Annotated in this window: 45 protein-coding genes and 1 pseudogene (1 of these 46 cut by a window edge); 14 read left to right on the top strand and 32 right to left on the bottom strand. The window is 59.8% G+C overall.

Annotation, left to right across the window (positions count from 1 at the left end; translation table 11 throughout):
- Nucleotides 1–49: 49 nt before the first annotated feature.
- The 11 genes from FW764_RS10140 to FW764_RS10090 form a co-directional block, all read right to left on the bottom strand.
- The gene (locus FW764_RS10140) at nt 50–694 is read right to left on the bottom strand and encodes a methionine ABC transporter permease (RefSeq protein ID WP_446433805.1); all 645 of its coding nucleotides are present in this window, start codon (nt 692–694) and stop codon (nt 50–52) included.
- The gene (locus FW764_RS10135) at nt 684–1,799 is read right to left on the bottom strand and encodes a methionine ABC transporter ATP-binding protein (RefSeq protein ID WP_446433804.1); all 1,116 of its coding nucleotides are present in this window, start codon (nt 1,797–1,799) and stop codon (nt 684–686) included. Before FW764_RS10135 ends, FW764_RS10140 begins: the two co-directional genes overlap by 11 nt.
- Entirely contained in the window at nt 1,796–2,611 is an 816-nt protein-coding gene (locus FW764_RS10130; protein ID WP_446433803.1) for a MetQ/NlpA family ABC transporter substrate-binding protein, read from the bottom strand. The genes FW764_RS10135 and FW764_RS10130 overlap by 4 nt, the downstream gene beginning before the upstream one ends.
- A 145-nt stretch (nt 2,612–2,756) precedes the next feature.
- Complete coding sequence (locus tag FW764_RS10125) at nt 2,757–4,109, bottom strand: LLM class flavin-dependent oxidoreductase (protein ID WP_446433802.1); 1,353 nt, start codon at nt 4,107–4,109, stop codon at nt 2,757–2,759.
- Nucleotides 4,110–5,303: an SfnB family sulfur acquisition oxidoreductase gene (locus FW764_RS10120; RefSeq protein ID WP_446433801.1), complete on the bottom strand. Its 1,194-nt coding sequence runs from the start codon at nt 5,301–5,303 to the stop codon at nt 4,110–4,112.
- Nucleotides 5,304–5,327: 24 nt separating this feature from the next.
- On the bottom strand, nt 5,328–6,569 hold the full coding sequence (locus FW764_RS10115; RefSeq protein WP_446433800.1) for an SfnB family sulfur acquisition oxidoreductase: 1,242 nt from the start codon (nt 6,567–6,569) through the stop codon (nt 5,328–5,330).
- Nucleotides 6,570–6,756: 187 nt separating this feature from the next.
- Nucleotides 6,757–7,542, bottom strand: a complete 786-nt coding sequence (locus tag FW764_RS10110; protein WP_446433799.1) for a hypothetical protein — start codon at nt 7,540–7,542, stop codon at nt 6,757–6,759.
- Between the two features lie 393 nt (nt 7,543–7,935).
- Nucleotides 7,936–8,682, bottom strand: coding sequence for an L-cystine ABC transporter ATP-binding protein TcyN (gene tcyN, locus FW764_RS10105; RefSeq protein WP_446433798.1), 747 nt, complete (start codon nt 8,680–8,682; stop codon nt 7,936–7,938).
- Nucleotides 8,683–8,685: 3 nt separating this feature from the next.
- Nucleotides 8,686–9,351, bottom strand: a complete 666-nt coding sequence (gene tcyL, locus FW764_RS10100) for a cystine ABC transporter permease (RefSeq protein ID WP_017135731.1) — start codon at nt 9,349–9,351, stop codon at nt 8,686–8,688.
- Complete coding sequence (gene tcyJ, locus FW764_RS10095; RefSeq protein WP_446433797.1) at nt 9,351–10,145, bottom strand: cystine ABC transporter substrate-binding protein; 795 nt, start codon at nt 10,143–10,145, stop codon at nt 9,351–9,353. The genes tcyL and tcyJ overlap by 1 nt, the downstream gene beginning before the upstream one ends.
- 275 nt (nt 10,146–10,420) lie before the next feature.
- Nucleotides 10,421–11,416, bottom strand: coding sequence for a D-cysteine desulfhydrase (locus FW764_RS10090; protein ID WP_446433796.1), 996 nt, complete (start codon nt 11,414–11,416; stop codon nt 10,421–10,423).
- Between the two features lie 166 nt (nt 11,417–11,582).
- Here FW764_RS10090 and epsC point away from each other — a divergent pair, with 166 nt between their 5' ends.
- The 4 genes and pseudogenes from epsC to mgrA all read left to right on the top strand — a co-directional run bounded on the left by epsC (nt 11,583) and on the right by mgrA (nt 17,235).
- Nucleotides 11,583–12,509 (top strand): serine O-acetyltransferase EpsC, encoded by a 927-nt coding sequence (gene epsC / locus FW764_RS10085; protein ID WP_446433795.1) that lies wholly within the window; start codon nt 11,583–11,585, stop codon nt 12,507–12,509.
- A gap of 354 nt (nt 12,510–12,863) precedes the next feature.
- Entirely contained in the window at nt 12,864–14,825 is a 1,962-nt protein-coding gene (betT, locus tag FW764_RS10080) for a choline transporter BetT (RefSeq protein ID WP_446433817.1), read from the top strand.
- 185 nt (nt 14,826–15,010) lie between these two features.
- A pseudogene (locus tag FW764_RS10075) lies at nt 15,011–16,089 on the top strand (OprD family outer membrane porin); the annotation flags it as partial.
- Between the two features lie 108 nt (nt 16,090–16,197).
- Nucleotides 16,198–17,235 carry an L-glyceraldehyde 3-phosphate reductase gene (gene mgrA, locus FW764_RS10070; protein WP_446433794.1) on the top strand — a complete coding sequence of 346 codons (1,038 nt, stop codon included), beginning with the start codon at nt 16,198–16,200 and terminating at the stop codon, nt 17,233–17,235.
- Nucleotides 17,236–17,302: 67 nt separating this feature from the next.
- Here mgrA and tauD read toward each other — a convergent pair whose 3' ends face one another.
- From tauD to FW764_RS10035, 7 genes are all read right to left on the bottom strand, one after another.
- Nucleotides 17,303–18,139: a taurine dioxygenase gene (gene tauD / locus FW764_RS10065; RefSeq protein ID WP_446433793.1), complete on the bottom strand. Its 837-nt coding sequence runs from the start codon at nt 18,137–18,139 to the stop codon at nt 17,303–17,305.
- 11 nt (nt 18,140–18,150) lie between these two features.
- Nucleotides 18,151–18,987, bottom strand: coding sequence for a taurine ABC transporter permease TauC (gene tauC / locus FW764_RS10060; RefSeq protein WP_446433792.1), 837 nt, complete (start codon nt 18,985–18,987; stop codon nt 18,151–18,153).
- Entirely contained in the window at nt 18,984–19,763 is a 780-nt protein-coding gene (tauB, locus tag FW764_RS10055; RefSeq protein WP_446433791.1) for a taurine ABC transporter ATP-binding subunit, read from the bottom strand. The genes tauC and tauB overlap by 4 nt, the downstream gene beginning before the upstream one ends.
- 17 nt (nt 19,764–19,780) lie before the next feature.
- Nucleotides 19,781–20,758 carry a taurine ABC transporter substrate-binding protein gene (tauA, locus tag FW764_RS10050; protein WP_446433790.1) on the bottom strand — a complete coding sequence of 326 codons (978 nt, stop codon included), beginning with the start codon at nt 20,756–20,758 and terminating at the stop codon, nt 19,781–19,783.
- A gap of 263 nt (nt 20,759–21,021) precedes the next feature.
- Nucleotides 21,022–22,605 carry a glutamate--cysteine ligase gene (gene gshA, locus FW764_RS10045; RefSeq protein WP_446433789.1) on the bottom strand — a complete coding sequence of 528 codons (1,584 nt, stop codon included), beginning with the start codon at nt 22,603–22,605 and terminating at the stop codon, nt 21,022–21,024.
- A gap of 214 nt (nt 22,606–22,819) precedes the next feature.
- On the bottom strand, nt 22,820–23,203 hold the full coding sequence (locus FW764_RS10040; RefSeq protein WP_446433788.1) for a PaaI family thioesterase: 384 nt from the start codon (nt 23,201–23,203) through the stop codon (nt 22,820–22,822).
- The gene (locus FW764_RS10035; RefSeq protein WP_446433787.1) at nt 23,203–25,527 is read right to left on the bottom strand and encodes a Tex family protein; all 2,325 of its coding nucleotides are present in this window, start codon (nt 25,525–25,527) and stop codon (nt 23,203–23,205) included. Before FW764_RS10035 ends, FW764_RS10040 begins: the two co-directional genes overlap by 1 nt.
- Nucleotides 25,528–25,882: 355 nt before the next feature.
- Between FW764_RS10035 and ompR the strand changes: the two genes are divergently transcribed.
- Together ompR and FW764_RS10025 are read left to right on the top strand one after the other, a co-directional pair.
- Nucleotides 25,883–26,623, top strand: a complete 741-nt coding sequence (gene ompR / locus FW764_RS10030) for an osmolarity response regulator transcription factor OmpR (protein WP_053255745.1) — start codon at nt 25,883–25,885, stop codon at nt 26,621–26,623.
- Between the two features lie 117 nt (nt 26,624–26,740).
- Nucleotides 26,741–28,054, top strand: coding sequence for an ATP-binding protein (locus tag FW764_RS10025; protein WP_446433786.1), 1,314 nt, complete (start codon nt 26,741–26,743; stop codon nt 28,052–28,054).
- 138 nt (nt 28,055–28,192) lie between these two features.
- On the opposite strand, the gene rimK is transcribed toward FW764_RS10025, so the two are convergent.
- Genes rimK through rimA form a run of 3 tightly spaced genes read right to left on the bottom strand, consistent with a single transcriptional unit; the run spans nt 28,193 to nt 30,370 of the window.
- Nucleotides 28,193–29,098, bottom strand: coding sequence for a 30S ribosomal protein S6--L-glutamate ligase (gene rimK / locus FW764_RS10020; protein WP_025855543.1), 906 nt, complete (start codon nt 29,096–29,098; stop codon nt 28,193–28,195).
- The gene (gene rimB, locus FW764_RS10015) at nt 29,095–29,577 is read right to left on the bottom strand and encodes a retropepsin-like aspartic endopeptidase RimB (protein ID WP_446433785.1); all 483 of its coding nucleotides are present in this window, start codon (nt 29,575–29,577) and stop codon (nt 29,095–29,097) included. Before rimB ends, rimK begins: the two co-directional genes overlap by 4 nt.
- Before the next feature lie 13 nt (nt 29,578–29,590).
- On the bottom strand, nt 29,591–30,370 hold the full coding sequence (rimA, locus tag FW764_RS10010; protein ID WP_446433784.1) for a S6 modification regulatory phosphodiesterase RimA: 780 nt from the start codon (nt 30,368–30,370) through the stop codon (nt 29,591–29,593).
- Between the two features lie 116 nt (nt 30,371–30,486).
- Here rimA and FW764_RS10005 point away from each other — a divergent pair, with 116 nt between their 5' ends.
- Nucleotides 30,487–30,894: an RNA-binding S4 domain-containing protein gene (locus tag FW764_RS10005; RefSeq protein WP_159953663.1), complete on the top strand. Its 408-nt coding sequence runs from the start codon at nt 30,487–30,489 to the stop codon at nt 30,892–30,894.
- Between the two features lie 74 nt (nt 30,895–30,968).
- On the opposite strand, the gene FW764_RS10000 is transcribed toward FW764_RS10005, so the two are convergent.
- Nucleotides 30,969–31,772: a phosphatase PAP2 family protein gene (locus tag FW764_RS10000; protein ID WP_446433783.1), complete on the bottom strand. Its 804-nt coding sequence runs from the start codon at nt 31,770–31,772 to the stop codon at nt 30,969–30,971.
- 125 nt (nt 31,773–31,897) lie between these two features.
- On the opposite strand from FW764_RS10000, the gene hslO reads away from it, so the two are divergent.
- Together hslO and FW764_RS09990 are read left to right on the top strand one after the other, a co-directional pair.
- Nucleotides 31,898–32,800, top strand: a complete 903-nt coding sequence (gene hslO / locus FW764_RS09995; protein ID WP_446433782.1) for an Hsp33 family molecular chaperone HslO — start codon at nt 31,898–31,900, stop codon at nt 32,798–32,800.
- Between the two features lie 179 nt (nt 32,801–32,979).
- On the top strand, nt 32,980–34,521 hold the full coding sequence (locus FW764_RS09990) for a phosphoenolpyruvate carboxykinase (protein ID WP_446433781.1): 1,542 nt from the start codon (nt 32,980–32,982) through the stop codon (nt 34,519–34,521).
- Between the two features lie 57 nt (nt 34,522–34,578).
- Here the strand turns inward: FW764_RS09990 and FW764_RS09985 are convergent, their stop codons facing one another.
- The 5 genes from FW764_RS09985 to FW764_RS09965 all read right to left on the bottom strand — a co-directional run bounded on the left by FW764_RS09985 (nt 34,579) and on the right by FW764_RS09965 (nt 38,530).
- The gene (locus tag FW764_RS09985; protein WP_446433780.1) at nt 34,579–35,442 is read right to left on the bottom strand and encodes an EamA family transporter; all 864 of its coding nucleotides are present in this window, start codon (nt 35,440–35,442) and stop codon (nt 34,579–34,581) included.
- A gap of 95 nt (nt 35,443–35,537) precedes the next feature.
- Nucleotides 35,538–35,894 (bottom strand): DUF1493 family protein, encoded by a 357-nt coding sequence (locus FW764_RS09980; protein ID WP_446433779.1) that lies wholly within the window; start codon nt 35,892–35,894, stop codon nt 35,538–35,540.
- A 717-nt stretch (nt 35,895–36,611) separates the two neighbouring features.
- Entirely contained in the window at nt 36,612–37,205 is a 594-nt protein-coding gene (locus tag FW764_RS09975) for a putative adenosine monophosphate-protein transferase Fic (protein ID WP_446433778.1), read from the bottom strand.
- Nucleotides 37,205–37,375, bottom strand: coding sequence for a YhfG family protein (locus tag FW764_RS09970; RefSeq protein ID WP_096236773.1), 171 nt, complete (start codon nt 37,373–37,375; stop codon nt 37,205–37,207). The genes FW764_RS09975 and FW764_RS09970 overlap by 1 nt, the downstream gene beginning before the upstream one ends.
- Nucleotides 37,376–37,480: 105 nt before the next feature.
- Complete coding sequence (locus FW764_RS09965; RefSeq protein ID WP_446433777.1) at nt 37,481–38,530, bottom strand: S8 family peptidase; 1,050 nt, start codon at nt 38,528–38,530, stop codon at nt 37,481–37,483.
- A gap of 163 nt (nt 38,531–38,693) precedes the next feature.
- Between FW764_RS09965 and FW764_RS09960 the strand changes: the two genes are divergently transcribed.
- Together FW764_RS09960 and FW764_RS09955 are read left to right on the top strand one after the other, a co-directional pair.
- Entirely contained in the window at nt 38,694–40,631 is a 1,938-nt protein-coding gene (locus FW764_RS09960; protein WP_446433776.1) for a RecQ family ATP-dependent DNA helicase, read from the top strand.
- A gap of 23 nt (nt 40,632–40,654) precedes the next feature.
- A complete protein-coding gene (locus FW764_RS09955; RefSeq protein WP_446433775.1) occupies nt 40,655–41,086 on the top strand; it encodes an acyl-CoA thioesterase in 432 nt (143 codons plus the stop codon).
- Between the two features lie 148 nt (nt 41,087–41,234).
- Here FW764_RS09955 and FW764_RS09950 read toward each other — a convergent pair whose 3' ends face one another.
- From FW764_RS09950 to FW764_RS09935, 4 genes are all read right to left on the bottom strand, one after another.
- The gene (locus tag FW764_RS09950) at nt 41,235–41,717 is read right to left on the bottom strand and encodes a glycine zipper domain-containing protein (protein WP_446433774.1); all 483 of its coding nucleotides are present in this window, start codon (nt 41,715–41,717) and stop codon (nt 41,235–41,237) included.
- A gap of 279 nt (nt 41,718–41,996) precedes the next feature.
- Nucleotides 41,997–44,345, bottom strand: coding sequence for an FdhF/YdeP family oxidoreductase (locus FW764_RS09945; protein ID WP_446433773.1), 2,349 nt, complete (start codon nt 44,343–44,345; stop codon nt 41,997–41,999).
- Nucleotides 44,342–45,181 carry a formate dehydrogenase accessory sulfurtransferase FdhD gene (gene fdhD / locus FW764_RS09940; RefSeq protein ID WP_446433772.1) on the bottom strand — a complete coding sequence of 280 codons (840 nt, stop codon included), beginning with the start codon at nt 45,179–45,181 and terminating at the stop codon, nt 44,342–44,344. Before fdhD ends, FW764_RS09945 begins: the two co-directional genes overlap by 4 nt.
- Nucleotides 45,182–45,278: 97 nt before the next feature.
- On the bottom strand, nt 45,279–46,166 hold the full coding sequence (locus FW764_RS09935) for a LysR family transcriptional regulator (RefSeq protein WP_446433771.1): 888 nt from the start codon (nt 46,164–46,166) through the stop codon (nt 45,279–45,281).
- Nucleotides 46,167–46,296: 130 nt separating this feature from the next.
- Between FW764_RS09935 and lysM the strand changes: the two genes are divergently transcribed.
- The gene (gene lysM, locus FW764_RS09930; protein ID WP_446433770.1) at nt 46,297–46,737 is read left to right on the top strand and encodes a peptidoglycan-binding protein LysM; all 441 of its coding nucleotides are present in this window, start codon (nt 46,297–46,299) and stop codon (nt 46,735–46,737) included.
- 109 nt (nt 46,738–46,846) lie between these two features.
- Here the strand turns inward: lysM and yrfG are convergent, their stop codons facing one another.
- Nucleotides 46,847–47,509, bottom strand: coding sequence for a GMP/IMP nucleotidase (gene yrfG, locus FW764_RS09925; protein ID WP_446433769.1), 663 nt, complete (start codon nt 47,507–47,509; stop codon nt 46,847–46,849).
- A gap of 87 nt (nt 47,510–47,596) precedes the next feature.
- Between yrfG and nudE the strand changes: the two genes are divergently transcribed.
- Together nudE and cysQ are read left to right on the top strand one after the other, a co-directional pair.
- Complete coding sequence (nudE, locus tag FW764_RS09920) at nt 47,597–48,163, top strand: ADP compounds hydrolase NudE (protein ID WP_446433768.1); 567 nt, start codon at nt 47,597–47,599, stop codon at nt 48,161–48,163.
- Nucleotides 48,160–48,623: the 5' portion of a 3'(2'),5'-bisphosphate nucleotidase CysQ gene (cysQ, locus tag FW764_RS09915; RefSeq protein WP_446433767.1), read on the top strand. Its footprint extends 373 nt past the window's final position; only the first 464 of its 837 coding nucleotides appear in the window; it begins with the start codon at nt 48,160–48,162; its stop codon lies beyond the right edge, outside the window. Before nudE ends, cysQ begins: the two co-directional genes overlap by 4 nt.

The following is a 48,623-nucleotide window of genomic DNA, read 5'->3' as shown; positions in this document are numbered from 1 at the left end:
GCATCGTCCACGGGTGGGCGATGCATGGCTGGGGCAATCTTAACGGCGCTCAGCGCTTATTAAGCACCCGCGCCAACCGATCCCCACCCAATTGAATCACCGCCACCAGAATCACCAGCAGCACGATCACGGTGAGCATGATCTGCGTATCAAAGCGTTGATAGCCATAGCGATAAGCGATGTCGCCCAGACCGCCCGCACCAATCGCCCCCGCCATGGCCGATGAGTTGATCATCGTCACCAACGTGATCGTGAACCCGCCGACGATCCCCGGCAGCGCTTCCGGCAACAGCACATGCCAGATGATGTGCCAACGACGGCAGCCCATGGCTTGTGCGGCTTCGATCAAGCCATGGTCGACCTCACGCAAGCTCACTTCGGCGATCCGCGCAAAGAACGGCGTGGCGGCGATGGTCAGCGGCACCACGGCCGCCCATACACCGTAGGTGGTGCCGACGATCAGCCGGGTAAATGGAATCAGCGCCACCATCAGAATCAAAAACGGAATGGAGCGGAACAGATTGACGAACGCCCCCAGCACGCGGTTCAGCGCCGGTGCCTGGTAGATCCCGCCCTTGCCGCTGGTGACCAGGAACACCGCCAACGGAATCCCCACCAGCAGCGCGATCAACGATGACACGCCGACCATCAACAAGGTGTCGATAGCGCCCTGCAATAAGCGATCAAACCCCATAGCCCAGCACCTCCACCTGTTGCGCCCAACGCCCGGCGCGATGGCGCAGTTCTTCGGCGTTGTGCGGTGAACCGTTCACCGCCAACAGCAATTGACCCAGGGCATGCCCCTGGATGCGTTCTACGCCGCCTTGCAGCAAGCGCACGCGCCCGCCGAGGGCGTTGAACAGCGCAGCCAGATCGGGCTCCTCGGTGGCACTGCCGGTGAATTGCAAACGCAATACCAGCGCCGCGTCGGCGCAGGTCTGGGTGAGTTGCAGACGGCTTTGCAGTTCTTCCGGCAGCCGGTGTTGCAGTGGCGCCAGCAGGGTTTTACTGACCTCGTGCTGTGGGTTGCCGAACACGTGCCACACCGGGCCTTGCTCGACGATGCGCCCGTGCTCAAGCACCCCTACGCGGTCGCAGATTTCGCGAATCACCGCCATCTCATGGGTGATCAACACGATGGTCAGGCCCAGGCGCTGGTTGATCTCGCGCAGCAGGCCGAGAATCGACTGCGTGGTCTCCGGGTCGAGCGCCGAGGTGGCTTCGTCGCACAGCAGAATCTGCGGATCGTGCACCAGCGAGCGGGCAATACCCACGCGCTGTTTTTGCCCTCCGGAGAGCTGCGCCGGGTAGGCCTTGTGCTTGTCGTTGAGGCCCACCAGTTCCAGCAGCTCGCGTACCTTTTGCTCGCGTTGCAGTTTGGGCACCCTGGCAACTTTGAGCGGCAACTCGACGTTCTGCCAAACCGTTTTGGCCGACATCAGGTTGAAGTGCTGGAAGATCATGCCGATGCGCCGACGCAGCACCACCAGGTGGTCTTCGTCGTATTGGCCGATGTCCACCTGATCGATCAACACCCGCCCGCTGCTCGGTTGCTCCAGGCGGTTGATGGTGCGAATCAGCGACGATTTACCGGCGCCGCTGCGGCCGATGATGCCGAACACTTCACCGCGCTGGATCGACAGGTCAATGCCTTGCAGGGCATGCACGCTGCCGTCATAGGTTTTGCCCAGGTTGATAAAACGCACATGGGCGCGGTTCAGGTCCGGGTGCAGTTCGGTCTGCTCGGCGCTCCTGGGCGGCAAGCCCAGGTCGCGCAGTTGAGTGTTGGCGGCAGTCATTTTTTATTTTCCCCGCCCACTTGGTAGAGCTTGCCGAGGGATTTATCCAGGGCCGCACGCACCACCGGCGAGTGCTGGTAGATGTCGACGAACTTGGTCACGCGCGGGTCGGTTTTGCTCTTTGGCTGGATCACGAACTGGATCACGTATTCCGGGTGGTCGAGGCCGTCGAACAGCAACGCCGACTCGGCGTCGAAGGTCTTGGACAGGCGGATATATGCCGGGTAGCCCTGCACCAAGTCCGCGTCGTCATAGGCGCGCACCAGTTGCACGGCTTCCACTTGCAGGATCTTGATTTTCTTCGGGTTGGCGACGATGTCTTCTTCGGTGGCCTTGTAACCCACGCCCGGCTTGAGCGTAATCAACCCGGCCTTGGCCAGCAGTTGCAGGCCACGACCGCTGTTGATCGGGTCGTTGGCGATCGCCACGCTGGCGCCTTGGGACAAGTCGTTGAAGCTTTTGTATTTCTTCGAATACAGCCCGACGTTATTGATGATCCCCGGTGCGTACGGCACCAAGTCAAAACCGGCGGCAGCCTTGGCGTTTTCCAGGAACGGGATGTGCTGGAAGTAGTTCACGTCGATATCGCCGGCGGCCAGGCTGACGTTGGGCGCAATCCAGTCGGTGAACTCCACCAGCTCGACGTTCAGGCCTTGCTTGCCAGCTTCGGCGACAGCGGCTTCCAAGGGGATCGCGAAGGCGGCGGTGGTACCGACTTTCAGTGGCGCATCGGCGGCGAAGACCGCCGAGCTGAATAAACCAAGGGCCAGGGCCAGTGCTTTGACTGGGTGAGTGAGCAGTGTCTTTTTCATAGTCGGTTTCCAGTCATAAGGTATTTGGGCAAGCGATGAAGATCCAATGTGGTAGCGGGCTTGCTCGCGAAAGCGGTGTGTCAGCAAACGAATTCGGTGACTGGCACACCGCATTCGTGAGCAAGCCCGCTCCCACATTTTTTGATTAGTGACGGTAGGTAGAACCGGTGTGTTGTTCGGGTAAGCGAGCGGAGCCACGGAACACTTTCTCGCGCAGTGTTCCGTGCTCGTAAGCGGTTTTGTAGGACCCGCGCTTTTGCAACTCCGGCACTACCAGGTCGATAAAGTCCACGTAGCTTTCCGGCGTCACAATGCGCGTCAGGTTGAAGCCATCCAGCCCTGTCTCACTGATCCACGACTCCAGCTCGTCAGCGACCTGTTCCGGCGAGCCAACCAAGGTGATGTAGCGCCCGCCGAGGGCGTGCTGCTCGAGCAATGTGCGCCGGGTCCAATCGTTGTTTTGCAGGTTCTGGGTGGCCGACTGGATCGCGTTGCCCAGTACGTACTGGATCGGTTCGTCCAGTTCGTACTGGGCAAAATCAATCGCCGTCGATGCCGAAAAATGCGCCACGCCGGCCTCCGGGCTGGCGTAGCTCAGGTATTCGGTATGCTTGGCCCTGGCCGACTCTTCTGTGGCGCCAACGATCACGTTGAGGCCCATGAACACCTTGATGTCGTCCGGGTTACGCCCAGCCTCGACCGCATTGGCGCGGACCTTGTCCACTTGGACCTTGGTCGCCGCCTTGTTCTGCCCGCTGATAAACACGCACTCTGCATGCCGTCCGGCGAACAGCAAGCCGCGATCCGAACTGCCGGCTTGGAACAGCACCGGCGTGCGCTGCGGTGATGGTTCGCAGAGGTGATAACCCTCGACGTGATAGAACTCGCCGTGGTGCTCGACTTTGTGCACTTTGCCTGGTTGTGCATAGACCCGTTGCTGCGGATCGTTGATCACCGCGTCGTCTTCCCAGCTGCCCTCCCAGAGTTTGTACAGCACTTGAAGGTACTCATCGGCCTGGTTGTAACGCCGATCATGCTTAACCTGTTCGGTCAGGCCCATGGCCTTGGCGGCGCTGTCGAGGTAGCCGGTGACGATGTTCCAGCCGACCCGGCCACGGCTCAAATGGTCGAGGGTGGACATGCGACGGGCGAACAGATAAGGCGGCTCGTAGGTAAGGTTGGCGGTGAGGCCGAAGCCGAGGTTTTTGGTCACTGCCGCCATCGCCGAGACCAGCAGCAGTGGGTCGTTGACCGGCAGTTGGATCGACTCTTTGAGCGGCACATCGATGGCGTTCTGGTAGACGTCGTACACGCCGACGATGTCGGCGATGAACAAACCGTCGAATAGCCCGCGCTCGAGTGTTTGCGCCAGCTCGGTCCAGTACTCGACGGTTTTGTACTGCGTTGATGTGTCGCGTGGATGCGTCCACAGGCCATGATTGATGTGCCCGATGCAGTTCATGTTGAAGGCATTGAGCAGGATTTTTTTCTTCGCCATTTAAAGGGTCCCCCGCAGTGGCGGGTTTTCATCGTTGAGGTAGTAGTTGCCCACAGCGAAGTACTTCCAGCGCACCGGGTCGTGCAGGGTGTGCACGCGGGCGTTACGCCAATGGCGGTCGAGGCCGTGTTCGGCCAGGGTCGCCTGGCTGCCGGCCAGTTCAAACAAGGTGCTGCCGGCGGCCAGGGCAATTTCGGTGCTCAGGGCACGCACTTCGGCGACGGCGATGGAGGCTGCCGCGACGGTCTGCGCATTACTGTCGGCCTGGGCACGGTCGAGGAACTCGCCGGAGCGTTCCAGCAACGCTTGCGCCGCGTGCAGGCGGATGCTCAGGTGGCCGAAGCTTCTCAGGGTCAACGGGTCTTCAGTGGCCTTGTCGTTGCCGGAGTCGATCCATGGGCGGGTCTTGGTGCGCACAAAGTGCAGCGCATCCTCAAAGGCAGCGCGGGCGATGCCGGTGTCGATGGCGGCGTGAAGGATCTGCGCCAGCGGGCCTACCGTGGTCGGGCGCTCGAAGGCGCTCTGGAATGGAATCACGTCTTGCGCTGTGACCCACACATTGTCGAACACCACCGAACCGCTGCCGGTGGTGCGTTGGCCGAAGCCGCTCCAGTCGTCGATTACGTTCAGGCCTTCGCTGTCGCGGGGCACAAAGGCCAACTGCTGCACGCCGTGTTCATCCACCACCGAGGTCGGTATACGTTGCGCGTAGATGGCGCCGGTGGCGTAGAACTTGCGGCCGGTGATACGAAAACCGTCACCGTCGCGGGTGATTTTGGTCACGCGATCGTGAGCAGTCTTGGTGCCCAACTCCGCCAAGGCGTTGCCGAAACGTTGACCTGCCAGCACTTCGGCGTACAGGCGTTGCTGCTGTGCAGGGTCGCCGTTCACGCGCAGTACTTCCAGGGCATAAAAGTGGTTTTGCGGGATCTGGCCCAGCGACGCATCCGCCTGGGCAATCAGCGCAATGACCTTGGCCAGGGTGACGTTGGACACACCGGCACCGCCGTGTTCCTTCGGCACGCTGATACCCCACAGGCCGGAGCGCGAAAATACGTCCAGTTCGGGCAGCGGCAGGCGGCGTTCACGGTCGCGTTGGGCGCTGTCGCGGCGGAAATCTTCGGCCAGGTCGCTGGCGACAATGAGGGCTTGTTCGTCGCTGGTGATGACCGCAACGTTAGGGGAAAAAGTCATAAGTTTCTCCAGATGTCTGGCCGGTCAGATCCAGGAATGTCGAGCAGGCAAAGTGCCGTTCAGTCGATAAGTGCCCACGGCGTGATATTTCCAGCGCACCGGGTCGTGCAGGGTGTGCACGCGGGCGTTGCGCCAGTGGCGGTCGAGGTTGAATTCGGCGAGGGTGGCGCGGCTGCCAGCCAGTTCGAAGAGTTTTTCGCTGACCAGCAATGACACCTCGGTGGTCAGCACTTTCGCCTCGGCCACGGCAATCGAAGCCTGCGCGGCGGATTGCGCGGTGATCGGCGCCGCGCTGACTTCGTCCAGGACCTTGCCGGCCTTGCGCAACAAGGCTTCGGCGGCGTGCAGTTCGATCTTCAGCTTGCCGATATCGGCGATGACATACAGGTCATCGCTGGCGCGTTCGACCTTGGCATCGATCCACGGGCGCGAGCGTTCGCGCACGAATGCGATGGTGTCATCGAGTGCGCCACGGGCGATGCCCGCGTCGATGGCGGCCTGGATCAATTGCGAGACGGCCCCCTGGATATTCGGGCTCTCGCCGATGCGCCAATTCTCGACCACCAGTTCTGCATCCACCGGCACCCGGTCGAGCAGCACGGTGCCGCTGGCGGTGGTGCGTTGGCCAAAGCCCGACCAGTCGTCAACAATGCGCAGTCCTTTGGCGCCTCGGCGTACAAACGCCATGACTTGTTTGCCGTCAGCGTTCAACGCCTTCACCGCCACCCAATGGGCAAACAGCGCGCCGGTGGAGTAGAACTTCTGGCCGCTTACCACGTAGCCGTCGCCCTCGGCGGTGATACGCGCCTTGAGCTCCAGGGTGTTTTTGGTGCCGCGTTCCGGGCCGCCGTTGCCGATGCGCCAGCCATCGAGGACGCTTTGGAATAGCTGCTTTTTCTGGCGTTCGGTCGCGGCGCCCTGCACCAGGTGCAAGATGCCGAAATGGTTCTGCGGGATCTGCCCGAGGGCCGGGTCCGCTGCGCTGATGATCGCGAACACGTCGGCCAAGGTGGTGAAAGACACCTGGGGGCCGCCGTATTCACGGGGAATGGAAATACTGCCCAACCCGCTGCGGGTAAATTGTTCGATTTGTGCCCATGGCAGCTTGCGCTGCTGGTCGCGCCTGGCCGCTTGCAGACGCGCGGCCTGGGCCAATTCATGGGCTGCGCTCAACGCTTGCGCGTCGTCACGCAGCACAATGGCCGGCAGCAGCAGTGGGGCTACATCCAGATCACTCTGGGTGGGTGTTAGAGCCAAATTAGACATCAGCGCCGCTCCTTGGCTGCACGTAATGCCCTGGCGTTATGCACCGGGGTAATTTTGACCATACCGACCTCGCATTCAATGAAATGAAAACAGAAAAATCAGAGATGTCCGGTGGTCCGGTGCATATACCCTAAGCGTGTTAAATCTTTAAAGGAACTAACTTCTAGGAATATGCATAGAAGGGCTGTCACCCAGGTTCGCAGGGTGAGCCGCACTGGCGCGGCTGATAGGTCGATGCGGCCTTGGCCGGGCGGGGCGGCGTTTGTGGCGAGCAGGCAGCGATGGTCAGGCTGCGCACCGGTGCCCAGCGTGAATTATTGCCGACGCGGTCAAGGATGCAGTACGTCACGTCCAGGCGGCTGTCGTCGCCTGCTTCGATAATCACCGCTGAGGGCACCCACACCTGCACCGCCAAGCCGACGCCTTTGGCCTGGATTTTCGGCAGGTCCAGGCGCACGTCACCCCAACGCAGGGTAATGGCGTCGCCGCTGGCCATGTTCAGGTAGGGCTCAATGCGCAACGGAATGCCGCGCCGTACCTGGCTGGGGTTGATGCCGTAGCGTCGGATGGTGTCGGGCAGGCTGACGGGCGCGAGGTTCTGGTTCTCGTCGCTGAAGAGGGCCGAAGGTTGGCCACCTGGGTAGTTGGTTTTTACCCGCACCTGCGTGACGGCCGAGCGTGCCGGACCATGGCCGATCTGCATGACTTGGTAGTGAACCTGCGCTGGCCCGTCCAGCACAAAACTTTCCGGGACCCGCAGGTGGGTAGGTGTGCCGATTTTGCACGCTGTTACGCGCCGAGAGTCGGCAAAGCAGTTGTTCCAGAACAACTCGATCAGGTCACCTTCCTCCATGCCGGGGTAGGGTGCGATAGCCACTTGCAGGTGGGTGGCGGCGAGGGCATTGATACCGTGTCGATGAGCCTGGGGCAGGGTCGGGGCGGTGAGCATGGCCGGGGTTGCAGTGCGCGTCATAAGTAATCTCCTTGATGCAGCCAGCAGCAATCGTTACGGCGCCCGTGGCGCGGTTGTGCGCAGGTGCCGAAAGGAACGATTCAGTGAATAGCCGGGATAGGATCCAATCCTCTGAGCGCTAGATAAGAGGGTTGTCCGGGGGGCGTCAATGGCGGCAAAGGGCTAAACGGCGGGTTGGGGTAGATTCAGACGAGTCTGACGAGGCGGGGGATTCTGAGACGGGTACGGCGGTGATTTTTACGCGTTGCAATAAGGGGTTCGTGTAGGAGCGGCTGATTGTGGCAAGGGCGCTTGTTACCGCTGGAGCAAGAAGCGCTCTCAACATTTTGGAGCTGCTACGCAGCCCAGCGGGAGCAAGCTCCCTCACCACAGTGCGGGCCTGCTCTCAGGCAATTAATGAGCCAGAAACTTGCTCAAGAACTGCTTGGTCCGCTCCTCCTTGGGGTTGGCAAACAACGCCTTGGCTTCGCCCTGTTCGACGATCACGCCCTTGTCGAAAAAGATCACCCGGTTGGCTACATCGCGGGCAAAGCTCATTTCATGGGTGACGATGACCATGGTGCGTTTTTCTTCGGCCAGGCTGCGGATGGTCGCCAGTACTTCACCGACCAACTCCGGGTCGAGGGCCGAGGTAGGTTCGTCAAACAGAATCACCTCCGGCTCCATGGCCAGTGCCCGAGCAATCGCCACGCGTTGTTGCTGGCCGCCGGACAGGCGCCGAGGGTAGGCCCCTTCCTTGCCCGCCAGGCCAACCCTGGCCAACAGCTTGCGACCCAGTTCGGTCGCTGCTTCGCGTGGCATCTTCTTGACCACGAGCGGGCCTTCGATGACGTTTTCCAGCGCGGTGCGGTGCGGGAACAGGTTGAAGTTTTGGAACACGAAACCCACGTGCTGGCGCAAGCGCCGCACCAGGCCTTGTTGCTGGTTAAGCGGCTTGCTGCTGTCGATCTCGATGTCACCCACCTTGATGCGGCCGCTGGTGGGCTCTTCGAGGAAATTCAGGCAGCGCAGGAAGGTGGTCTTGCCGGAACCGCTGGGGCCAATGATGGCGACAACTTCGCCTTCCTTGACCTCGAGGTCGATCCCGTTGAGTACCACCTGACCCTTGAATTGTTTGGTCAGTTTTTCAACCACGATCATGTTTCAAGACTCCAGGTCATGCCGGTTGACCCGGTCTTCCAGGCGATTTTGAAAATGCGCCAGGATGCTTGCCAGGATCCAGTAGATCAGGGCGGCGGAGAGGTACATGGTGAAGATTTCGAAGGTGCGCGCAGACACCAGTTGCGCCTGACGGAACAACTCGGGCACCTGGATGGTGGCGGCCAGCGCCGTGTCCTTGACCAACGAAATAAAGCTGTTGCCCAGCGGCGGCAAGGCCGTGCGCATGGCCTGCGGCAGGATGGCCCGGCGCAGGGTTTGCGCGCGGGTCATGCCGATACTGGCAGCCGCTTCCCACTGGCCGCGCTCGATGGAGCTGATCGCGGCGCGCAGGATTTCACAGGCATAAGCGGCCATGTTCAGCGAAAAGCCGATCATGGCGGCCGGGATAGGGTCCAGCTCGATGCCCACTTGCGGTAAGCCGTAGTAGATCAAAAACAGCTGCACCAGCAAGGGCGTGCCGCGAAAGAACGACACGTAGACACGGGCGGTCCAGCTCAAAAGTTTGAAGCGCGACAGGCGCATCAAGGCCAGGCCGAAGCCCAGCAGCAAGCCGAAAAACATCCCGCCAAGGCTAAGGATCACCGTGTAGTACGCGCCCTTGAGCAGAAAGGGCGCGGAGTCCAGCGCGAGTTGGAAACCTGCTTCCATTATTGAGTGACGTCAGCGTTGAAGTATTTCTCCGACAACTTCTTCAAGGTGCCGTCGGCGCGCAGCTTGTCGAGGGCCTTGTTCACCGCATCGAGCAGTTCAGGCTCGCCTTTGCGCAGGGCAATACCGGCTTCTTGACGGGAGAAGGCATCACCGGCGGCTGCGGTGTCCGGGGCTTTCTTGGCGTATTCCAGAGCGGCCAGACGGTCGATCAGAATGGCGTCGATGCGGCCGATGCGCAGGTCCTGGAACTTGGTGGGGTCATCGTTGTAGGTTTTGATAATGGCTTTCGGTTGATTGTCCTTGAGCCATTTTTCGTAGTTGGTGCCCAGGCCTACGCCAACTTTTTTGCCGGCCAGGTCGTCGGCGGTTTTGATGGTGTCGACGTTTTTCTTCAGCACCAGCGCTTGGATACCGGAAGCGGTGTAGGGCTTGGAGAAGTCATATTTCTTCTTGCGCTCTTCGGAGAGGATCACTTGGTTGACCACGGCGTCCAGGCGCTTGGATTCCAGGGCCGCGAGGATACCGTCCCACGGCGTGGCTTGCAGCTTGACCTTGACGCCCAGCTCTTTGGCCAGCGCTTCGGACAGCTCGACTTCGAAACCGCTGAGCTTGCCGCTTTCGTCGACGAAGCTGAACGGCGGGTAGGTGCCTTCCAGGCCGATCTTGATTTCGCCGGCTTTCTTGATGTTTTCCAACTGCTCGCCGGCAACTGCCTGGCTCAGCCAGCTAGCCCCGAGCGCCAGCCCCAATGTGCCAACCAGCAATGTGCGACGAAATACAGAAATAGTCATGAAGAGCCCCTGTGTTTTTATGTTGAGCGAAGCAGGTGACGCGGTAGTCGTATCCTGCCTTAAAGCGCGAAGCGCGTCTTCGCCTTCGGCGCGACTATAAAGCCAGCTTTTAAGACTTGAAAATAATATAAGTACAATCTTTTATTCTATATTGGAATATGACGCTGATTGATGTCGGAGCTGGCTTGCCTGCGACAGTGACGGGTCAGCACCTTATGTGTGGCTGACACACCGCTATCGCAGGCAAGCCACACACACATTTGACCCGCGTTCATTCAGTTAAATGCTGCGCCATAAGCAAACAACGCCGGCGCCCCGCCGGTGTGCAGGAAAATGATCGGGCCTTCTTCAAACCGCTGGCGACCGATGCCATCCAGCAATCCGGCCATAGCTTTGCCCGTGTAGACCGGGTCCAGCAGCAGGCCTTCCTGGCTCGCCAATAGCTTGACCGCAGCGAGGGTGCCGGCGTTCGGTTCGCCATAGCGCGGGCCGAAATATTCGTCCCACAAAATCACGTTGAACGCCTCGGGGATATCTACGCCGAGCAATTGGGCGGTGCGTTCGGCCAGGCCCTGCACTTTCGGGAACTGAGCTTCCTCGGTGCGCGATACCGTAATGCCCACCACCGGCAAGTTCGGCAGCACTTCACTCAAGGCCAGCGCGAGACCGCTGTGGGTGCCGGCACTGCCCGAGGCCAGTACCACGGCGGCGAATTCAATCCCGTTGTCTGCGATCTGCCCGGCCAGTTCCAGCCCGGCGCGTACATAGCCGAGGGCGCCGAGAGCATTGGAACCGCCGATAGGCACCAAGTACGGCTTTTTACCGTTGCTGCGCAGGCGATTGGCGAGGGCGTTGAGTTGCTCGTCGACGTTGTCGAGGTTCTCGACCAATTCAACCTTGGCGTCGAACAGCTCCAGCAGCAGGCGGTTGCCGTTGGCCAGGTAGTTAGGGTCTTCGGTGCCGGTGGGGTTTTCCAGCAGCGCAACGCAGCCCAGGCCGAGCTTGGCGGCCAGCGCAGCGGTTTGGCGCACATGGTTGGACTGGATTGCACCGGCGGTGACCAGGGTGTCGGCACCCTGGGCGAGTGCATCGGCAGCCAGGTACTCGAGTTTGCGCAGCTTGTTGCCGCCCATGGCCAGTGGTGTCGTATCGTCGCGTTTGACGTAGATGTCCCTGCCCAGCCAGGCCGACAGCCGCTCGAGTTTTTCCAGGGCAGTGGCGCCGCCCAGCAGTTCCAGGCGGTTAAAACGGTCGAGCTGTTGTTTGATCATGGCTACGCACGGTGGCTAAGTGATTGGGCGACTATAGGCAGGCACTTTTCATCGGGCAACCGGCAATCGCTTATTCCGTATGGTTCTTTACATCACACCATTGGTTCTTAAGAGCGGCTTGGGTGCATACCGTAAAGTGACGGCTATATCGTCAGGAGTGAATACCGTGAGTGAGCGTTCCAGTCATTGGCAATTGCAGACCATCGTCAGCCAACTGCGCAGCGCCCGGGACCAGTGGCGCACGCGCAATGGTCGCTTGAGTGGTGAGCACGGCGGGCGTGAATTGCCGTCGCGCGAAGCGGTGGCGCAGATTCTCGAGTCGCTGTGCGGCGCGTTGTTTCCGATGCGCCTGGGGCCAGTGGATTTGCGTGAAGAAAGCGAAGATTTTTACGTCGGTCACACGCTTGATGTCGCCTTGAATGCCTTGCTCGCCCAGGCGCGTCTGGAGCTGCGGTACGCTGCTCGCCAAGGCGGTAAAGATGACGGCGAGGTCGATGCCTTGGCCATCCGCCTGATCCAGGATTTTGCCTTGGCCCTGCCTTCCCTGCGCAGCCTGTTGGACACCGACGTGTTGGCCGCCTACCACGGCGACCCGGCCGCGCGCAGTGTGGATGAAGTGCTGCTGTGCTACCCGGGGATTCTGGCGGTGATTCACCATCGCCTGGCACATCACTTATATCGTGCCGGGTTGCCGCTGCTGGCGCGAATCAGCGCGGAGATTGCCCACTCGGCCACCGGCATCGATATTCACCCCGGCGCGCAGATCGGCCCGAGTTTTTTTATCGACCACGGCACGGGTGTGGTGATTGGTGAAACCGCGATCATCGGCGAGCGGGTGCGTATTTATCAGGCGGTGACCTTGGGCGCCAAGCGCTTTCCGGCGGATGAGGATGGTCAGTTGCAGAAGGGCCACCCACGTCATCCGATCGTTGAGGATGATGTGGTGATCTACGCCGGGGCGACGATTCTGGGGCGGATCACCATTGGCAAAGGCTCGACGATTGGCGGCAATGTGTGGCTGACCCGCAGCGTGCCGGCGGGGGCGAATATCACGCAGGCGAACTTGCAGCATGAGGATGGGGCACAGAAGTAAAGGACCTGCATACATCCAATGTGGGAGGGGGCAAGCCGCTTTCCGCATTTTTTGATCGCGCTCCAATTTTGAGCTGTGTTTAACGCGGAAATCGGTGAACGTTTTTCCTCGCGCACCCGTCATATCAATCCTTGAGCTAGTGTAGGAATTACCTACCACTCAGCTCTGCGATTAGTCCAAAACCGCTTATCCATGTTTAACTTGAATGTTCGTTCAAGTTAAACCGGTGGTTCGCTGCCCGCTCACAACAGGAGGCTTACCTTTGCTGAGTCCGTTATTTACAGCCACATCCCACACCCTAGGGGTGCATCGTTCATGAGTGCATCGTCCACCCCATCCAGTGGCATGGTGCGCATGAATGCGCCCGTTTTCTACTTTGCCGCCAGCTTCATCCTGCTATTTGGCATCACGGTCATCGCGATCCCGCAACAGGCCGGTGCCTGGCTGCTGGCCGCGCAAAACTGGGCGGCCAACACGGTCGGCTGGTACTACATGCTGGCGATGACCCTGTATCTGGTCTTCGTGGTGGTCACCGCGCTATCGGGCTACGGCAAGATAAAACTCGGTGCCGACCACGACGAACCCGAATTCAGTTACCTGTCTTGGGCGGGCATGCTGTTCGCCGCCGGGATCAGCATCACGCTGTTTTTCTTTTGCGTGTCCGAGCCGCTGACGCACCTGGTGCAACCGCCTCAGGGCGCGCCAATGAATGCCGATGCCGCGCGCCAAGCCATGCAGATTCTGTTTCTGCACTGGGGCTTGCACGGCTGGGGTGTGTTTGCCTTTGTCGGCATGGCCTTGGCGTATTTCGCCTACCGGCATAACCTGCCGCTGGCGCTGCGCTCGGCGCTGTACCCGCTGATCGGTAAGCGCATTAACGGCCCCATCGGCTACGCGGTGGATGGCTTCGGCATCATCGCCACGGTGTTTGGCCTGGGTGCCGACATGGGCTTCGGCGTGTTGCACCTCAACTCTGGCCTCGACTACCTGTTCGGCATTGCCCACACCCAGTGGGTCCAGGTCGGCCTGATCACGCTGATGATGGGCGCCGCGATCCTCGTCGCCGTCGCTGGCGTCGACAAGGGCGTGCGGGTGATGTCCGATATCAACATGCTGCTGGCCTGCGCGCTGCTGCTGTTTGTGTTGTTCGCCGGGCCCACCCAGCACTTGCTTAACACCCTGATCCAGAACATTGGTGACTACCTCGGTGCCTTGCCGACCAAGAGTTTTGATGTGTACGCCTACGATAAACCCAGCGACTGGCTGGGCGGTTGGACGGTGTTCTACTGGGCCTGGTGGATCGCATGGTCGCCGTTCGTAGGCCTGTTTATCGCGCGTATTTCCCGTGGCCGCACCATCCGCGAATTCGTGTTTGGTGTGCTGCTGATTCCGCTGGGCTTTACCCTCGCGTGGATGTCGATCTTCGGTAACAGTGCCATCGATCAAGTGCTCAACCACGGCTTGACCGCGCTCGGCCAGTCGGCCATCGATGACCCGTCGATGAGCCTCTACCTGTTGCTGGAAACCTACCCGTGGAGCAAGACGGTTATCGCCGTCACGGTGTTTATCAGCTTCGTGTTCTTCGTCACCTCGGCCGACTCCGGCACCGTGGTGCTGTCGACCCTGTCCTCCAAAGGCGGTAACGCCGACGAAGACGGTCCGAAATGGCTGCGCGTGTTCTGGGGGGCGATGACTGCATTGGTCACCAGTGCGTTGCTGTTTGCCGGCAATATCGACTCACTGAAGTCCGCGGTGGTGCTGACCTCGTTGCCGTTCTCGCTGATCCTGCTGTTGATGATGTGGGGCCTGCACAAGGCGTTCTACCTCGAATCGCAAAAGCAGATCGCGCAGATGCATTCCCTCGCGCCGGTGTCCGGCTCACGCAAAGGCACGGGCGGTTGGCGCCAGCGTTTGACCCAGGCGGTGCATTTCCCGTCGCGCGATGAGGTGTACCGGTTCCTTGAAGCCACGGTGCGCCCGGCGATCGAAGAAGTGACGGCGGTGTTTGTCGAAAAAGGCCTCAGCGTCGTCGCCCAGCCCGACCCAGCCAACGACAGCGTCAGCCTGGAAATCGGCCACGGCGAAGAACACCCGTTCGTGTATCAGGTGCAGATGCGCGGCTATTTCACACCGTCATTTGCACGCGGTGGCATGGGCTCCAAACAGCTCAACAACCGTCGCTATTACCGAGCGGAAGTGCACCTGAGTGAGGGCAGCCAGGACTACGACTTGGTGGGCTACACCAAGGAGCAGATCATCAACGACATCCTCGACCAATACGAGCGTCACCTGCAGTTCCTGCACTTGGTGCGCTGACGTAGTAATCCCCGCAAAGCCCCGTCCCACGGGGCTTTCTTAAACGTAATTTCATTCGTTGAAGCCCGGCTTTGACGCGCAACTGTCATCTGGCCACTGCGTAATTGTGTAAAGCGTTTGACGCTTTCATTTCGGAACAGTGACGGAGACCGGTAACTAATGAAGACGTTAATAAGCCCCATGGTGTGGTCAACAGCCGCGCCAAGGCCCACAGCGTGCGGGATTGGGGCCAGGGTTTCGAGTTCAACTTCAAGTCCGGCTACACCGATGGGCCGGTCGGTTTTGGCCTCGACCTGCAGGCGTTCTATGGCTTGAAACTGGACTCCGGTGGTGACCTCAACGACAAGAATCATCAAGGTCGCTACCCCGGCAGCATGTTCCCACTGGATAACGGCAAATCCGCCGACCAGTTCGGCGTACTTAGCCCTACGTTCAAGATGCGCTTCGCCAAGGATGAGCTGCGCGTCGGCACGCTGCACGGCAATAACCCGGTGCTGTCCAACACTGACGGCCGCCTGTACCACCAAACCAGTACCGGTGTGCAACTGGTGTCCAAGGACCTCAGCGACTTCACCTTCACCGGTGGCGATATCTTCAAGACCAAAATTCGTAATGAAACCGGCGACCAGGGCATGACCACCGCCGGCGGTATCCAAGAAAGTGATCGCTTCCTGTTCGGCGGTGCGGACTACACTGGCATCCAGAACACCACCGTCAGCCTGTGGAGGACTTTGCCGCGGCCGGCCTCTACGGTGATGGCACCAGCAAGGGCCGCATCAACCAGACCACCGCCAGCTTGCTTGAAAGCTACAGCCTGGACGGCCATACCGTCGGCCTGGGCATCCAGAAAAACAGCGGCGACAGTGATTTCCCATACCTCGATTCCGGCCTGAACAGTGGCGATGCTCGCCAGGGCCCAGGTTCAGGTGCCGACACCCCGGCACTGACCAACATGCAGTTGAACAAATTCCAGCACGCGGGCGAACGCACCTGGCTGGCGCAGTACAAATATGACTTCGGCAAGCTCGGTCTTACTGGCCTGACGTTCTCCGCCGCCTACGCTCACGGTGACGACATCCGCACCGCGCAGGGTGACACCAGCGAATGGGAACGCAACATTGCGGCGGCCTACCAAGTACCGACCGGCACCCTCAAAGGCCTGGGCGTGACCTGGAAAAACGCGCACGCCAGCCCGGACATTACCGGTGCCACCGTGCAAGATGAAAATCGCTTCTATGTCAGCTATGTCGTTCCACTCTGGTAGTAAATTGCTGTAAAACGGATGGGTATAGTTAAGCGATTCAGCGGGTTAAAAGGCCTGGAAATATCGTTACTTCCAGGCCTTACTGGCCCTAAGCCCAGAGAGGATTCGATGACGTATATTGCTGCCGAAAACCGCTATGAATCTATTCCCTACCGCCGCGTAGGCCGCAGTGGATTGGTGCTACCTGCACTGTCCTTGGGGCTGTGGCACAACTTTGGCGACAGCACCCCGATCGACACCCAGCGCGCTTTGCTGCGTACCGCCTTCGACCTGGGGATCAACCACTTCGACCTGGCCAACAACTACGGCCCGCCCTACGGCAGCGCCGAGATCAACTTCGGCCGTTTGCTGCGCGAAGACTTCAAGCATTACCGCGACGAGCTGATCATCTCCAGCAAAGCCGGTTGGGACATGTGGCCCGGTCCTTACGGCCAGGGCGGCGGTTCGCGCAAATACATACTGGCGAGCCTGGACCAGAGCCTGCAACGCCTGGGTGTCGACTACGTGGATATTTTCTACTCCCACCGTTTTGACCCCGACACCCCGCTGGAAGAAACCGCCAGCGCTCTCGCCACGGCCGTGCAACAGGGCAAGGCGTTGTACATCGGTATCTCGTCCTATTCCGGCGTGAAAACCCGCGAAATCGCAGCCTTGCTCAAAGAGTGGAAAGTGCCGCTGCTGATTCATCAGCCTGCCTACAACCTGCTTAACCGCTGGGTGGAAAAAGACCTGCTGGACACCACAGAAGAACTCGGTGCCGGGGTGATTGCGTTCACGCCGCTGGCTCAGGGCTTGCTCACCGACAAGTACCTCAATGGCGTGCCAGCGGATGCGCGGGTTAACCGCCCGGGTGGCAGCTCGTTACAGGCCAAGCACTTGTCTGAAGCCAACATCGCCCACGTGCGCGCTTTGAATGAAATCGCCAAGCGTCGTGGCCAGAGTTTGGCGCAACTGGCGCTGGCCTGGACCCTGCGCGACCCACGGGTGACCAGTGCGCTGATCGGCGCAAGCCGGCCCGAGCAGATCATCGAGAACGTCGGGGCGTTGAAGAACTTGAGCTTCAGTGCGCAGGAGTTGGCGGAAATTGATCGGTTTGCGCAGGAAGGCGGGATCAACTTGTGGGAAAAGCCATCCACGGCTGAATAATTTGGTACGACCCGGTCAATGTGGGAGGGATCAAGCCCCCTCCTACATTTGACTTTCAGTGTGGCGACTAGAACGGCACATCGCCCAAAATCGTTGCCCGATGCATCACCCGGCGCTGCGGCCGGTAGTCATCCACCGCGTAGTGTTGTGTCACGCGGTTATCCCAGAACGCCACATCATTCTCTTGCCACCGCCAGCGGATCGTGAACTCCGGGCGTGTTGCGTGAGCAAAAAGCAGCTTTAGAATGGCCTCGCTTTCCGCCGCCTCCAGCTCGTTGATCCTGGTGGTAAACCCCTCACTGACAAACAGCGACTTACGCCCACTCACCGGATGCGTGCGCACCACCGGGTGCGACAGCGGCGGATTTTTCTTGCGGGTTTCGTCCCAGCGCGTGAAGTCTTCGGCGGTGTTGCCAAAACGCTCCAGCGGGAAGGACTTGGTGAAGTCGTGGGTTGCCGTCAACCCGTTGAGCAGCACCTTCAACGGTTCGGACAACGCTTCATACGCCGCAATGCCGCTGGCCCACAAGGTATCGCCACCAAACGCCGGCAACAGCTTGGCGCTGAGCACCGCGCCCAGTGCCGGCGTGGGCAGGAAGGTCACGTCGGTATGCCACACGGCGTTGTCGCGCACGTCGGTCACGGCGGTATCGAGGATCAGCACTTCTGGCTGTTCTGGCACGTTGGGATAAATCGGATGAATATGCAGGTCGCCAAAATTCGCCGCGAACCGCGCCTGTTGTTGCGGGTTAATGGCCTGGTCTCTGAGGAACAGCACAGAGTGCTTGAGTAACGCCTGCTCGATGGCGTCGCGTTCTCCAGGGGGCAGCGGCTGGGTGATATCGACGCCACTGATCAGGGCGCCCAGAGCGGTGCTTATTGGTGTAACGGTCAGGCTGCTCATGCTGTTCTCTCTCAGTGTGCCTGGCCATGCCAAGGCACCCATTTACGCTGCAGGGCACGCAGGCCCATTTCCATGGCGAAGGCGATCAGCGCGATCACCAGAATCCCCAGCACCACCACATCGGTGACCAGAAACTGCGCCGCCGACTGCACCATGAAGCCCAACCCGCTGGTGGCCGCGATCAACTCTGCAGCGACCAATGTCGACCAGCCCACACCCAGGCCGATGCGCACACCGGTGAGAATGTCGGGCAGGGCGCTCGGCAGGATGACATGGCGAATCAACTGGGCACGGTTGGCGCCCAACGACTGCGCGGCACGCAGCTTGGCGAGGTCGACCGTGCGCACGCCGGTCGCGGTGGCGATGGCGATAGGTGCGAAGATCGCCAGATAAATCAGCAACACCTTGGACAGCTCGCCGATGCCGCACCAGATCACGATCAGCGGTAAATAAGCCAGCGGTGGAATCGGCCGGTAGAACTCGATCAGCGGGTCGAGAATGCCGCGCGCGATGCGGTTGGAACCGATGGCAATGCCCACCGGCACGGCGGTCAGCACCGCAAAACCGAGGCCCAGGCCGATACGCTGCAGGCTTGCGCCCAAGTGCTGCCACAAGGTGGCGTCCATGTAGCCGGTGGTCGCCAGCAGCCAGCCTTTTTGCAGCACAGCAGACGGAGGCGGCAGGAATAACGGTTCGATCAAGCCGGTGGCGGTCACCGCCCACCAGATCGCCAGCAAGACGACCAAGGTGAGTACGCTGACCCAACGTGTGCTCAGGCTGCGACGCACCGCAATAACCGCGTGCGCTGCCGGCTTGGCGGCGGTGGCGGGAAGTTCGTAGCTGCTCATGCGGACACCTGCCGTTGCGAGAACACGTGGCCCAGCACGTGTTCGCGGGTTTCGATAAAGCGCGGATCGGACTTGATCGCCCGCGCCGACTCACCGGCGGCGTAGCGCTGGCCGAAGTCCAGGTGCAGACGCTCGACGATCTGGCCGGGGTTGGGCGCCAGCAGGATCAAATCGGTGGCGAGGAACACCGCTTCTTCAATGTCGTGGGTTATCAGGAACACCGGCTTGGCCGTGCGCCGCCAGACTTGTAGGAGCAGTTCCTGCATGTGTTCGCGGGTAAAGGCGTCGAGGGCGCCGAAGGGTTCGTCCATCAGCAACACGCGTGGGTCTGCCGCCAGGGCGCGGGCCAGGCCCACACGTTGCCTCTGGCCGCCGGAAAGTTGCCAGATACGGCGGCTGTCGAAACCGGCGAGCTCAACCAGGGTGAGCATTTCCCGGGCGCGTACTTCACGTTGTGCCTTGGGCACGCCGGCCAGTTCGAGACCGAAACCGACGTTGGCCAGCACGTCCTGCCAAGGCAGCAGGGCATCGTCCTGGAACACCACGCCGCGTTCGGCGCTAGGGCCTTTGACCGGCACGCCATCGAGGGTGATGCGCCCGGCAGAAGGCTCGACGAAACCGGCAATCAGGTTCAACAGCGAAGTCTTGCCACTGCCGGACGGACCGAGGGCCACCAGCAATTGCTGGGGCCCAAGCTCGAGTGAAATGTCAGACAGTACCGGTTCTGTGGCGCCTGGGTACTGTGCGCTGATGCGCTCCAGTTGTAGCAAGGCCATCGCAATGAACTCCTGAATCAGTGGGTGATGAACTTGGCGCTGACGTAAGGGGCGTAGTCCGGCAGCACCGCGTCGACCTTTCCTTGTTCCTTGAGGAACGCAGCGGTGTCGGTCACAGCCTTGGTGATCGGTGCGCCCAGCAGGGTCAGTTGGTCAGCGGCCAGCGGGTAGACGTTGCCTTGCAGCAGCAGTGGGATGTCACTGGACTTGGCGCCGGAGAGCTTCACCAGTTTGTCGACGTTGCCTTTATCGGCGAGCCAGGCTTGGGGGTCTTTGCTGTATGCGGAGTAGGCATCCAGAGTGACTTTGGCGAAGGCCGTGACGATTTCCGGGTGCTTCTCGGCGAAATCCTTACGCACGATCCACGCATCGAAGGTCGGCGCGCCGAACTTGGCCAGTTCGCCGGAGGTGATCAGCACCTTGCCGTTTTCCTTGGCCACGCCCAAGGCTGGGTCCCACACGTAGGTGGCGTCGATGTCACCGCGTTTCCACGCGGCGATGATTGCCGGCGGCGCGAGGTTGAGGATGGTGACTTTCGCAGGGTCGATGTTCCAGTGCTTCAATGCGGCCAACAGGCTGTAGTGGCCGGTGGATACGAAGGGCACGGCGATTTTTTTGCCGATCAGGTCCTGAGGGTTGTTGATCCCTGAGCCGTTGCGAGCCACTAACGCTTCGGCGCCGCCGATTTGGGTGGCCACGAGGAAAGTTTCCACTGGAACTTTGCGGGTAACGGCAGCGGTCAGCGGGCTGGAGCCGAGGTAGCCGATCTGCACGTCGCCGGAGGCGATGGCGGCGATGATGTCGGCGCCATTGTCGAATTTGCGCCAGTCGATCTTGGCGCGGGTGGCTTTTTCATACGTGCCGTCGGCCTGGGCCACTTTCGCCGGGTCCACGGTGGTCTGATAAGCGATGGTCACATCCGCCGCCCGGGCAAACAGGCTGGCACCGGCCAGGGACAATGCGGCCAAGAGGCGCAGAGGGGTTAAACGTTTCAAGGGGGAGCTCCTCAATCAGGCGGCCGAGGGTCGGCGTGTGAGGAGACTAAATGATCTAAGAACTCGAAAATAAATAACTTTTTCGAATTAGCTTATGAGGAGAAAGGTGAAAGACGGTCTTCAGTCAACAGCGGGCAAATGTGGGAGGGGGTTTGCTCCCGATGGCGGTGGGCCAGTCAATGATAGATGACTGATAATCCGCTATCGGGAGCAAGCCCCCTCCCACATAAAGCCCATTCCCATGAGGAATTGAGCTCGGCTTTTTAGTTGCTGATCGCCAAGATGCTCGCCTGGTACGACCCGACAAACACATCAAAGTCGCCCACTTCGTTCTGCTCCAGCTCCGCCTGCTGCGCCAGCGAATTGTGCGCCAATTCTTCAAAGCGTGCCTGCTCTTGCGCCGGCAACGGCTCTTTACGGAAATATTCGGCGTGCACCTCGCTCTGGTGCAGGGAGAACTGCGCAAAACTCTCCTTACGTTCGGCCATCGCCGCCAACACCTGAGCGGACGGCGTCAGGGACGGATCCTTGACCTTGGCCAATTGAGCATCCAGCGCCTGGTTGTGCTCGGTGATGCCGTGGCTCTCATCAAGCAGCGCCGCCAGCGGCGCGATCTGCTCCAGCAACTCGGTGGCCCATTCCTTCATGTCCACAGGCTGGCCCTGACGCTGCAACTGCAGGCCCGGACGACGACCTTCCTTGACCACGCTGAGGAAGTTGGAGGTGGCATTGCCGCATTCGTTATTGGCGAACAGCGGGCTGTCGTTCAGCGCGCAGTACAGCAGGAACGCGTCGAGGAAACGCGACTGCGGCAGGTCGATGCCCATCGGCAGGAACGGGTTTATGTCCAGGCAGCGCACTTCGATGTACTGGATGCCGCGCGCCATCAGCGCCTGGATCGGCCGTTCGCCGGTGTAGGTCACGCGCTTTGGGCGGATATTGGAGTAGTACTCGTTTTCGATCTGCAGGATGTTGGTGTTGAGCTGAACCCACTCACCGTCCTTATGGGTGCCGACTTCGACGTAAGGCGCGTAGGGTGTTGCCACCGCTTCGCGCAGGCTGTCGGTGTAGCTGCTCAAATCGTTGTAGCACGGCGTCAAACCGGCCTGAGCGTTGCTCTGGTAACCCAGGTCACTCATGCGCAAGCTGGTGGCATAGGGCAGGTACAGGGTGTCGGCGTCCAGCACTTCCAACTGGTGTGAGCGGCCGCGCAGGAAACCGGCGTCCAGGGCCGGTGAGGCACCAAACAGGTACATCAGCAGCCAGCTGTAGCGGCGGAAGTTACGGATCAGTGCGATGTAGGCGGTGGACTGATAGTCGCGGTCGGTGCCGACGAAACCTTCTGTCTCCTTGAGCAACGGCCACAGCGCTTCCGGCAGGGAAAAGTTGTAGTGGATGCCGGCGATACACTGCATGGTCTTGCCGTAACGCAGTGCCAGGCCCTTGCGGTACACGTACTTGAGCTGCCCGATATTGGAGGTGCCGTAGTAGGCAATCGGAATATCTTCCTCGGCTGGCAACGGGCACGGCATAGAAGGGCTCCACAGGTACTCGTTGCCGAGCTTGCTGTAGGCAAAGCGATGGATCTTGTCCAGGCTGCTTAGGGTATCGGCCGGGTTCGGCAGGGCTGGGGTGATGAACTCCAGCAGCGACTCCGAGTAGTCGGTGGTGATCTGTTCATTGGTCAACGCGGCGCCCAAGGCTTCAGGGTGCGGCGTCTGCGCCAGACGACCCTCACTGGTGACGCGTAGGCATTCACGCTCGATGCCGTGCAAGCACTGCTCTAGCAGGGAGAGGTGTTCGCGCTTGCCGAGCAAGGCCAGGCGGCGGTTGAGAAGTTCGCTCAAGTTGGATTCCTTCACGCGTCAGTCGCCCCAATATGGGGGTGGGCAGGACGGTCTACAAGGGTGAAGTTGAAACTGGCGTGATCGCCTGGTTTTGAGTCGATTTGACCCGCTTTGAAAAAGCCTACTTCACTCCATGAATTGGGCTATAGCGCAGCAAGAAAATTCCGACGCTGTTGTCGCAGCGCCGAAATTAACTCAAATCGAGGGCGGGGAGCTAGAGGACAGCGAAGGTACCTTGTGCTTTTGCGATAAGTCTTTCGCCTTGATGCACATCGGCTTCGACCACCAGCGTGCGTCGGCCGGCGTGAATCACGCGGCTGACGCACAGCACATCGCCGTCTTCAACGGCGCGTATATAGTTGATTTTGCACTCGATGGTGGCGCTCTGCTGGTCGAAACCATGGGAGCTGGAGCATGCCAACCCCATGGTGATGTCTACCAGGCTGAAAATCGCCCCGCCATGGAGCTTGCCCGCGCGGTTGCGCAGCTGCGGCTCAAGGGTCAGGGCCACCTCGGCAACCCCTTCATCCAAGCGTTGCAGGCGGCAGCCGATCAGCTCGCTGAACGCGCTCTGGGTCAAGCCGACTGGAATTTCCATCAGCGCTTCTTCAACTGCTTGGCATTGGCGAACAGCGACGCCATAGCGTTGTTGCTCGGCGCTGCGGTGGCGGTTTCCTTCCGAGGTGCGTTGTTTTGCGACTGACGCGGCGCCGAACCTGGGCGTGCGCCACGGGCACCGTCGATTTTCTCGCCCGGGGTGTCGCTCATGCGCATCGACAGGCCGACGCGTTTGCGCGGGATGTCGACTTCCATGACCTTGACCTTGACCACGTCACCAGCTTTGACCGCTTCGCGAGGGTCCTTGATGAACTTCTCCGAAAGTGCGGAGATATGCACCAAACCGTCTTGATGCACGCCGATATCCACAAAGGCACCGAAATTGGTCACGTTGGTCACAACGCCTTCGAGGATCATGCCCAGTTGCAGGTCCTTTAGGTCTTCGACGCCGTCCTGGAACTCGGCGGTCTTGAACTCGGGACGCGGGTCGCGGCCAGGTTTTTCCAGCTCTTGCAGGATGTCGGTGATGGTCGGCACACCGAAGGTTTCGTCGGTGTACTTCTTCGGGTCCAGGCGCTTGAGGAACGCAGCGTCGCCGATCAGTGAGCGAATATCGCGGTCAGTCTCGGCGGCAATCCGTTGCACCAGCGGGTAGGCTTCCGGGTGAACTGCCGAGGCATCTAGCGGGTTATCGCCGTTCATTACTCGTAGGAAACCGGCCGCCTGTTCGAAGGTTTTTTCACCCAGTCGTGCGACTTTTTTCAGTGCCGCGCGGGTTTTGAACGCGCCGTTTTCGTCGCGGTGAGTGACGATGTTCTGCGCCAGTGTTGAATTGAGGCCGGAAATACGGGCCAGCAGCGCGACCGAGGCAGTGTTGACGTCCACGCCGACCTTGTTTACGCAGTCTTCCACCACCGCATCCAGGCCACGCGCCAGTTTCAGTTGCGACACGTCATGCTGGTACTGGCCGACGCCGATGGATTTAGGGTCGATCTTCACCAGCTCGGCCAGCGGGTCTTGCAGGCGGCGAGCAATGGAAACGGCGCCACGGATCGACACGTCGAGGTCGGGGAATTCCTTGGAAGCCAGCTCTGACGCCGAGTACACCGAAGCGCCCGCTTCGGAGACCATGACCTTGGTCATCTTCATGGCCGGGTATTTTTTGATCAGTTCGGCGGCCAACTTGTCGGTTTCCCGGCTGGCGGTGCCGTTGCCGATGGCGATCAGGTCCACCGAATGCTTGGCGCACAGGGCGGCCAGGATGGCCAGGGTCTGGTCCCACTTGTTGTGCGGCACATGCGGATACACGGTGGCGTGGTCCAACATCTTGCCGGTGGAGTCGACCACCGCGACCTTGCAACCGGTACGCAGGCCCGGGTCGAGGCCCAAGGTTGCGCGCGGGCCCGCCGGGGCGGCCAGCAGCAGGTCATGCAGGTTATGGGCGAAGACGTTGATCGCCTCGGCTTCGGCGCCGTCGCGCAACTCGCCGAGCAGATCGGTTTCCAGGTGGGTGTAGAGCTTGACCTTCCAGGTCCAGCGCACCACTTCACCGAGCCACTTGTCCGCAGGACGGTTCTGATTCTGGATGCCGAATTGTTGCCCGATCATGCCTTCGCACGGGTGCATGGTGCCTGGCAGTTCGTCACCGACTTTCAGTGCGGAGCTGAGAATGCCTTCGTTACGGCCACGGAAAATCGCCAGCGCACGGTGGGACGGCATGCTCTTGAGCGGTTCGTCGTGTTCAAAATAGTCGCGGAACTTGGCGCCTTCTTCCTCTTTGCCGGCAATGACACGGGCGCTGAGGGTGGCTTCCTGCTTGAGGTAGGTACGCAGCTTTTCCAGCAGGCTGGCGTTCTCGGCGAAGCGCTCCATCAGGATGTACTTGGCGCCTTCGAGGGCGGCCTTGACATCGGCGACGCCTTTGTCAGCATCAATGAAGCGTGCAGCTTCGGTTTCCGGGGTCAGCGATGGATCGTTGAACAGGCCGTCAGCCAGATCACCAAGGCCGGCTTCCAGGGCGATCTGGCCCTTGGTGCGGCGCTTCTGTTTGTACGGCAGGTAAAGGTCCTCGAGGCGAGTCTTGGTGTCGGCGAGCTTGATGTCGCGTTCCAATTGCGGCGTCAGCTTGCCTTGCTCCTCGATGCTGGCGAGGATGCTGACGCGCCGTTCGTCGAGTTCTCGCAGATAGCGTAGGCGCTCTTCCAGATGCCGCAACTGGATATCATCGAGGCTGCCGGTGACTTCTTTACGGTAACGGGCGATGAAGGGCACCGTGGAGCCTTCATCCAGTAGAGCGACGGCCGCTTCGACCTGTTGTGGGCGTACACCGAGTTCCTCGGCGATGCGGCTGTTGATGCTGTCCATAAAACCACCTGAATTCTGAAAGCAGCTCACAGGCCCGGAAAACAAGGCGTTGCGAGGCTGGTTGAGCGGCCCTTTCGGCGCCGCTGCCTGGGTCAAAAGGCAGCCTATTGACCCTCGAAATCGGAAAATTGCTGCCCGTCGCTGAAAAAACGAGTGAGGCAGTAAGCAGTAAAGTCTGACATTACCCTGCACAAAGGCGGCGCATTATAACCAGCGTTCCGACCCCCGTGGGGATTGCGCCGCAGGTTGCAAGGCAAGGGTTCGCTGGCGGTAGAGGAAAAATCTGCTAACAATGCACACGGTGCGTATAACGGCAGCTACGCCATAATGCGCGCCGAGATAAGAGGAGCATCTAATGAGCAGCACTGCACAAACTGCTGAAGGCGAAAAAATTCTCATCGTTGACGACGACCCGGGGCTGAGCAGCCTGCTGGAGCGCTTCTTCAACTCCAAGGGCTACCGTGCCCGCGCGGTGCCGAACACCGAGCAAATGGATCGCCTGTTGGGGCGTGAAGTGTTCAATCTGGTCGTGCTCGACCTGATGCTGCCGGGCGAAGACGGCCTCACCGCCTGCAAACGCCTGCGCGGTGCGAACAACCAGATTCCAATCATCATGTTAACCGCCAAGGGCGATGAGCTGAGCCGCATCAAGGGCCTCGAACTGGGCGCTGATGACTACCTGGCCAAACCGTTCAACCCGGACGAGCTGATGGCGCGGGTCAAAGCCGTATTGCGCCGCCAGGCAGCCCCGGTACCGGGCGCGCCAGGCAGCGAAGACGAAAGCGTCACCTTTGGTGACTACGAGCTGTCGCTGGCGACCCGTGAGCTCAAGCGTGGCGAAGAAGTGCACATGCTGACCACCGGTGAATTCGCCGTGCTCAAGGCTCTGGTGATGAACGCTCGCCAGCCGCTGACGCGCGACAAGTTGATGAACCTGGCCCGTGGTCGGGAATGGGACGCCTTGGAGCGCTCCATCGACGTGCAGATTTCCCGTCTGCGCCGGATGATCGAGCCGGACCCGTCCAAGCCGCGTTATATCCAGACGGTGTGGGGCGTGGGTTATGTGTTTGTGCCGGATGGCACTGCAACCAAGTAATCGATGATTTGCAGGCGCGGGCAGCCAGGCGTTTGACTCCCTGAGGGTCAACGGGCTGCCCGGCGTCTGCATGTCTGCGAGCGCCGCTCGTATATGCAAGGTGTCTGGCAGTCCCCTATGAAAACCCCGTTGTGGTTCCCGCAAAGTTTCTTCTCACGCACCCTTTGGCTGGTGCTGATCGTCGTTCTGTTTTCCAAGGCACTGACACTGGTTTATCTGCTGATGAACGAAGACGTGCTGGTGGACAGGCAGTACAGCCACGGCGTCGCCTTGACGCTGCGCGCCTATTGGGCGGCTGACCCTGAGAACCGCGAGAAGATCGCTAAGGCCGCAACCCTCGTGCGTGTGGCTGGCGCGGGTGTGCCGGAAGGGGAGCAGCATTGGCCCTACAGTGAGATTTACCAGCGCCAGATGCAGGCCGAGCTGGGTGAAGACACCGAGGTGCGGCTGCGTATGCATGTGTCGCCAGCGTTGTGGGTGCGGGCACCGAGCCTGGGGCAGGATTGGCTGAAGGTGCCGTTGTACCCGCACCCACTGCGGGGGCAGAAGATCTGGAACGTGCTGGGCTGGTTCCTGGCCATCGGGCTGCTTTCAACGGCGTCCGCGTGGATTTTCGTGCGCCAGCTCAACCAACCACTCAAACGCTTGGTATTTGCGGCTCGCCAACTGGGACAGGGCCGCAGCGTGCGCTTGCCGGTCAGTGATACACCCAGTGAGATGACTGAGGTTTACAGCGCCTTCAATCAGATGGCGGAAGATGTCGAGCAGGCCGGCCGCGAGCGCGAGCTGATGCTGGCGGGCGTGTCCCATGACCTGCGTACGCCGTTGACGCGACTGCGACTGTCCTTGGAGTTGATGGGTAACCACACCGACCTGACCGATGACATGGTGCGTGATATCGAGGACATGGACGCGATTCTCGACCAGTTTCTGGCGTTCATTCGTGACGGTCGCGATGAGGTGGTGGAGGAAGTCGACCTCACGGACCTGGTGCGCGAGGTCGTGGCACCCTATAACCAGAACGGCGAACAGGTGCGCATGCGTCTGGAGCCGATCCAGCCATTCGCGTTGCGTCGTGTATCGATGAAGCGCTTGCTGAACAACCTGATCGGCAATGCCTTGCACCATGCTGGTTCCGATGTGGAAGTGGCGGCGTATGTGTCCGGCGACAGTGCTGCGCCTTATGTGGTGTTGAGTGTGATGGACCGTGGCGCGGGTATCGACCCTGCGGAACTGGAAGGCATTTTCAACCCTTTCACCCGTGGCGACCGTGCCCGTGGTGGCAAGGGCACGGGCCTGGGCCTGGCGATTGTGCGGCGGATTGCCTCGATGCATGGCGGCAATGTTGAATTGCGCAATCGGGAGGCGGGAGGCCTGGAGGCGCGGGTTCGGTTGCCGCTTGGCCTGATGCTGCCGCGAGACGCGGTTTAACCAGTAACAGAAATCAAGTGTGGGAGCTGGCTTGACTGCGATAGCGGTGTATCAGTCAACGTATAGGTTGCTGGCCCACCGCTATCGCAGTCAAGCCAGCTCCCACACTGTTTTGTGGTGTTTGATAAATGAGCTGATTCAGCCCTTACCCTTGGTCCGCGTCATATTTGGCCCACCATTCTTCTCCAGGTGCTGAATGATGATCCCCGCCACATCCTTCCCGGTGGTGGTCTCAATCCCTTCCAGACCCGGCGAGGAATTCACCTCCATCACCAATGGCCCATGGTTTGACCGCAGGATATCCACGCCCGCCACCGCCAACCCCATCACTTTTGCGGCCCGCAGCGCGGTCATGCGTTCCTCCGGGGTGATCTTGATCAGGCTGGCACTGCCGCCACGGTGCAGGTTGGAGCGGAACTCCCCCGGCTTGGCCTGGCGCTTCATTGCCGCAATCACCTTGTCGCCCACCACGAAGCAGCGGATATCCGCACCGCCGGCCTCCTTGATGTATTCCTGCACCATAATGTTCTGCTTGAGGCCCATGAACGCCTCGATCACCGATTCCGCAGCAGTCGCGGTTTCACACAGCACCACACCGATGCCCTGGGTGCCTTCGAGCACTTTGATCACCAGCGGCGCGCCGTTGACCATGTCGATCAGGTCAGGGATGTCATCGGGGGAGTGGGCAAAACCGGTCACTGGCAGGCCGATCCCGCGCCGCGACAGCAACTGCAGCGAACGCAACTTGTCTCGTGAGCGCGCAATGGCCACCGATTCATTGAGGGGGAATACGCCCATCATTTCAAACTGGCGCAACACCGCGCAGCCGTAAAACGTCACTGAGGCACCGATACGCGGGATCACTGCATCAAAGCCTTCCAGAGGCTTGCCCCGGTAGTGGATCTGCGGCTTGTGGCTGGCAATGTTCATGTAGGCACGCAACGTGTCGATCACCACCATTTCGTGGCCACGTTCGGTGCCGGCCTCGACCAGGCGGCGGGTGGAATACAGACGCGGGTTTCGCGACAGCACAGCAATCTTCATGCAGCACCTGGGGTAGAAATAGTAGAGACCGGGAACACCGGCTTGTCTTGAACGTACTTGACGCCGGGACTGACCACCAAGTGGCCGTCAATCAGCGCCTTGGAACCCAGTAACAGGCGGTAACGCATGGCCTTGCGACAGGCGAGGGTGAATTCTACCCGCCACACCCGATCACCCAATGCGAGGGTGGTGCTGATCACATAGCGCACCTGCGCGTGGCCGTTGGAGCTCTTGATGGTTTTCATTGTCACCAGCGGCGCTTCGCAGCGGCGGTGACGCAGTTGCACCACGCTGCCCAGGTGCGCGGTAAAGCGCACCCACTTCTCACCGTCGCGTACAAATGGCTCGATATCGGTGGCGTGCAGGCTCGAGGTGCTGGCCCCGGTGTCGATCTTTGCGCGCAGGCCAGCCACTCCCAAGTCGGGAAGAGCCACCCACTCACGCAGACCCACAACGGTCAAATGGTCAAATGTCTTCAATATGGGTAACCGATCAGTTCGCCCAGGCGTGAGGTGGAACCTCGGCCAAGGCTTTAAATGCAGGCTTGGCGAACCAATAACCCTGCATCAGAAATATTCCGCAGTCGGATAGGAAGTCGCGCTCGCCGGCACTTTCGATGCCTTCGGCAATGACAGTAACGCCCAACTGCTCACAGATTGTGACAACCCCCTGGACGATTACCTGGCGGACACGATCTTGGTCGACGTCGCGAATCAGCGCCATGTCGAGTTTGATCAGGTCAGGTTGGAAATCGGCCAGCAGATTCAGCCCCGAATAGCCCGCGCCGAAATCGTCGATGGCGGTCTTGAAGCCGAATTCGCGGTATTCACGCAGAATATTGGTCAAATGGCGATAGTTATCTACGTGCTCGCTTTCCAGCGTTTCAAAAATCAGCTGGTTGAGCGGGAAATTATGTGCGCGGGCCGCCTCCAGGGTACTGCGAATGCACAGTTCCGGCCGGTACACGGCATTGGGCATGAAGTTGATCGAAAGATGGGTTTTCATCCCCAAAGCAGCGGCCCCGGCAATTGCCTGGGTACGACAACGCTGGTCAAAGCGGTAACGGTTGCTTTCGTTGACCAGGTCCAGCACCGACCAGGCCCCCTCGCCATGGATGCCCCGTACCAAGGCTTCGTGGGCGAAGATCGAGTGATCCCTAAGGTCTACGATAGGCTGATAGGCAAATGCAAAATCGAAACCCAGGGGCTCGCTTTGCTGGCAGCCCACGCAACGCTGGTTGGGCGAGGTGAGTGAGGCAGGGAAATCGGTCACGGCGTATCCTCGCAAAAACAGGGTGGTACCTGGCGTATCTTAGGTGAGCCTTGGGGTTTATGCGTCGAAGGGCTTCAACGGTAAAGTTGCGACATTTTTCAGAGCGAGGAATTCAAGTGGCTCAAAAGCAGGAAGAGGAAGAAAAAGTCCGTTTGGACAAGTGGCTGTGGGCAGCGCGTTTCTTTAAAACTCGTGCGCTGGCCAAGGCTGCCATTGAGAGTGGCAAAGTGCATCATCGCGGTGAGCGCTGCAAGCCGGGCAAAGAGCCTCGCGTGGGTGACGAGCTGCAGATTCGGGTGGGGTTTGATGAAAAGACTGTCGTGGTGCAGGCCCTGTCCGTTGTGCGTCGCGGTGCACCCGAAGCGCAGGCACTGTATACCGAAACCGAGGCCAGTATCGCCAAGCGCGAAAATGCGGCGGCCATGCGTAAGGCGGGCGCTACCGGCATGACCACCGATGGCAAACCGAGCAAGAAGCAGCGTCGCGATTTGTTCAAGTTTCGCGGCAGTGGCAATGATGATTGATTGCGCAAATCTCCAGCAAACAAGGAGATCAACTGTGGGAGCCGGCACGCCAGCTCCCACATGAGTAGGCGGTGTTACGCGGTAGTGCGCATGACGCTCAATCGCCCGACGATCGGCAGCTTACCCAGCAACCCGAAGATCGGCGCCGTCAGTCGCAGCAACCCATTCGACACCTTCGCCGCAAACGGCGTGTAGTAACCCCACCCCAGCGCCAACAACGCCAGCAACACGCCGCCGATGTAATCGTCCTGCCCCCAATGCGCACCCGCCACCAGCCGCGGCATCATGAATAGCAGCGCCAGGCCCCAGATCACCAGCACTTGGCCGATGCGCTTGGCAAATACCGTCATGAACATGCCCCAGATCAGCAGCACCGACGCATGATCGCCAGGGAAACTCTGACCCGAACGGTCCTTCAGCTCCCAGGTTTTCTCCAATCCTGGGAAATAGTCGCTCATGTGAATCGCGCCACTGATCACCATCGACGGGCTGCTGTGTTGCCAGCCCATCTGCGCGGCAAGCTTGGAGAACAGCAGGCGGATAAACAGCAACAGCAGCAGAATGCCAAGGAAACCAAAGAACGCCTGGCGTACCTGGACGGCCTTGAACACCCAGTCACCGCGAATCAGCAGCGCCAGCAAAATCACCCCGACCACCGCATCAAAAGGCCGCAAGCTCGCTACTGCCCACACATGCAACCATGCCGAATTGCTCGCCAGTGGGTCATTGAGCAGATGAAACAACCATTCGTCGAAAATCACACACAGCATTTGGCCCGTGGGCCACAGCCAAAAACACAGCAGTCCGATAGCGACTAGATTGCACAGAGCCCATCGCCGGAGGTTCCACTTGGCTTGGAACAAACCCGGATTGTTCATAAACTGTCCCTCTTCGCTCTATTTTGCTCTCCGTTTCCAGCAGAAAGCCGCACCAATGTGGTGCTAAAGCGGTTAATTTTATAAACCTTGTAATCAATTTGTCATCAATTCAGATACCCAGACCTATGACTGATCTACCGGATACCGACTTCACCCAACGCTTCATCTTCGACGAGAACGACGCTCGCGGCGAACTGGTCTCGCTGGAGCGTAGCTATGCCGAAGTCCTCGCCAAGCACCCCTATCCGGAGCCGGTCGCGCAGTTGCTCGGTGAGCTGATGGCAGCGGCATCGCTGCTGGTGGGCACCATGAAGTTCGACGGTTTGCTGATTTTGCAGGCGCGCTCCGAAGGTCCGGTGCCGATGCTGATGATTGAGTGCTCCAGCGAGCGCGAAATCCGTGGCCTGGCCCGTTACGACGCCGATTTGATCAAGCCGGATGCTACGCTGTCCGACTTGATGGCCAACGGCGTGCTGGCGATCACCGTCGACCCGACTGAAGGGCAGCGCTACCAGGGCATCGTCGACCTCGACGGCGAGACCTTGTCGGACTGCTTCACCAACTATTTCGTGATGTCCCAGCAGGTCGGCACCAAGTTCTGGCTGAATGCCAACGGCAAGCGCGCCCGTGGCCTGCTGCTGCAGCAACTGCCGGCCGACCGCATCAAGGACGACGATGAGCGCACCGATAGCTGGCGCAAACTCACCGCTCTGGCCGGCACCCTGACCGCTGAAGAGCTGCTGGGCCTGGACAACGAAACCATTCTGCACCGCCTGTACCACGAAGAAGCCGTGCGCCTGTTTGATGCACAGGGTCTGCGCTTCCGTTGCAGCTGCTCGCGCGAGCGTTCGGCGAACGCCTTGGTCAGCCTGGGGCTGGAAGATGCGCAGAACCTGGTGGTGGAACACGGGGGCAATATCGAGATCGACTGCCAGTTCTGTAACCAGCGTTACCTGTTCGACGCCGCCGATGTCGCCCAATTATTCGCCGGTGCGGGCATCGACACCCCTTCTGACACCCGCCACTAAAACGTTTAAGCACAGGTAAATCACCTGACAAACGCCGGATTAGCGCAGTTCTGACGGGAGGGCCCTACTATTTTTGGGCTTTTCTGGCATAATCCGGCCCACTTTTTTCGCGGTAGTAGTGCGCAACTTTCTACTACAAAACGTTTGGAGCACTCGGCCATAGGCCGACGGGGAACCTCATGACGCAAGCCAATAACGCCGTATACACCGATCTGAGTGTTGACGATCTGGTCAAAGAAGCCCTGCAGCGCGGTGAAGGCGTGCTTGCCGATACTGGCGCGCTGGTCGTAGAAACCGGTCACCGTACCGGCCGTTCTCCGGTCGACCGTTTCATCGTTGAAGAGCCCTCCACCCAGGACGCTATCGCCTGGGGCCCGATCAACCGCAAGTTCCCGGCCGACAAGTTCGACGCCCTGTGGGCTCGCGTTGAGGCTTTCAACAACGCGCAAGAGCATTTCGTTTCCCACGTTCACGTAGGGGCTGCAGATGACCACTACCTGGCCGTGAAAATGACTACCCAGACGGCCTGGCAGAACCTGTTCGGTCGTTGCCTGTTCATCAACCCGGCCCAGTACAACCCAGCCGGTCGTGATGAGTGGCAAGTGCTCAACGTAGCCAACTTTGAGTGCGTGCCAGAGCGTGACGGCACCAATTCCGATGGTTGCGTGATCCTCAACTTCGCACAGAAAAAAGTCCTGATCGCCGGCATGCGTTACGCCGGTGAAATGAAAAAAGCCATGTTCTCGGTGCAGAACTTCCTGCTGCCGGCTGCCGACGTACTGCCAATGCACTGCGCCGCCAACATCGGCGAAGCGGGCGACGTGACCCTGTTCTTCGGCCTGTCGGGCACTGGTAAAACCACTCTGTCGGCTGACGAAAGCCGTTACCTGATCGGTGACGACGAACACGGCTGGGGCGAAGGCGTGGTGTTCAACATCGAAGGTGGTTGCTATGCCAAGTGCATCGACCTCTCCGAGAAGAACGAGCCGGTTATCTGGAAAGCTATCAAGCACGGCACCGTGCTCGAAAACGTAGTGATCGACGATGCCAAGCACGCCGATTACACCAACGTCAGCCTGACCCAGAATAGCCGCGCCGCCTATCCGCTGGAGCACGTTGCCAAGCGTTCCGAGAAGAACCTCGGCGGCGAGCCAAACGCTGTGATCTTCCTGACCTGCGACCTGACCGGCGTGCTGCCGCCCGTCTCGATTCTCAGCGAAGAACAAGCGGCCTACCACTTCCTGTCCGGCTACACCGCGCTGGTGGGCTCGACCGAAATGGGTTCCGGCAGCGGCATCAAGTCGACCTTCTCCACCTGCTTCGGCGCGCCATTCTTCCCACGCCCGGCCGGTGAATACGCAGAACTGCTGATCAAGCGCGTGCGCGGCTTCGGCTCCAAGGTCTACCTGGTCAACACCGGCTGGACCGGCGGTGGCTACGGCGTCGGCAAACGCTTCAACATCCCGACCACTCGCGGCGTCATCGCAGCGATCCAGAGCGGCGCGTTGATCGGTGCGCAAACCGAACACCTCGACACCATCAACCTCGACGTGCCATTGGCCGTACCAGGCGTTGAGACTGGCCTGTTGAACCCACGTAACACCTGGGCCGACAAGGCTGCTTACGACGAAGCGGCGAAAGCGCTGGCGGCTCTGTTCATCGAGAACTTCAAGAAGTTTGAAGTGAGCGATTCGATCAAGGCGGCTGGGCCTAAGTTGTAAGGCTCGGTTGTTGTAAAAAAGCCGCCTCTTGTGGGCGGCTTTTTTGTGCGCGAAGGGTTAGTCGGCGAGGTGCAAAACTACGGCTCCGACCAACACCAACACAACGCCTAGCACCTGAACCGCTGACAACCGCTCCTTGAAAAACACAAACCCCAGCATCGCCGCAATCCCACCCGACAACGTACTGATCACCGTCACCACCGAAACCGACCCCGCCATCGCGCCCCACGAAAACGCCGAGAAACCACCGAGGTTCATCAAGCTTGCACCGGTCAACGTCGCGCAGTTTTTCAGCGGTGGAATTTTCAGGCCGTCCTTGATCTTCAGCACCATCACCACCAGCACGCAAAGACCCACCAGATAACCCAGCCACAACATGGTAATCGGCCCCAGCGCGGGCAGCGTGTAGCGACCTTGCAACCAGAAGCTGGTGCCGTACAGCGTTGCTGCAAGCATGGCGTAGGCGATCGACTGGCGTGGGTTGTTGTGGGGCACGCCGTTGTCCTTGTGAATGCTGGAGAGGATCACGCCGAAGACGCACAAGCCGATGCAGCCGAGTTGGATCAAGCTGATCTGTTCGCCGCTGGCCCAGGACAGTAGCGTGGTGACCACACCGTAAGAGGTCACCAGTGGCGCGACGATGGCGGCTTTGCCCAGGGCGAAGGCCTTGGACAGCGCGAGGGCGCCGGAGACGGTGAGCAGCGCGGCGGTGATGCCCAGGAGCCAGACGCTCAACGGGGCATTCAGGGATTTGAACAGGTAGGCCGGGAAGATGACCAGCAACAGGGTCATGATCAGGAAACCGAGGGCTTGGCCGAAGTACACGGCGCGTTTAACGCCGACGGCCCGGGCGTTGAGGCCCACGAGGAAATCCGTGCCGCCCCAGAGCAGGGCGGCCAGCAGGCCCATGATTACGTCCATGTACGGTCCTTGAAAGGTAGGCAACTCGCGAGGTTAGCGCATAACCAATGTGGGAGCGGGCTTGCTCCCACATTTGATGCTCGGCGCTCTCGGGGTCAGCTGAGGTTTTCCAGGGTCTGCGTGTCCCAGCTATGGGTCTTGATGGCCAGGTAGAGCATGCCGATGGTCAGCGGCACCTTGTCACCACGGCCTTTGGCCCGACGCTTGAGGAACACATCGAACACCGGCGGTTTGAAGTAACGATAAGCGTCGTAATCGCCCAGGTCGAGGGCAAATTCTTGCTCCATCGCTTCCATCAATTGCTTGGCCTCGGCGCCGTCGCAGCCGAGGTCGAGGTTGATCGAGGTTTCGAGGCGAAGGGTCTTATGCTTCGGCAGGCCGATTTCTTCGTGCAGCAATTGCAGGAGCTGCTGCATGACGGGGTCTCCGGGGAGGTTGGGGGCCAGGTTCATGGTGGGGGCACGCAGGAGTGGGTGGGTTGGTGCGGGCGACGTTACGCGTCGGTATTTGTTTCGTTTCCGCATAAAGCCGATGCCAGTGAAGAGGATGATATAGGCGATGGTACTGTTTATAGGCTCGTGGGCAGAAAAAGTCAGCCTGGGCATCGGTGCGAATATCAGTACTAGCCCACTGACTAGCAAGGTAAGCCCAAGGCCTAACCGATACTTGTAGTTTTTTATCAGCCAAAAGGTCAGCAATGGCAGAGTGACGATCAAGGCTAACTCTAAATAAAAGTTCACGCTGTTTCTGCCGGGACAGTTGAGAGGGCGCTAGTTTCGGTCATGCGAAGGAGAGTTATGTAGGGGGGGAACAGGTGTTTTAAGTAGTTTGGGAAGGGGACTACGTGGTGTTTGATGGTTTCTCACTGCGTTTTCCGGTATTTGCGATTTACCAGTGATTTTTTGGGCAGCAACCATCAAATGCGGGAGCCGGCTTGCCCGCGATGGGTGGCGGACTGTGTCCAGGTTGGTCAACCGGCAGAGATTCACCCGGCACGCCCGAAGGCGTCCCAAACACAGCCGCCATGAAGCGTGTGGGCACACGAGTGCCTACGACATCTGAAGGTGCGTATGTGAACTCTGTATCGGGTGACCAAACCTGATCGCTGATTTTGCAGCGAGGGGCGAACTATAGGTGGGTGTGGTGGTGCAATACAGGCAACAGGCCGTTTAGAGAGGTAAGCTGATACACCGCTCAAAAATCGCCTCAAGCCCCCGATAATCACACGCCACCGCGTCAATGTTCGCCGGTATCCATGCCGCGTGTTTCACCAGCCACCAGTTCACCGAAAAACCGGCATTCACGATTATCTGTTCGAATAAAATTCGCTGCGCCCGGCCGTTGCCTTCACGAAACGGGTGGATGACGTTGAGGTCGCCATAAGCCTCGGCAATCAGGCGCACCAGTTCAGCCTGGGGCGCGCCAACATACCAATTGGCCTGTTCCATATGCTGGATGATCTTTGCCGCTTCTGGCGGGATGCGCTCCGGGGTGCAGAACAGAGTGTCGCCTTTCTGGATGTTGACGCTACGTAACTCTCCGGCCCAGTCGTAGATGTCGCCGAACAGGGTACGGTGGATTTGTTGCAGGCGTTCGAGGTCGTAGGGTGGTGGATAGAGAGGGAGGCTGCCTACGGCGATTTCGGATAACTCTCGCTCGGCTTGGTGCAGGAGCATTTCGTCGCGCAAATCGAGGCGGTTGCGCAGGGCGCCGCTACCGGGGTAGCAGTACGGATCCTCGCCCACCCCGTATTTGTCGAGCATCAGTGTGGGGTTTTGCGGTACTTGGCAAGAACGGCTTCGCGGGTCGGCAGGGGTTTGTCGACATCGGCCGGTTGGGTGTCGAACCCCTCCAGGCGCAGGCTTGCCAAGTAATTGGAGCGGCGGATCTTGTGGTAGTGATCCTGTTTTTGCTCAAACGTCGGTTCGCTCATTGCAGCGTACTCCTGGTCGCAAGGCCTAATTGTAGCGCAATGCGTCAGCAGACAGGCGGGATAAAATGACTACCCGCCAGGCCGGCACATTCAATATCAGCACCGCTACAAGCGCGACGCTGCGTCCAGGTCCATCAACCCGCGTCCGTAGGCTTCGCTGTCGGCATAGATGCCCGTTCGATTGGCCGTACTGAGCAAACGTTCGCGAATCTGCTGCGCGGTCATCTCGGGAAAGCGGCTATGCAGTGCCGCCAATGCTCCGCTGACCAGTGCGGCGGCTGGCGAGGTGCCAGCGGCAGGGCCGTAGCTGCCGTCCTTCTGCGTGGTCAACAGGCCCGCCCCGCCATCGCCACCCGGAACAGCAATGCACCAGCGCGCGGCCAGCCCGCAGTAGTTGGACTTTAGGTTTATCGCGGTGCCGTCGCTCTTGAGGGCCGTGACCGCGATCCAGCCTTTCTCCAGCTCCGGCACCAAGGCAGGCAGGCCGGGTTCGGCGAGCGGTTCACGCTTGACCTCGTTACCGGTGGAAAACACAAAGACAGCCCCTTCGGCGACCAGTTGTTTCGCGGCCTCCAGCGAGTCGCCCATCAAACGCTCATAGATGGGCACTTGGTTGGTATTGGCTTCGATGGGGTTTGCCCATGAGTTGCTGAAAAAGCGGGCGCCTTGGGCGTGGGCTAAACGCCAGGCCTGGGCAATTTCGCTGTCGAAGTAGAACGGCTCCTTGTCATCGCCGAAACGCATAGGGATCAACTGAGCGTTGAAGGCCATCCCATGCATGCCTTGGTCGTTCTTGTTCGCGGCAAGAATGCCGGCCATTTGTGTGCCGTGCCCCTTGATGTCAACGACGCCGGGCTGTTGGCGTACAAAGTCGTAACCCATGCTGGCCAGGCGCCCTTGGAACTCCGGCAACGTGCTGTTGAGGCCTGAGTCGATCAATGCCACTTTCACGCCCTGGCCAGTACCACCGCGAGCGTAGAGGGTTGACGCCTTGACGGTGGGAAGGGCGTTTGAGGCGAAGTATTCAGGGGTTTCAAAGGCGCGTGCGGCCAAGTGCACAGGTGTTGGTTTGGGTGGTGCTGCACAGCCCATCAGCAGCAGGGGCAATGCGAGCAAGGTCGCACGTTGCAGCGAAAACATCAGCGTGTTGGGCATTCACGACTCCTTGTCGGGGCTTACGATCAAGCGTGTTACTGTCTGCGTTTTTGCGCAGGCTTGCTGGTTTTCTCTGTATCAGTTTGTAGCGTTTATTCCCGACGTTTTTCTGATCGCTGGACTATGTTTTTGACTCTGTCAGCGGTCAATGGAGTGACAGCCTATGCACAGCACCCTCCAACAGGTCTTTGGTTATCCACAGTTTCGTCTGGGTCAGGAAGCCGCGGTCAGCGCGGTGTTAGCCGGGCGTTCGGCCGCAGCCATTTTTCCCACCGGGTCGGGCAAGTCCCTTTGTTATCAGCTGTCGGCGGTATTGCTGCCGCACCTGACGCTGGTGGTGTCGCCGCTGTTGGCGTTGATGCAGGACCAACTGGGTTTCCTGCAGCGCCATGGCATTTCAGCCGGCAGTATCGATTCGGCGCAGAGCCGCGAGGACGCCAATGATGTGATGGCCCGTGCGCGTTCGGGCGAGCTGAAAATCCTGATGATTTCCGTGGAGCGCTTGAAGAACGAGCGCTTCCGTAATTTTTTGCAAAGCGTGCAGATTTCGCTGTTGGTGGTGGATGAAGCGCACTGTATTTCCGAGTGGGGTCACAACTTCCGTCCGGACTATTTGAAGCTGCCGGACTACCAGCTCCAGTTCAATATCCCACAAGCGCTGCTGCTGACGGCGACGGCCACGCCCAAGGTGATTGCCGACATGCAGGCGAAGTTCGCGATTGCGCCGGACGATGTCATCACCACAGGCTTCTACAGGCCCAACCTCAACTTGCTGGTGGAGCCGGTGAGCGGTCACGACAAACGTCGGCGCCTGGTCGAATGGATGAATGAACGCGCCAATCAGCCGAGCATCGTCTACGTCACGCTACAGAAAACCGCCGAGCAGATTGCCGAGCACCTGAACCGCAACGGCATTCAGGCCGAGGCTTATCACGCCGGTTTGCCCCACGATAAACGCGAGGGTATCCAGCAACGCTTTATGGGCGGGCGCTCCAATTGCATCGTTGCCACGATCGCGTTTGGCATGGGGATCGATAAAAGTGATATCCGCAATGTGGTGCACTTCGACTTGCCCAAATCCATCGAGAACTACAGCCAGGAGATCGGCCGCGCAGGACGTGATGGGCAGCCGTCCGACTGCTTGGTATTGGCCAACCGCGACAGCCTCAATGTGCTGGAAAATTTCGTGTACGGCGATACGCCGGAGGAACAGGGCATTCTTCGTGTCCTCACCGAGTTGCAGGCGGTGCGCAGTGATGGGCAGTGGGAATTCTTGCTGAAGTCGCTATCGGACCACAGCAACATCCGTGAGCTGCCGCTCAAGACGCTGTTGGTGCAGTTGGAACTCAAGGGCGTGATTGCGCCGCGTTATGCATTTTACGCCGAGTACCGCTTCAAATACCTGATTGAACCTGAGGCCTTACTGGCGCGTTTCTCCGGCGAGAGACAGCAGTTTGTCGCAGCGATTATCCAAGTGTGCAATCGCGCCAGGACCTGGGCGACTGTGGATTTCGACGCGCTTTACCAGCAACACAATGCCGAACGCAGTCGCGTGGTGAAAGCCTTGGATTACTTCCAGGAGCAGGGCTTGATTGAGCTGGAAAGCAAGCAGATGACGGAGGTCTACAGCCTGCTGAATACCGACTTTGATCCACAGACGTTGAGCGAGCAGTTATACACAGGCTTCAAGCAGCACGAGGTGACGGAGGTGGCTCGGATACACGCCATGCTTGACCTGTTTGCCACCGAGCATTGCCTGGGCCAGCTTCTGGCCAAGTACTTTGGCGATGAAAACGCGCCGCTGCGTTGTGGGCATTGCTCGGTATGCCACGGCCACGTTGCGCATTTACCGCCTGCGCCGAGTTTGCCGCCGCTTGTGGATAAAAACTTCATGGGACTGTGCGGTGATTTTATCCACAGGCATCATGAGCACACCGGGAGTTTGCCTGGCGCGGAGCGACTGACGCGGTTCCTCGGTGGTATCAGTGTGCCGTTGTTTACCAAGTTGAAAGCGCGGGGTATTGCGGGTTTCGCTGCGCTGGAAGCCTACCCCTACGCCGAAGTGCGTGAGTGGGCCGAATCCCATTTGAATGATCTGTAAGCCCACTTTCACGAGACTTGCCTATGCCTGACTCAATGCCTTTGCGCGCCGACTACCGTCACTTCCAGCCGATCATTACGCGTTGGCACGACAACGATGTGTACGGCCATGTGAATAACGTTACCTACTACAGCTTTTTCGACACGGCGGTGAATACCTACCTGATTGAAGAGGGCGGGTTGGATATTCATGACGGTGAAGTGGTGGGATTTGTGGTGAGTTCGGCGTGTGATTATTTCGCCTCGGTCGCGTTTCCCGACCGCCTGGAAATCGGCCTGCGGGTCGGCAAGTTGGGTAACAGCTCGGTGCAGTATGAGTTGGCGGTGTTCAAGGCGGGCGAAGAGGACGCCTGCGCGGCGGGGCGCTTTGTGCATGTGTTTGTGGATCGGGCCACGAACCAGCCGATGACGATTCCGGGGAGGTTGCGCGAGGCGTTGCAGCGGTTGGTGGTGTGACTCGCCATTTTGATCAGCGACGATCACCTGTGGGAGGTGGCTTGCCAGCGATAGTGATGGGTCAGGTTCAAATGTGTTTCCTGACAGTACGCCATCGCGGGCAAGCCCGGCTCCCATAGGGATTTGCCTTGTGCTTTAGACCGATGGCTTACCGATGATTGCGGTGGTGATGCTTGTTCTTGCGATGCCCGTACGCATGGCCGCGGCCACGATGATCATCACGGTCATAACGACGGTTATCCCGCCCACGATAACGGCGGTCGTCGTCATCGCTCTTGTTGCCCATATAGTTGCCCAGCGCACCGCCCGCGCCACCGCCGGCGGCTGCGCCGATCAGGCTGCCGGTGTTGCCGCCCATGCTGCGGCCTACCACGTTGCCGCCTGCCGCGCCCAGGGCACCGCCAATAGCGGCTTCGCCACGGCTGCGCTTGTCGGCGCCGACCGCACTACCGCCCGCACCGCCCAAGGCTGCGCCGATGGCCGAACCGGTGTTACCGCCCATCTGCTGGCCGACAACGGAACCTAAAACCCCGCCCAATGCGCCGCCCACACCGGCTTCGGTGGTGCCACCGGCCATGGCTGCGCCACTGACCAGGCCAAGGGACAACAAGAGAATCGAGGAGAACTTCATAGACAGACCTCAAGAGGATGACGGCGCGATCCTGAGGTTGTATCGAGTCGCTGACAATCGAAAACCGACCGGTGGTACAGGTTGTATACAATTTGCTAACTTGCTGTTTTGTATAGGGAACTTAAGTCATTTTTACGAGTCTTTAGCTACTTGGGAAAGGCCGTTTTTATGCAAAAGCGGCCTTTTTTTGTGCCTGGGATTTGTCATTTCGGCGAGCGGTGTTTGTGGCGAGCGGGATTGTTGTGGCGATGCGACAAGCCCGCGCGCTACAAAAAAACGTCAGGCCGAACGCGCCATGATCAAACCGGTCGCGCTCGCCGCTTCCAAACGAATCGCCACAAACTTAGACGTCGGCGTATGGCTGCCATCTCCGGTGCTTTCCAGCGGCACCAACGGGTTCACTTCCGGGTAATACGCTGCCGCCTGCCCCGCCGGAATATCAAACGCCAGCAGGGTGAAGCCCTTCACACGCCGCTCACGGCCGTCTTCCCACAGCGAAACGATGTCAGCCTTTTGCCCCGGCTTGAAGCCCAAGCGGATGATGTCGGCTTCGTTGACGAACAGCACGTCACGCTGGCCTTTTACACCACGGTAGCGGTCGTCCAGGCCGTAAATGGTGGTGTTGTACTGATCGTGGGAGCGCATCGATTGCATGATCAGGTCCGGCACCCGGCCTGTGGCGTGGGTGCGTTCGTGGATCAGGTCTTTGGGCAGCACGTTCGGGCGGAAGTTGGCACGACCCGAAGGCGTGTTCCAACGACGTGCACCGGCGGAGTTACCCAGGTAAAAACCGCCCGGGTGTTTGAGGCGTTCGTTAAAGTCCTTGAAGCCTGGGATGGTGTCGGCGATCAGGTCACGGATACGGCTGTAGTCAGCCACCAGCCAGTTCCAGTCCACCGGTTTGCTGCCCAGGGTCGCGGCGGCAATACCGGCGAGGATGGCAGGCTCGGATTTCATCAGCTTCGACAGCGGCTGCAACTGGCCATTGGAATCGTGAACCATGCTGAACGAGTCTTCCACTGTCACCGCTTGCGGGCCTTCGGCCTGTATGTCGATGTCGGTGCGGCCCAGACATGGCAGGATCAGCGCGTCTTTGCCGTGCATCAGGTGGCTGCGGTTGAGCTTGGTGCTGATCTGCACAGTCAGGTCGCAGTTGCGCAGCGCTTCGAACGTGCGCGGGCTGTCGGGTGTAGCTTGGGCGAAGTTGCCACCCAGGCCGATAAACACCTTGGAGCGGCCTTCGAGCATCGCGTGGATTGCTTCAACCACGTTGTGACCATTGTGGCGCGGCACTTGGAACTGGAAGCGCCGTTCCAGGGCATCGAGAAACGCCACTGGTGGGCGCTCGTTGATGCCCATGGTGCGATCGCCCTGCACGTTACTGTGGCCACGCACCGGGCACAGGCCGGCACCTGGGCGGCCGATGTTGCCGCGCAGCAGCATCAGGTTGGCGATTTCCTGGATGGTCGGCACCGAGTGGCGGTGCTGGGTGATGCCCATTGCCCAGCACATGATCACGTTCTTGCCTTTGGCGTACATGCGCGCCGCTTGCTCGATCTCGACCAGGGTCAGGCCGGACTGCTCGACGATTTCATCCCACGAGGTGTCGTCGATCTGGCCTAGGTACTCGAGCACGTTAGTGGTGTGCTCGTTGAGGAAGTCGTGGTCGAACACCGCTTCTTTGCCTTCGGCCTGTGCCTGGCGCTCCCACAGCAGCAGGAACTTGGCCATGCCACGCACGATGGCCATGTCGCCACCCAACGCCGGACGAAAGTAGGCAGTGTTGGTCGGCTTATCGCCGTTGGTGAGCATTTCCAGCGGGTGTTGCGGATGCTGGAAGCGCTCCAGGCCACGTTCTTTCAGCGGGTTGATGCACACCACTTGGGCGCCGCGTTTAACCGCTTCACGCAGTGGTTCGAGCATGCGCGGGTGGTTGGTGCCGGGGTTCTGGCCCCAGACAAAAATCGCATCGGCATGTTCGAAGTCATCAAAGGTCACGGTGCCTTTGCCCACGCCCACGCTTTGCGCCAGGGCCACGCCGCTGGCTTCGTGGCACATGTTCGAGCAGTCCGGGAAATTGTTGGTGCCGTAGGCGCGCACAAACAGCTGATACAGGTACGCCGCTTCGTTGCTGGCCCGGCCCGAGGTGTAGAACTCCGCCATGTCCGGGCTTGGCAGGGCGTTGAGGTGCTTGCCGACCAGGTCGAACGCCGCTTCCCAACTGATAGCCTTGTAGCGATCAGTTTCGGCGTCGTAGCGCATCGGTTCGGTCAGGCGGCCTTGGTATTCCAGCCAATAGTCGCTTTGCTCCAGCAGCGCGGTGACGCTGTGCTTGGCAAAAAATGCAGCATCCACCCGGCGCTTGGTGGCCTCCCAGTTAACAGCCTTGGCGCCGTTTTCACAGAACTTGACCATGCCGCTTTCCGGCGAGTCGCCCCATGCGCAGCCCGGGCAGTCGAAGCCGCCGTTCTGGTTGGTCTTGAGCATCATGCGCAGGTTTTTCATCGCGTTGTCGCTGGTCAGCCAGGCCTGCGCCACGCTGATCAGCGCGCCCCAGCCGCCGGCCGGGCCTTTGTAGGGCTTGTAGCGCGGGGTCGGGGTTTGGTCGGCTTGGTGATGCATGCTCATGGCTGGTACTCCATCGCGGGGCTGTAGACCCGCGGCGCACTTTTCTGCGGCAGGTGGATGAGGTTGAGGTTGTGCCGGCGCGCCCATTGCAGGGCCAGGCCGGTGGGTGACGACAGGCTGACCAGGGTCTGGATGCCCGCGCGCAAAACTTTCTGAATCAATTCGAGGCTGCAGCGACTGGTGACAATCGCCAGGCCGCCGTCGGTCGGAATCTTTTGGCGGATCAACGCGCCGATTAATTTATCCAGGGCGTTATGCCGGCCGATGTCTTCACGGCCCATCAGCAATTCACCTTGGTCATTCATAAATACTGCTGCGTGGACCGCGCCGCTGTACTGGCCCAGGGGCTGGAACGCGCTGATGCGCTGGCGCAGCCCGGCGAGCCATTCGGCGGGTGGCAAGGGCGCGCCAGGTAACACTTGAAGGTCGGGCAGAGCCTGTTCCACGGCTTCGACGCCACACAAACCACAACCGCTTGTACCTGCCAATTGGCGGCGCTGCTGCTTGAGGTTCCAGAAGGCGCGACTGGAAATCTGCACTTGGGCGTACTGGGCAGAACCTGAACCGCTGAGTTTCAGATCATAGATATCGCTAACGTCGGCGATAATGCCGCTACCTATGCTGAAACCGACGATGAAGTCTTCCAGGTCCGTGGGTGTTACCAGCATCACCGCCTGGCTGATATCGTTATAGGCAATCGCTAACGCCACTTCTTCCGCCAACGCAGTGCTGGCGACGTCGGTGTGTTCGAGGTTGCAAAACTGGTAACTCTGGCTGGCGGCGGGCGCGGGCGTTTCAGCGGCGGGCGCCGCGCAGACTGGGCGCTTGGCGTTCATGGGGCAGTACCACCGGCGGATTGATCAGCGTTCAGACTAGGCGCGACAAAGCGTCGCGTCTAATTGCCAGTACTGATCTACCGATAGATGCCGTCGATCAAGACTCTTCCTGCGATTTTTGAAACAGCGCAAAACAGGCTTCCGCCAACGCCGAACGGGGTGCGGTGCGGCGCATGATCAGCCCTAGACGCGCCAGCGTGTGAGCATCTTCAATGGGTTGCAGGCGTAAATGCTCGGTGAGGGCGTCGAGGCCACCGTCCAATGGCATTACGGCGCAACACAGGCCGCCGTGTACGGCTTGTAACAATTGATGCACCGCATCAGTTTGTAGCAAAGGCTGCGGGTTGAGCCCACGGCTGTGGAAATTGTGGTCGATGGACTGACGAAAGTGCATGCCGCTGGTGAGCATACCCAGCGGCAGTTCGATCAGCGCTTCCCAGCTCAAGGGCTTGTCGCCGAAGCTGAAAAAACGCTGGTCGTAGAGCAGGCCCATGCGGGTCTCGCCCAGCGCCAACGAGTCGAAGCGCTCGTTGTCCAGGCGCTCCAGGTAAGACACTCCGAGATCCAGGCGATTGCTCGCCAGCTGTTCGAGGATTTGCTCGGAGCTTAATGCCGAGAGTTCAAAGCGCAAGCTCGGGTGCTCTTTATGCAACTGCTGCATCAGCGCCAAAGGATCGAAGCTCGACAGCGGCACCACGCCCAGGCGCAGCGTGCCGACCAAATTGCCGCGACAGGCCGCCGCTTCAGCCTGCAAGCCGTCATAGGCCGCCAGTACGGTGCGCGCCCACGCCAACACGCGTTCGCCCGGCGCGGTGAAGCCTTCGAAGCGCTGGCCACGATTGACCAACGGCAAGTCCAGCTCTTCTTCCAGGTTGCGCAGGCGCATCGACAAGGTCGGCTGGGTGATATGACAACGCGCAGCCGCCTGGCCGAAGTGACGGGTCTCGTCGAGGGCGATGAGGAATTTCAGCTGTTTGATGTCCATCTTCGCTCCGGGCTTATTCCAATGGCGGGGGATTCTAGCGCGTTTGGGTCTTTGGTCGGCCTGGAACCCAAGTCGGTAGGACTGGTCTAGTCTTGGGCATCTGGAACTTAAACCCCAAGGAGAGCGCACCATGAGTATTTTTAGCTTTGTTAAGGAAGCTGGCGAGAAGCTTATTGACCTGTTGACGCCGGGTAATGCGAACGCAAGTGATGAGTTGAAGAAGCACATCAGCGATGTCGGGCTTGGAAACCCGAATGTCACCGCAACCGTTGATGGCGACAAAGTCACCGTCAAGGGCGAAGTTGCCACCCAGGAGGAGAAAGAGAAAATCATCCTGGCCGCAGGCAATATTGCCGGTGTTGGCAGTGTAGATGACCAGATCACCGTGACCGGCCCGGCCGTGGCTGCTGCGCGTTTCGTGGTAGTGAAAAAGGGCGACACCCTCAGCGCGATTTCCCTGGCGGTGTACGGCAATGCCAACCTGTACAACAAGATCTTTGAGGCCAACAAGCCGTTGCTTAAAGACGTGAACAAAATCTACCCAGGGCAAACACTGCGTATTCCTGAGTAACACGCGGAACAAAAAATGTGGGAGCGGGCTTGCCGGCGATAGCATCACCTCGGTGCAATTGATAAGCCGAGGTGCCTGCATCGCGGGCAAACCCCGCTCCCACATTGGGTTAGAGTCCGGCAATGAGATCCCGGTAGTCATCAACTGCCGCAAATTCCGCCGTGTCCTTTGGCCCCTTCTTACTGTCCGGCTCTTTCACCGCCAACAAATGCCCCACGCCAAAATCCCGAGCACTGCGCAAGATCGGCAAGGTGTCATCGATAAACAGGCTGCGGGCCGGGTCGAAGTGGATGTCGGCTTGCAGGGCTGCCCAGAATTGCGGGTCTTCCTTGGGGAAACCGTAGTCATGGGAGCTGATCAACCGCTCGAAATACGGCGCCAGTTCAATGCGTTCCAATTTCAATGACAGCGAATCACGATGAGCGTTGGTAATCAGAATCACGCGCTTGCCAGCCTGTTTGATCGCCGCCAGAAAGGTGTCCGCATCCGGGCGCAGGGCAATCAGGTGGGCAGTTTCCAACTTAAGCTCGCGCACCGGAATATTCAGCTCCGTGCTCCAGAAATCCAGGCAATACCATTGCAACTGTCCGGCATTACGCTCGAACAGCGGCTGCAATTCCATCTCCGCCATGGCGCGGCTCACCCCGTGAAGCTCGGCGTAGCGCTGGGGCAGGTGCTCCATCCAGAAGTGGTTGTCGAAATGCAGGTCGAGCAAGGTGCCATCCATGTCCAGCAAGACGGTGTCGATGGCGTGCCAGTTCAAAGCGGGCATGGGGCGTTCTCATGTAAGTAAAGATATCCGACACAGACAATCGGAAAAGCCACGGTATAGTAACCCGATCACGTCAAGGAGCCGCTTATGCGCCAGAAACCCACCGTCCTCGCCCGCGAAATAGTCGCCAGTAGCCGTTTGTTTCGCGTGGAGGAAGTGCAATTGCGCTTTTCCAATGGCGTTGAACGGACCTACGAGCGCCTGGTAGGCCGCGGTGCCGGCTACGGCGCGGTGATGATCGTGGCGATGATTGATGAGGACCACGCATTGTTGGTTGAAGAGTATTGCGGCGGCACCGACGAATATGAGTTGTCGTTGCCCAAGGGGCTGATCGAGCCCGGCGAAGACGTGCTGGCGGCCGCCGACCGTGAACTCAAGGAAGAAGCCGGCTATGGCGCGCGCCAGTTGGAACACATTACCGAGCTGTCGCTGTCGCCGGGCTACATGAGCCAGAAGATCCAGGTGGTGCTGGCCACCGACCTGTACGAAGAGCGCCTGGAGGGTGATGAGCCTGAGCCAATGCGTGTGGAGCGGGTCAACCTGCGTGAATTGTCGCAACTGGCGCAACACGAGCAATTCAGCGAAGGCCGTGCCCTGGCTGCACTGTATCTGGTACGAGACCTGCTGACCCAGCGTGGAGCGTTTAGCGCATGAGCGAACTGTTTTTAGGTCACCCGTTTATCGCCCCTGTGATTGAGTTGGCGCGTCAGGCGGGTGAAGTGATCCTGCCGTATTGGCGCGCCGATGTGGTGGTCACCTCCAAGGCTGATGATTCGCCGGTGACGGCGGCGGACCTGGCCGCTCACCACTTGATTCTGGCGGGCCTCACCGCCCTCGATCCGAGCATTCCGGTGCTGTCCGAAGAGGACGCGGATATCGACCAGAGTGTACGCGCAGGCTGGCAGCGCTGGTGGTTGGTGGACCCGTTGGATGGCACCAAAGAATTTATCGCCGGCAGCGAAGAGTTTACCGTCAACATCGCCCTGATCGAGCAAGGCCGCGTGGTGTTCGGTGTGGTGTCGATGCCGACCAGTGGCCGCTGCTACTTCGGTGGCGCGGGCCTGGGGGCCTGGCGCTCCGATGTGAGCGAAGCACCCAAGCAGATTCAAGTACG

This window comes from Pseudomonas sp. 1152_12 (genome assembly GCF_052850675.1).
This window is presented reverse-complemented; position numbering and strand designations above follow the sequence as displayed.

Coding starts and splice junctions, on each gene's coding strand:
- FW764_RS10125 (WP_446433802.1), bottom strand. CDS start 4,109: ATGGCGAAGAAAAAAATCCTGCTCAATGCCTTCAACATGAACTGCATC.
- yrfG (WP_446433769.1), bottom strand. CDS start 47,509: ATGCCCGCTTTGAACTGGCACGCCATCGACACCGTCTTGCTGGACATG.
- FW764_RS09955 (WP_446433775.1), top strand. CDS start 40,655: ATGCCTGACTCAATGCCTTTGCGCGCCGACTACCGTCACTTCCAGCCG.
- tauB (WP_446433791.1), bottom strand. CDS start 19,763: ATGGCCTTGCTACAACTGGAGCGCATCAGCGCACAGTACCCAGGCGCC.
- FW764_RS09990 (WP_446433781.1), top strand. CDS start 32,980: ATGACGCAAGCCAATAACGCCGTATACACCGATCTGAGTGTTGACGAT.
- ompR (WP_053255745.1), top strand. CDS start 25,883: ATGAGCAGCACTGCACAAACTGCTGAAGGCGAAAAAATTCTCATCGTT.
- FW764_RS10035 (WP_446433787.1), bottom strand. CDS start 25,527: ATGGACAGCATCAACAGCCGCATCGCCGAGGAACTCGGTGTACGCCCA.
- FW764_RS10090 (WP_446433796.1), bottom strand. CDS start 11,416: ATGATCAAACAACAGCTCGACCGTTTTAACCGCCTGGAACTGCTGGGC.
- FW764_RS10025 (WP_446433786.1), top strand. CDS start 26,741: ATGAAAACCCCGTTGTGGTTCCCGCAAAGTTTCTTCTCACGCACCCTT.
- tcyJ (WP_446433797.1), bottom strand. CDS start 10,145: ATGACTATTTCTGTATTTCGTCGCACATTGCTGGTTGGCACATTGGGG.
- FW764_RS10140 (WP_446433805.1), bottom strand. CDS start 694: ATGGGGTTTGATCGCTTATTGCAGGGCGCTATCGACACCTTGTTGATG.
- lysM (WP_446433770.1), top strand. CDS start 46,297: ATGAGTATTTTTAGCTTTGTTAAGGAAGCTGGCGAGAAGCTTATTGAC.
- FW764_RS09960 (WP_446433776.1), top strand. CDS start 38,694: ATGCACAGCACCCTCCAACAGGTCTTTGGTTATCCACAGTTTCGTCTG.
- FW764_RS09970 (WP_096236773.1), bottom strand. CDS start 37,375: ATGAGCGAACCGACGTTTGAGCAAAAACAGGATCACTACCACAAGATC.
- FW764_RS09980 (WP_446433779.1), bottom strand. CDS start 35,894: ATGAACCTGGCCCCCAACCTCCCCGGAGACCCCGTCATGCAGCAGCTC.
- FW764_RS10040 (WP_446433788.1), bottom strand. CDS start 23,203: ATGGAAATTCCAGTCGGCTTGACCCAGAGCGCGTTCAGCGAGCTGATC.
- FW764_RS10115 (WP_446433800.1), bottom strand. CDS start 6,569: ATGTCTAATTTGGCTCTAACACCCACCCAGAGTGATCTGGATGTAGCC.
- tauD (WP_446433793.1), bottom strand. CDS start 18,139: ATGAGCAGCCTGACCGTTACACCAATAAGCACCGCTCTGGGCGCCCTG.
- FW764_RS09950 (WP_446433774.1), bottom strand. CDS start 41,717: ATGAAGTTCTCCTCGATTCTCTTGTTGTCCCTTGGCCTGGTCAGTGGC.
- hslO (WP_446433782.1), top strand. CDS start 31,898: ATGACTGATCTACCGGATACCGACTTCACCCAACGCTTCATCTTCGAC.
- tauC (WP_446433792.1), bottom strand. CDS start 18,987: ATGAGCAGCTACGAACTTCCCGCCACCGCCGCCAAGCCGGCAGCGCAC.
- FW764_RS09935 (WP_446433771.1), bottom strand. CDS start 46,166: ATGGACATCAAACAGCTGAAATTCCTCATCGCCCTCGACGAGACCCGT.
- FW764_RS09975 (WP_446433778.1), bottom strand. CDS start 37,205: ATGCTCGACAAATACGGGGTGGGCGAGGATCCGTACTGCTACCCCGGT.
- FW764_RS10135 (WP_446433804.1), bottom strand. CDS start 1,799: ATGACTGCCGCCAACACTCAACTGCGCGACCTGGGCTTGCCGCCCAGG.
- FW764_RS09985 (WP_446433780.1), bottom strand. CDS start 35,442: ATGGACGTAATCATGGGCCTGCTGGCCGCCCTGCTCTGGGGCGGCACG.
- FW764_RS09945 (WP_446433773.1), bottom strand. CDS start 44,345: ATGAGCATGCATCACCAAGCCGACCAAACCCCGACCCCGCGCTACAAG.
- mgrA (WP_446433794.1), top strand. CDS start 16,198: ATGACGTATATTGCTGCCGAAAACCGCTATGAATCTATTCCCTACCGC.
- fdhD (WP_446433772.1), bottom strand. CDS start 45,181: ATGAACGCCAAGCGCCCAGTCTGCGCGGCGCCCGCCGCTGAAACGCCC.
- FW764_RS10120 (WP_446433801.1), bottom strand. CDS start 5,303: ATGACTTTTTCCCCTAACGTTGCGGTCATCACCAGCGACGAACAAGCC.
- tcyL (WP_017135731.1), bottom strand. CDS start 9,351: ATGGAAGCAGGTTTCCAACTCGCGCTGGACTCCGCGCCCTTTCTGCTC.
- FW764_RS10130 (WP_446433803.1), bottom strand. CDS start 2,611: ATGAAAAAGACACTGCTCACTCACCCAGTCAAAGCACTGGCCCTGGCC.
- FW764_RS09965 (WP_446433777.1), bottom strand. CDS start 38,530: ATGCCCAACACGCTGATGTTTTCGCTGCAACGTGCGACCTTGCTCGCA.
- nudE (WP_446433768.1), top strand. CDS start 47,597: ATGCGCCAGAAACCCACCGTCCTCGCCCGCGAAATAGTCGCCAGTAGC.
- tcyN (WP_446433798.1), bottom strand. CDS start 8,682: ATGATCGTGGTTGAAAAACTGACCAAACAATTCAAGGGTCAGGTGGTA.
- rimK (WP_025855543.1), bottom strand. CDS start 29,098: ATGAAGATTGCTGTGCTGTCGCGAAACCCGCGTCTGTATTCCACCCGC.
- betT (WP_446433817.1), top strand. CDS start 12,864: ATGAATGCGCCCGTTTTCTACTTTGCCGCCAGCTTCATCCTGCTATTT.
- FW764_RS10110 (WP_446433799.1), bottom strand. CDS start 7,542: ATGACGCGCACTGCAACCCCGGCCATGCTCACCGCCCCGACCCTGCCC.
- FW764_RS10000 (WP_446433783.1), bottom strand. CDS start 31,772: ATGAACAATCCGGGTTTGTTCCAAGCCAAGTGGAACCTCCGGCGATGG.